Source organism: Bacillus sp. CH30_1T, from assembly GCF_008364765.1.
GTDB lineage: Bacteria > Bacillota > Bacilli > Bacillales > Bacillaceae_B > Rossellomorea.
In genome coordinates this window covers 115,344-173,014 of sequence record NZ_VTUY01000003.1, presented here as the reverse complement: position 1 = coordinate 173,014, position 57,671 = coordinate 115,344, and the positions used below count along the sequence as shown (strand labels likewise).

Annotated in this window: 64 protein-coding genes (1 of these 64 only partly in view); 15 read left to right on the top strand and 49 right to left on the bottom strand. The window is 41.2% G+C overall.

From position 1 onward, the window contains the following. Positions 1-608 carry the 3' portion of a DUF421 domain-containing protein gene (locus F0342_RS06265; RefSeq protein WP_149155141.1) on the top strand. It extends 58 nt beyond the left edge of the window, so 608 of the gene's 666 nt are visible here — the last part of the coding sequence; its start codon lies beyond the left edge, outside the window; its stop codon occupies positions 606-608. A 30-nt stretch (positions 609-638) separates the two neighbouring features. On the opposite strand, the gene F0342_RS06260 is transcribed toward F0342_RS06265, so the two are convergent. The 3 genes from F0342_RS06260 to F0342_RS06250 all read right to left on the bottom strand — a co-directional run bounded on the left by F0342_RS06260 (position 639) and on the right by F0342_RS06250 (position 3,212). Further along, positions 639-1,910 carry a M48 family metallopeptidase gene (locus F0342_RS06260; protein ID WP_188048430.1) on the bottom strand — a complete coding sequence of 424 codons (1,272 nt, stop codon included), beginning with the start codon at positions 1,908-1,910 and terminating at the stop codon, positions 639-641. 275 nt (positions 1,911-2,185) lie between these two features. Beyond that, positions 2,186-2,497, bottom strand: coding sequence for an AzlD domain-containing protein (locus F0342_RS06255; protein WP_149155139.1), 312 nt, complete (start codon positions 2,495-2,497; stop codon positions 2,186-2,188). Beyond that, positions 2,490-3,212, bottom strand: a complete 723-nt coding sequence (locus F0342_RS06250) for an AzlC family ABC transporter permease (RefSeq protein ID WP_149155138.1) — start codon at positions 3,210-3,212, stop codon at positions 2,490-2,492. The genes F0342_RS06255 and F0342_RS06250 overlap by 8 nt, the downstream gene beginning before the upstream one ends. 103 nt (positions 3,213-3,315) lie before the next feature. On the opposite strand from F0342_RS06250, the gene F0342_RS06245 reads away from it, so the two are divergent. Next, positions 3,316-3,873, top strand: coding sequence for a helix-turn-helix domain-containing protein (locus F0342_RS06245; protein WP_149155137.1), 558 nt, complete (start codon positions 3,316-3,318; stop codon positions 3,871-3,873). 56 nt (positions 3,874-3,929) lie between these two features. On the opposite strand, the gene F0342_RS06240 is transcribed toward F0342_RS06245, so the two are convergent. The 26 genes from F0342_RS06240 to F0342_RS06115 form a co-directional block, all read right to left on the bottom strand. Further along, positions 3,930-5,180: a YeeE/YedE family protein gene (locus tag F0342_RS06240; RefSeq protein WP_149155136.1), complete on the bottom strand. Its 1,251-nt coding sequence runs from the start codon at positions 5,178-5,180 to the stop codon at positions 3,930-3,932. A gap of 145 nt (positions 5,181-5,325) precedes the next feature. Beyond that, complete coding sequence (locus tag F0342_RS06235; RefSeq protein ID WP_149155135.1) at positions 5,326-6,231, bottom strand: AEC family transporter; 906 nt, start codon at positions 6,229-6,231, stop codon at positions 5,326-5,328. A gap of 70 nt (positions 6,232-6,301) precedes the next feature. Continuing rightward, positions 6,302-7,624, bottom strand: coding sequence for a 2-hydroxycarboxylate transporter family protein (locus tag F0342_RS06230; protein ID WP_149155134.1), 1,323 nt, complete (start codon positions 7,622-7,624; stop codon positions 6,302-6,304). Between the two features lie 29 nt (positions 7,625-7,653). Next, positions 7,654-8,844: an NAD(P)-dependent malic enzyme gene (locus F0342_RS06225; RefSeq protein ID WP_149155133.1), complete on the bottom strand. Its 1,191-nt coding sequence runs from the start codon at positions 8,842-8,844 to the stop codon at positions 7,654-7,656. Positions 8,845-8,967: 123 nt separating this feature from the next. Next, a complete protein-coding gene (locus F0342_RS06220) occupies positions 8,968-9,678 on the bottom strand; it encodes a response regulator (protein WP_149155132.1) in 711 nt (236 codons plus the stop codon). Continuing rightward, the gene (dcuS, locus tag F0342_RS06215; RefSeq protein ID WP_149155131.1) at positions 9,671-11,269 is read right to left on the bottom strand and encodes a DcuS/MalK family sensor histidine kinase; all 1,599 of its coding nucleotides are present in this window, start codon (positions 11,267-11,269) and stop codon (positions 9,671-9,673) included. Before dcuS ends, F0342_RS06220 begins: the two co-directional genes overlap by 8 nt. Before the next feature lie 185 nt (positions 11,270-11,454). After that, positions 11,455-12,231 (bottom strand): enoyl-CoA hydratase-related protein, encoded by a 777-nt coding sequence (locus tag F0342_RS06210; RefSeq protein ID WP_149155130.1) that lies wholly within the window; start codon positions 12,229-12,231, stop codon positions 11,455-11,457. Positions 12,232-12,446: 215 nt separating this feature from the next. Further along, on the bottom strand, positions 12,447-14,003 hold the full coding sequence (locus F0342_RS06205) for a fatty acid--CoA ligase family protein (protein ID WP_149155129.1): 1,557 nt from the start codon (positions 14,001-14,003) through the stop codon (positions 12,447-12,449). A 258-nt stretch (positions 14,004-14,261) separates the two neighbouring features. Next, the gene (locus F0342_RS06200) at positions 14,262-15,542 is read right to left on the bottom strand and encodes a TRAP transporter large permease (RefSeq protein ID WP_149155128.1); all 1,281 of its coding nucleotides are present in this window, start codon (positions 15,540-15,542) and stop codon (positions 14,262-14,264) included. Further along, a complete protein-coding gene (locus F0342_RS06195; RefSeq protein WP_149155127.1) occupies positions 15,543-16,016 on the bottom strand; it encodes a TRAP transporter small permease in 474 nt (157 codons plus the stop codon). It abuts the gene before it with no gap. A 26-nt stretch (positions 16,017-16,042) separates the two neighbouring features. Further along, entirely contained in the window at positions 16,043-17,074 is a 1,032-nt protein-coding gene (locus tag F0342_RS06190) for a TRAP transporter substrate-binding protein (protein ID WP_188048429.1), read from the bottom strand. A 59-nt stretch (positions 17,075-17,133) separates the two neighbouring features. Further along, positions 17,134-17,673, bottom strand: coding sequence for an FAD synthetase (locus F0342_RS06185; RefSeq protein ID WP_149155125.1), 540 nt, complete (start codon positions 17,671-17,673; stop codon positions 17,134-17,136). 35 nt (positions 17,674-17,708) lie between these two features. Beyond that, complete coding sequence (locus F0342_RS06180) at positions 17,709-17,888, bottom strand: tautomerase family protein (RefSeq protein WP_149155124.1); 180 nt, start codon at positions 17,886-17,888, stop codon at positions 17,709-17,711. A 2-nt stretch (positions 17,889-17,890) separates the two neighbouring features. Beyond that, on the bottom strand, positions 17,891-18,691 hold the full coding sequence (locus F0342_RS06175; RefSeq protein WP_188048428.1) for a 2-keto-4-pentenoate hydratase: 801 nt from the start codon (positions 18,689-18,691) through the stop codon (positions 17,891-17,893). Between the two features lie 13 nt (positions 18,692-18,704). Then, entirely contained in the window at positions 18,705-19,727 is a 1,023-nt protein-coding gene (gene dmpG, locus F0342_RS06170; protein ID WP_149155123.1) for a 4-hydroxy-2-oxovalerate aldolase, read from the bottom strand. Between the two features lie 30 nt (positions 19,728-19,757). After that, positions 19,758-20,633, bottom strand: coding sequence for an acetaldehyde dehydrogenase (acetylating) (locus tag F0342_RS06165; RefSeq protein ID WP_149155122.1), 876 nt, complete (start codon positions 20,631-20,633; stop codon positions 19,758-19,760). 12 nt (positions 20,634-20,645) lie between these two features. Continuing rightward, positions 20,646-21,443 (bottom strand): 2-keto-4-pentenoate hydratase, encoded by a 798-nt coding sequence (locus F0342_RS06160; protein ID WP_149155121.1) that lies wholly within the window; start codon positions 21,441-21,443, stop codon positions 20,646-20,648. A 16-nt stretch (positions 21,444-21,459) separates the two neighbouring features. Continuing rightward, positions 21,460-22,935 (bottom strand): aldehyde dehydrogenase, encoded by a 1,476-nt coding sequence (locus F0342_RS06155; protein ID WP_149155120.1) that lies wholly within the window; start codon positions 22,933-22,935, stop codon positions 21,460-21,462. 82 nt (positions 22,936-23,017) lie between these two features. Further along, positions 23,018-23,488 (bottom strand): RidA family protein, encoded by a 471-nt coding sequence (locus F0342_RS06150; RefSeq protein WP_149155119.1) that lies wholly within the window; start codon positions 23,486-23,488, stop codon positions 23,018-23,020. Next, positions 23,436-24,494, bottom strand: a complete 1,059-nt coding sequence (locus F0342_RS06145; protein ID WP_149155118.1) for an amidohydrolase family protein — start codon at positions 24,492-24,494, stop codon at positions 23,436-23,438. Before F0342_RS06145 ends, F0342_RS06150 begins: the two co-directional genes overlap by 53 nt. After that, on the bottom strand, positions 24,485-25,036 hold the full coding sequence (locus tag F0342_RS06140; RefSeq protein ID WP_149155117.1) for a 3-hydroxyanthranilate 3,4-dioxygenase: 552 nt from the start codon (positions 25,034-25,036) through the stop codon (positions 24,485-24,487). The genes F0342_RS06145 and F0342_RS06140 overlap by 10 nt, the downstream gene beginning before the upstream one ends. 28 nt (positions 25,037-25,064) lie before the next feature. Further along, positions 25,065-25,817 carry an IclR family transcriptional regulator gene (locus F0342_RS06135; protein ID WP_149155116.1) on the bottom strand — a complete coding sequence of 251 codons (753 nt, stop codon included), beginning with the start codon at positions 25,815-25,817 and terminating at the stop codon, positions 25,065-25,067. A gap of 107 nt (positions 25,818-25,924) precedes the next feature. Beyond that, positions 25,925-27,403, bottom strand: coding sequence for a 4-hydroxyphenylacetate 3-hydroxylase family protein (locus F0342_RS06130; protein WP_149155115.1), 1,479 nt, complete (start codon positions 27,401-27,403; stop codon positions 25,925-25,927). A gap of 23 nt (positions 27,404-27,426) precedes the next feature. Further along, on the bottom strand, positions 27,427-27,906 hold the full coding sequence (locus F0342_RS06125) for a flavin reductase family protein (protein WP_149155114.1): 480 nt from the start codon (positions 27,904-27,906) through the stop codon (positions 27,427-27,429). 178 nt (positions 27,907-28,084) lie between these two features. Further along, positions 28,085-29,071, bottom strand: coding sequence for a lipoate--protein ligase (gene lplA, locus F0342_RS06120; protein ID WP_149155113.1), 987 nt, complete (start codon positions 29,069-29,071; stop codon positions 28,085-28,087). An 11-nt stretch (positions 29,072-29,082) separates the two neighbouring features. After that, a complete protein-coding gene (locus F0342_RS06115; protein ID WP_149155112.1) occupies positions 29,083-29,817 on the bottom strand; it encodes an MBL fold metallo-hydrolase in 735 nt (244 codons plus the stop codon). Between the two features lie 196 nt (positions 29,818-30,013). Here F0342_RS06115 and yhfH point away from each other — a divergent pair, with 196 nt between their 5' ends. Beyond that, on the top strand, positions 30,014-30,148 hold the full coding sequence (yhfH, locus tag F0342_RS06110) for a protein YhfH (RefSeq protein WP_079533738.1): 135 nt from the start codon (positions 30,014-30,016) through the stop codon (positions 30,146-30,148). 64 nt (positions 30,149-30,212) lie between these two features. On the opposite strand, the gene F0342_RS06105 is transcribed toward yhfH, so the two are convergent. The 3 genes from F0342_RS06105 to F0342_RS06095 all read right to left on the bottom strand — a co-directional run bounded on the left by F0342_RS06105 (position 30,213) and on the right by F0342_RS06095 (position 34,010). After that, the gene (locus F0342_RS06105) at positions 30,213-30,965 is read right to left on the bottom strand and encodes a FixH family protein (protein ID WP_188048426.1); all 753 of its coding nucleotides are present in this window, start codon (positions 30,963-30,965) and stop codon (positions 30,213-30,215) included. 149 nt (positions 30,966-31,114) lie between these two features. Continuing rightward, positions 31,115-33,313, bottom strand: a complete 2,199-nt coding sequence (locus F0342_RS06100; protein WP_149155110.1) for a YhgE/Pip domain-containing protein — start codon at positions 33,311-33,313, stop codon at positions 31,115-31,117. A 121-nt stretch (positions 33,314-33,434) separates the two neighbouring features. Further along, positions 33,435-34,010: a TetR/AcrR family transcriptional regulator gene (locus F0342_RS06095; protein ID WP_149155109.1), complete on the bottom strand. Its 576-nt coding sequence runs from the start codon at positions 34,008-34,010 to the stop codon at positions 33,435-33,437. Positions 34,011-34,197: 187 nt separating this feature from the next. On the opposite strand from F0342_RS06095, the gene F0342_RS06090 reads away from it, so the two are divergent. Beyond that, entirely contained in the window at positions 34,198-35,604 is a 1,407-nt protein-coding gene (locus F0342_RS06090; RefSeq protein WP_149155108.1) for a glycoside hydrolase family 18 protein, read from the top strand. A 135-nt stretch (positions 35,605-35,739) separates the two neighbouring features. On the opposite strand, the gene hemY is transcribed toward F0342_RS06090, so the two are convergent. From hemY to hemE, 3 genes are all read right to left on the bottom strand, one after another. Further along, positions 35,740-37,137, bottom strand: a complete 1,398-nt coding sequence (gene hemY, locus F0342_RS06085; RefSeq protein WP_149155383.1) for a protoporphyrinogen oxidase — start codon at positions 37,135-37,137, stop codon at positions 35,740-35,742. Between the two features lie 115 nt (positions 37,138-37,252). Beyond that, positions 37,253-38,182, bottom strand: coding sequence for a ferrochelatase (gene hemH, locus F0342_RS06080; RefSeq protein ID WP_149155107.1), 930 nt, complete (start codon positions 38,180-38,182; stop codon positions 37,253-37,255). Positions 38,183-38,273: 91 nt separating this feature from the next. After that, entirely contained in the window at positions 38,274-39,305 is a 1,032-nt protein-coding gene (hemE, locus tag F0342_RS06075; protein WP_149155106.1) for a uroporphyrinogen decarboxylase, read from the bottom strand. 274 nt (positions 39,306-39,579) lie between these two features. Here hemE and F0342_RS06070 point away from each other — a divergent pair, with 274 nt between their 5' ends. Both F0342_RS06070 and F0342_RS06065 read left to right on the top strand, forming a co-directional pair. Continuing rightward, positions 39,580-40,086, top strand: a complete 507-nt coding sequence (locus tag F0342_RS06070) for an antibiotic biosynthesis monooxygenase family protein (protein WP_149155105.1) — start codon at positions 39,580-39,582, stop codon at positions 40,084-40,086. Positions 40,087-40,284: 198 nt separating this feature from the next. Continuing rightward, positions 40,285-40,860, top strand: a complete 576-nt coding sequence (locus F0342_RS06065; RefSeq protein ID WP_149155104.1) for a cysteine hydrolase family protein — start codon at positions 40,285-40,287, stop codon at positions 40,858-40,860. A gap of 95 nt (positions 40,861-40,955) precedes the next feature. Here F0342_RS06065 and F0342_RS06060 read toward each other — a convergent pair whose 3' ends face one another. From F0342_RS06060 to liaF, 3 genes are read right to left on the bottom strand one after another with little or no spacing between them, the layout of a single operon-like run. After that, the gene (locus F0342_RS06060) at positions 40,956-41,591 is read right to left on the bottom strand and encodes a response regulator transcription factor (RefSeq protein ID WP_149155381.1); all 636 of its coding nucleotides are present in this window, start codon (positions 41,589-41,591) and stop codon (positions 40,956-40,958) included. A gap of 36 nt (positions 41,592-41,627) precedes the next feature. Next, entirely contained in the window at positions 41,628-42,656 is a 1,029-nt protein-coding gene (locus F0342_RS06055; RefSeq protein ID WP_262481656.1) for a sensor histidine kinase, read from the bottom strand. Between the two features lie 36 nt (positions 42,657-42,692). Then, the gene (liaF, locus tag F0342_RS06050; RefSeq protein ID WP_188048425.1) at positions 42,693-43,508 is read right to left on the bottom strand and encodes a cell wall-active antibiotics response protein LiaF; all 816 of its coding nucleotides are present in this window, start codon (positions 43,506-43,508) and stop codon (positions 42,693-42,695) included. Between the two features lie 242 nt (positions 43,509-43,750). On the opposite strand from liaF, the gene F0342_RS06045 reads away from it, so the two are divergent. After that, complete coding sequence (locus F0342_RS06045) at positions 43,751-45,148, top strand: hypothetical protein (protein WP_149155102.1); 1,398 nt, start codon at positions 43,751-43,753, stop codon at positions 45,146-45,148. Between the two features lie 39 nt (positions 45,149-45,187). Here F0342_RS06045 and F0342_RS06040 read toward each other — a convergent pair whose 3' ends face one another. After that, the gene (locus F0342_RS06040; protein ID WP_149155101.1) at positions 45,188-45,787 is read right to left on the bottom strand and encodes a phosphatase PAP2 family protein; all 600 of its coding nucleotides are present in this window, start codon (positions 45,785-45,787) and stop codon (positions 45,188-45,190) included. 99 nt (positions 45,788-45,886) lie between these two features. On the opposite strand from F0342_RS06040, the gene F0342_RS06035 reads away from it, so the two are divergent. After that, positions 45,887-47,089: a M20 family metallopeptidase gene (locus tag F0342_RS06035; RefSeq protein WP_149155100.1), complete on the top strand. Its 1,203-nt coding sequence runs from the start codon at positions 45,887-45,889 to the stop codon at positions 47,087-47,089. Between the two features lie 44 nt (positions 47,090-47,133). Here F0342_RS06035 and F0342_RS06030 read toward each other — a convergent pair whose 3' ends face one another. From F0342_RS06030 to F0342_RS06015, 4 genes are all read right to left on the bottom strand, one after another. Further along, on the bottom strand, positions 47,134-47,541 hold the full coding sequence (locus F0342_RS06030) for a DoxX family protein (protein WP_149155099.1): 408 nt from the start codon (positions 47,539-47,541) through the stop codon (positions 47,134-47,136). A 148-nt stretch (positions 47,542-47,689) separates the two neighbouring features. Then, positions 47,690-48,394, bottom strand: a complete 705-nt coding sequence (locus F0342_RS06025; RefSeq protein ID WP_149155098.1) for an EcsC family protein — start codon at positions 48,392-48,394, stop codon at positions 47,690-47,692. A gap of 67 nt (positions 48,395-48,461) precedes the next feature. Further along, a complete protein-coding gene (locus F0342_RS06020) occupies positions 48,462-49,688 on the bottom strand; it encodes an ABC transporter permease (RefSeq protein ID WP_149155097.1) in 1,227 nt (408 codons plus the stop codon). Next, entirely contained in the window at positions 49,681-50,424 is a 744-nt protein-coding gene (locus F0342_RS06015; RefSeq protein WP_149155096.1) for an ABC transporter ATP-binding protein, read from the bottom strand. Before F0342_RS06015 ends, F0342_RS06020 begins: the two co-directional genes overlap by 8 nt. A 711-nt stretch (positions 50,425-51,135) precedes the next feature. Between F0342_RS06015 and F0342_RS06010 the strand changes: the two genes are divergently transcribed. Both F0342_RS06010 and F0342_RS06005 read left to right on the top strand, forming a co-directional pair. Then, complete coding sequence (locus F0342_RS06010) at positions 51,136-51,558, top strand: HIT family protein (RefSeq protein WP_149155095.1); 423 nt, start codon at positions 51,136-51,138, stop codon at positions 51,556-51,558. A 166-nt stretch (positions 51,559-51,724) separates the two neighbouring features. Then, a complete protein-coding gene (locus F0342_RS06005; protein WP_149155094.1) occupies positions 51,725-52,261 on the top strand; it encodes a tryptophan transporter in 537 nt (178 codons plus the stop codon). Positions 52,262-52,328: 67 nt separating this feature from the next. Here the strand turns inward: F0342_RS06005 and yhzF are convergent, their stop codons facing one another. Beyond that, the gene (yhzF, locus tag F0342_RS06000; protein WP_148968349.1) at positions 52,329-52,523 is read right to left on the bottom strand and encodes a membrane protein YhzF; all 195 of its coding nucleotides are present in this window, start codon (positions 52,521-52,523) and stop codon (positions 52,329-52,331) included. A 164-nt stretch (positions 52,524-52,687) separates the two neighbouring features. On the opposite strand from yhzF, the gene F0342_RS05995 reads away from it, so the two are divergent. Together F0342_RS05995 and F0342_RS05990 are read left to right on the top strand one after the other, a co-directional pair. Further along, entirely contained in the window at positions 52,688-53,059 is a 372-nt protein-coding gene (locus F0342_RS05995; RefSeq protein ID WP_188048424.1) for a YtxH domain-containing protein, read from the top strand. 378 nt (positions 53,060-53,437) lie between these two features. Next, the gene (locus F0342_RS05990) at positions 53,438-54,013 is read left to right on the top strand and encodes an HTH-type transcriptional regulator Hpr (protein WP_149155092.1); all 576 of its coding nucleotides are present in this window, start codon (positions 53,438-53,440) and stop codon (positions 54,011-54,013) included. A 1-nt stretch (position 54,014) separates the two neighbouring features. On the opposite strand, the gene F0342_RS05985 is transcribed toward F0342_RS05990, so the two are convergent. Next, complete coding sequence (locus tag F0342_RS05985) at positions 54,015-54,344, bottom strand: DUF1878 family protein (protein WP_149155091.1); 330 nt, start codon at positions 54,342-54,344, stop codon at positions 54,015-54,017. 194 nt (positions 54,345-54,538) lie between these two features. Here F0342_RS05985 and F0342_RS05980 point away from each other — a divergent pair, with 194 nt between their 5' ends. Together F0342_RS05980 and F0342_RS25315 are read left to right on the top strand one after the other, a co-directional pair. Beyond that, on the top strand, positions 54,539-55,075 hold the full coding sequence (locus F0342_RS05980) for a DUF3267 domain-containing protein (protein WP_149155090.1): 537 nt from the start codon (positions 54,539-54,541) through the stop codon (positions 55,073-55,075). 238 nt (positions 55,076-55,313) lie between these two features. Continuing rightward, the gene (locus F0342_RS25315) at positions 55,314-55,493 is read left to right on the top strand and encodes a hypothetical protein (RefSeq protein WP_034763303.1); all 180 of its coding nucleotides are present in this window, start codon (positions 55,314-55,316) and stop codon (positions 55,491-55,493) included. Between the two features lie 207 nt (positions 55,494-55,700). On the opposite strand, the gene F0342_RS05970 is transcribed toward F0342_RS25315, so the two are convergent. From F0342_RS05970 to F0342_RS05960, 3 genes are all read right to left on the bottom strand, one after another. Next, positions 55,701-55,787, bottom strand: coding sequence for a YjcZ family sporulation protein (locus F0342_RS05970; RefSeq protein WP_082051156.1), 87 nt, complete (start codon positions 55,785-55,787; stop codon positions 55,701-55,703). Between the two features lie 126 nt (positions 55,788-55,913). After that, positions 55,914-55,997, bottom strand: a complete 84-nt coding sequence (locus F0342_RS05965) for a YjcZ family sporulation protein (protein ID WP_032089274.1) — start codon at positions 55,995-55,997, stop codon at positions 55,914-55,916. Between the two features lie 87 nt (positions 55,998-56,084). After that, a complete protein-coding gene (locus F0342_RS05960) occupies positions 56,085-56,171 on the bottom strand; it encodes a YjcZ family sporulation protein (RefSeq protein WP_044337791.1) in 87 nt (28 codons plus the stop codon). 187 nt (positions 56,172-56,358) lie between these two features. On the opposite strand from F0342_RS05960, the gene F0342_RS05955 reads away from it, so the two are divergent. Then, positions 56,359-57,315, top strand: coding sequence for a peptidylprolyl isomerase (locus F0342_RS05955; protein ID WP_149155089.1), 957 nt, complete (start codon positions 56,359-56,361; stop codon positions 57,313-57,315). Between the two features lie 51 nt (positions 57,316-57,366). On the opposite strand, the gene F0342_RS05950 is transcribed toward F0342_RS05955, so the two are convergent. Further along, entirely contained in the window at positions 57,367-57,546 is a 180-nt protein-coding gene (locus F0342_RS05950) for a sporulation YhaL family protein (RefSeq protein WP_149155088.1), read from the bottom strand. Positions 57,547-57,671 lie beyond the last annotated feature (125 nt).

The following is a 57,671-nucleotide window of genomic DNA, read 5'->3' as shown; positions in this document are numbered from 1 at the left end:
TGATGGGAAAATCCACAATTGTACAAATGACTCCCTATGATCTTGTGGCGATTATTATCGTTGGGACCATTGCCTCTGAACCACTGATCTCCACGGAGTTCTGGCCAACCATCTCGGGTCTCGTCATTTTAGTCGGGCTTCATGTACTGTTCTCATTCCTGACCCTAAGTCAATGGGGGAATCACTTCTTCTTGGGAGAACCCACCTTACTAATTAAAAATGGGGAGATATTAGAGGATAATCTGGAGAAATCCAAGATCTCGCTGATTCAATTAACCTCCATTCTACGCTCTCAAGGTTACCCGAAAATTTCAGATGTGGACTACGCCATGCTCGAGCCGATCGGTGAAGTAAGCGTCATTCCTAAGGTGGAAAACACCCCTGTTACCGTCCAGCATCTCAACCTTAAAATCGATGACGAAGGATTGCCGATTTCAGTGATTGTGGATGGTAAAATCCAAACGCGGAACCTGAAGCTTCTTGGAAAATCAACAGAATGGCTGGAAACTCAGCTAACCAACTCCAACCTTCATCATAAAGACGTGATTTTCGCTTATATGACAGAGAAAGCCAAGAACCTGATTATCAGTAAAAGAGAAAAAGCCTAGTCTCTCTACTCGGGACCAGGCTTTTCCTTTTTATTCTTCTTTTTTCTTCACTTCGTACTGTTCCAACATGGAAAGTCGCTCAAGCATGGTCGGATGACCGTAACGGAAAATCTTCACAAGTAAAGGCGGATTGACCTGAGATAATCCCACCTTCGATAACTTTTGGAAAGATGAGATGGCGGCTTCTTTATCGCCCGTCATTTCTATTGCGTATCGGTCAGCTCTCGTTTCCTGGTAGCGGGAGATCCAGTTACTAAGGGGACTGACAGTAAACAGGAGCATGGACGTAATCATCAAGAACAGAGGTAATGAGCTCAAGTTCGAAACGTTCGATACTTTCATGTCCTCCTTATGATTGGCGACGATGCCTCTCATCAGCTTAGCTGTCAAGAATAACCCAAAGAAGGATAAAATCAGGTAGATGGCAATGCCGATATAGATGTGCTTCTCCACATAGTGGGCCATTTCATGGGCCATCACAAACAGGATTTCCTTGTCCGTTAATTTTTCAAGGGTGGTATCCCAAAGTACAATCCGGGAATTGGATCCGACTCCGGTTACATAAGCATTAAGTGAGTTCGTTTTCTCCGACATGTCGACTTCAAATACGTGGTCCGTTGGAATGTTTGCCTTGTCGGCAAGTGTCAGGATTTGTTCCTCTAAAGCTTTATCCTTCAGTGGATAGAAGTCGTTATATAGCGGGTCGATCAATACCGGCTGCACGAACATCATGAAAATCGTAAAGGGTACCGACAATGCCCATGCCGCTAACCACCAGCGCTGCTTGAATCGTTTCATCAATCCATATAACACCGATACAATGATGAACATGAGGAGGTAATTCACCCAGAAATCCGTGATTTCATCCTTCATCCATATGGAGAACGTCTGGGTGGAAATATTATAGCTCTTCGAAATGCTATACGAAATGTACTGCAGTGGAAAAATCGCCAGGAATGAAGCAATCGATAACCAGAACAAATAAATGGCAGTTTGCAGGAAACCATTTTTCACCGTTCCCCTCGCCCACTTCTCAAACACACGCGAGACCCCGAGAATCAGGATCAGGAAATAAAACAACCATTCGTAAGGAGTGGATAAGAAAAACAGGAGATTCTTGATTTTCGAGAAATCCTCACTCAGCATGATTTCTTTATCATTCATAAAGGTGTCCGGATCTGCACTGCTTCCATTGTACATGTCGGGCAAAGTAGAATCCGTCAAGAAGAATAAATACACATATAGAAACAAGCCTAATAGCAAATAAGCCAGTATCGAACGAAGTGCCCATTTTTTAGCCAACATATTTCCTCCCTTCTCGTCTTCTTACTATATGTAATACCCTGTCCAAAGATTTAGAACCTAAACACATGTCAGTTAAAAGTGCCGGGCTTGATGTGGAAAATGTTTATCTGCCATTCTGGGGATTTACGTGCCATATTATAAATTTATCTGCCGTATTTTCATTATAACTGCCATTTTAAAGATTTATCTGACATTCTTCAACATTTGTCATACCTCAGGACCACTCAGCACCTTTCCATCTAATAAAAAAAAGCCACGACCCGAATCGCGGCTTACATCAAGAATACCGAATATAAAGACAGAACAGAAATCGCCCCAATCACCACAAGGATGACGTTGGCACCCAGAAAGGCGATGACAAATGCAGCTGCCGTACCGATGGCTCCAAACATAAGATTCCCCTCTTGAATCAACAAGATGCTTGGAAAAATTAAAGCACCCAATACGGCGAAGGGAACATTCTTTAATACTCCTTGAAGAAATGGAGGCAGTTCTTTTCCTTTAAATACGAGGAAAGGAAGCATTCTGGGAATATACGTGACAATTGCCATACCGATGATCATCAAAACAATCGCGCTATTCATTCGATCTCGCTCCCCCCTTCATCATGACCACCAATTCCACAATCACGGCTGAAACGAGGGTAGCAAGTACAATCGACCATCCGTTTGAAAGGTTCGTCGTGAAAAGCAGGATGCTATTCAATGCACCCGCTACTACGGCTAAAAACGTGACCTTCACACTTTTTTTCATAGAAGGAACGAGGAGTCCCACAAACATGGCATATAGAGCGATCGTCATGCTCGCTTGTAGAAATTCGGGAAGTATTTCCCCGATGAAGTAGCCGACACCAGAATTCACGACCCAGCTCCCGTATGAAATGAGCATCACTCCTACCGCAAAACCCGTTCTTACTTTGCCATCTTTGACGCTGATGACCGTGAAGGTTTCATCCGTAATCCCAAACGCATAAAAAAGCTTTTTAAACAAACGGTCTTCCTCGAGCTTTTCACTTAAAGAAGCCGACATCAGGAAGTGACGGATGTTTACGATAAACGTTGTAAGAATGATCTCAATGATACCTGTACCAACCGCAATCAGACTCAGCGATATGTATTGGGCAGCCCCCGCAAACACGAGCATGCTCATCAGTACCGTTTCCGTGACCGTGAGGCCGGTTGTACGTGCCAACAACCCAAAGGTTAACGCAACAGGCATGTATCCAATGGCAATGCTGAGTCCTCCCTGCAGACCAAGACGAAAATCACTCACTTTTTTCGTTGAAATCAGTGCCTCCATCCTCTCACATCCTTTATAATAGAAGTAATTTACTATTTTAATTTTTTGTAAATTTATTATATTATACATATAGACGTTATAGTATACAAGAGGAGTTTTTAACATGGAAAATTTCCCGATTCAAATTGGAGATAATATACGAAAGATCCGCAGGGAGCGTGGCTTCAGCCTTGAACAGATGGCAGAACGCACCGGTGTAAGCAAGGCGATGATCGGTCAGATTGAACGTGGTGATTCGAATCCGACGGTCGCTATTCTATGGAAGATCGCCAATGGCTTGAAGGTATCCTTCTCTTCACTGATTGAAAAGCCAGGCAATCAAGTATCGATCATTCATTATCAAGACGTTCAGCCTGTTCTTGAAGATAACGGAAACTACATCGTTTATCCCATATTCCCCTTCGATCCCCTGAAAAAATGGGAAAGCTACCGGGTAGAAATGAAGGCTGGCTGCTCGTATCGTAATGAAGGGCATACGAAGGGGGTAGAGGAATACATCACGGTGCTGTCAGGTAAGATTGCCCTTAAAATCGGCAATGAAACCTATGAGCTGCCAGAAGGAAGTTCGATTCGTTTTGCCGCTGACTCCGGGCATGAATATGTAAATGATTCAGGAGAAACAACTGTGTGCCAGATGGTTATTTATTATGGTGGTGAATAACCCCCCAAAAAAATCCTGCATGCGACACGACATGCAGGATTTTTCAAACTATCCAGCTAGCAAAATGTATCCTTCGGTTTCGGCACTGACAATCCGAACATCGGACGAAGATAAAGTGCCAGGAACGTACCTCCAAGGGCAAGGATCCCCCAAATATAACCGTGAAGACTGAAGGACGCAATCCCTCCGAAGTAAGCCCCTATGTTACATCCGAATGCTAAACGGGCACCATATCCCATCAGCAGCCCACCAATGACGGACGCCATGGCATTTTTCCCAGTGATTTTATTAAAACGGAACAGGCCTCCTGCAGCAGATGCAAGAAATGCTCCAAGGATGACACCGAAGTTTAAGACCGTCGTGGAATCAGCAAAGATCGATGATTGAAGAACTTCAGCATTTGCTCCTGTCCAGTAGCCCCAGCTTGCCACGTCGACCCCGAACATTCCGGCAATCTTTGATCCCCATAGAGCAAAGGCAGAAGTGATTCCCCAAGGATTCCCTCGTGTCATGAGAGTAAGAGCATTTAACACAGCCAATACAATCGCTGCTGCCATAAGGGGCCAAGATCCACGTAAAATCCGTTTCCATCCTTTTCCCGTTGGAAGTGTCGCCATGCGGGGAGGGTTTTTCTTCTTCTCCACTCGCAGTGTAATCCACGCAATGAAGCCAAAGAATAAAATCGAAACGACCCATGCCCCAAAATAACCTAATCCTGTAGAGGTCGCTAATGAAATAGGTTTAAAGGACGGCAATTCCTCTGTCCAAAATGGAAGATGATAGGCTCCGACTGTGGCACCGACAATAAAGAATAGCAATGTGATAAACATAACAGAGCGACCGCCGCCGATTGCGTAAAGGGTACCTGAAGCACAGCCTCCTCCAAGCTGCATGCCAATTCCGAACAGGAAAGCACCAACGAGTAGGCTGACACCTACGGGTGATATATAACCTGCCGCTTCACCCCCAAAGAATGTGTACCCTGTCGCAAGGATCGGAGCAAACAGCGTTACTGCAACGGCAAGCATCACCATATGTGCCCGCAGTGCCTGCCCGTTACCTACAGACATCACTCTGCGAAAAGCAGAAGTGAATCCGAATCGTGCATGAAATAATGTATATCCTAACAGCAGCCCTAGCACAAGTAACACGGTTTGGGCAACGTCTTGTGTAAAGAGTAAATAAAGCCCAAGAATCACTGTAACGATTAAACCGCCAGCCACTAAAGATGTCTGTGGCGGGTTCAATTCGATACTCGCTTTCTCTGGGCCCTTTTGTTCATTAATCGGTTGAACATAGCCAGCCATAAATAATCCTCCTTAATCTGATTGAATTGGTTGGAATTTATTTTACAATAGTAATAGATTCGAAGGCAGTTGTCAAAAAGATAGACTTCCACTTTCTTTCTTCTATTTAAAAAAGCTACTTGAGTAATCTCAAGCAGCTTCGTTTCTATAAGGATACAAGAGCCAACATAATCGGGATCGTCACAATGCTCATAAGTGTAGTGACAAGTGTACTTGTCGACACTAAATCAGGTTCTGTATTGAACTGCAATGAAAACATAGTAGTATTAGCAGCAGTCGGCATGCTTGCCAAAATAATGAGAATCGATCCCAACATGGTAGAAATAGGCAGGAAAGACACGACGACCATAGCTATGATGGGTGAAGCTACCATTCTCATGATCACAATAAAGGAAAGGGCACCTCTTTCCACCTTCTTCCCTCCCAATGTCGCTAATTGCATCCCTAACACCACCATAATCGTAGGAATCGTTGCCTGGGAAATCAGATCAATGGTCTGACTCATAAACACCGGCACATCAAGATGAAACACTTGAAAGCCCAATCCAAGAAAAGCACCATGCAGAATGGGCATCTTGACGATCTTCATCCAGATTTCGCTCGTTTCCCTCTTTTTATCACTGCCACTGACAGCATAATAGAGACCGATTGTATTCATAAGAAATGACTGTATAACCATCATAATGACCGCATAGCGAAAACCGAGCTCACCGAAAGCGAATAGGATGATCGGTACTCCATAGTTGCCGCTGTTCATGAATACCCCGGATAGAATCATGGCCGACACTTTTGGTTTTGAATAGTTTCTAAACTTAGCCACTATTTTAATAGAAACAATCAAAATCGCACAAAGCGCGATACAAAAGAGAAAAATATAAAGATAATCCAAATTCAGTTCATTCTCGTGAAAGGTCTTGAATGCAAGAAACGGATACATTAAGTAAATAGCCATCTTCGAAATCGAATTGATCTCGAAACCAAGTTTCTTTTGGCCGATATATCCAACAGCAAAGACCAGTAATGCAGGCAGTACAATCAATATTACGTCCATTTACGTCACCACAATCTATTAAAATGAAAGATAGGCTTGACTGGTAGAGTCAAGCCTAAGTGTACCATATTTACAACAGAGGGATAATTAATCCGGCTAACAGCAGGATCAATGCGCCGCCTAATCGGGAAGAGATTTGAGCGAAAGGCATAAGCTCCATTCGTTTCGATGCTGACAACACGGCAACATCCCCTGTTCCTCCCATATTCGCCATGCATAGTCCTGCGGTGATCGCTGCTTCAATCGGGTAAAATCCAACCACTTTCCCGAGGATCGCCGCTCCGATGATCGCTCCTAAAACGACTCCGAATACGGTCAAGATATATTGAAGTGTCAACGCTGCAAGAACAGTATCTAAGTCGGTGTACGCGACACCGATCCCAAATAATAAAGCGAACGTCCAGTTGCTTGCTACAAATTGATACCACTGACTGGCTCCCTCTACGACGTTTTGAGGAATCATGTTTGAAATCTTCGCTGCAGCCACAAGAATGATCATGATGGCGTATGGATGAAGGGGAAGAACGGATCCCAGCAATGTTCCAACAGTGAAGAATGTCAGGGCAGCGAGTAAGCCTACCCCCATCTTTTCAATATTATACTTCTGCTTTGTTTTTTCGTAGGTAAAACCTTTCATAAGCTGACCGTTTCCACTTAGTGACGGTACTTTTTTCCCAATAATATCAAGAACCGATGCTAAAATGATGGCAAATACATTCCCTAATGCCAGTGCCGGCACGAGCATTGAAATATAATAGCTCGGATCATTCCCCATCATCTCTGAATAGATTTGGCTCATGGGAACGGCTCCCGCTCCCATTCCACCACCCATGATCGGCATCGTAATAACAAGCACAGCCTCTTGCAGCGTAAAGCCAACAAGAGATCCAAAAATCCCTGCAACAATCACGGCTCCCGCTACCGCTCCGAAAATCGGAAGGAAATAGCGAAGTCCCACCTTAACCAATACCTTTGAATTCATTCCTAAGATACTTCCCGTAATTAATGCAGCAATATAGAAATTCAAAAATCCGCCTGATTTCATGAAGTCGGTCATGGACGTGACGGTGGCTTCCGGAAGTAAACCTGCGTAAACCATAAAAGCAGATCCAAAGATTGCAATGATGGCACCCCCGCCAAGGAATGTTTTCACGATCGGCGTACGGTCTCCTATCCATCCAAATAATTCACCGAGGACCATCATGACGAGAAGACTTCCGATCATGCCCCCTGGAAGGTTCCCTGTATACAAGCTAGCTAACGTGATTCCCGTAAAGACCAGGAACCAAAGGATCGGCATATTAAAGATCTGAAGCGATCGATTTTCCGTAAGAGTCACATTTTCTTTTGTCTTCTCATTTTCATATGAAAGTGTTGTTGCTGCTTGTCCCATCTTGTTCATCCCCTTTGTCGTTTTAATAATTACGAAACTGAACTGTTTGCCTTGCTTTTCTTACATGCAATCTTTCGCACGGATTCCCCTACTTTTTCTGCCACACGGGAATCAAGCGCCTTCGGAATAATATATTGAGGGTTCAATTCAGAAGAGCTGATCACATCGGCTATGGCATAGGAAGCAGCCAGTTTCATTTCCATTGTAATGTCCTTTGCTTTCGCATCCAGCGCACCCCTGAATATACCAGGGAAAGCGAGAAGATTATTGACCTGGTTCGGATAATCCGATCTCCCCGTCCCCACTACTGCTGCGCCAGCTTCCAATGCTTCCTCCGGATAAATTTCAGGTATCGGATTGGCCATGGCAAACACAATCGGCTGCTCATTCATCATTTTAATATACTCTTTCTTGAGGGCTCCAGGTCCCGATACACCGATAAATACATCTCCCCCTTTTATCGCATCCGATAATTCACCGCGTACCCCTAACAGGTTCGTGCGTGAAGAAATATCCTCTTGGGTAGCATTCATCCATTTCTCCCCTTTGCACAGGACACCTTCTAAACTTACGAGAGTAATATCTTCATAACCTGCAAATAAAAGGAGTTCCGCAATCGCGATTCCGGCTGCCCCCGCCCCATTGATGACAATTTTCACTTTCTTATATGATTTGTTTACGACCTTCAGCGCATTTACTAATGCGCCTAGGACGACAATGGCTGTCCCATGCTGGTCATCATGGAATACCGGAATATCCAACTCTTTCTTTAACCGTTTTTCAATTTCAAAGCAGCGCGGCGCTGAAATGTCCTCCAGATTTATCCCTCCAAAAGAAGGGGACAAGGCTTTAATGATCGTGACGATTTCATCTACATCCTTCGTATCCAGACTAAGAGGGAAGGCATCTATACCGGCGAACTTCTTAAACAACATGCTTTTCCCTTCCATGACCGGAATCGCGGCTTCCGGACCGATATCACCAAGACCCAATACAGCTGTACCGTCTGTGACGATGGCCACCATGTTTCCTTTTGATGTCAGCGTATTGGCCTGTCGGGGATCCTCGGCTATCGTCTTACATACATCGGCGACACCCGGTGTATAGACAAGACTAAGATCTTCTTCAGATGAAATATCAATCTTACTCACCACTTCAATTTTCCCTGCATGGGATTCATGTATGGATAAAGCTTCTTCCTTTAAATTCTTTCGAGTCATCCAATCGCTCCTAACGTAATCGCTTACAATGTATACCCATCATATGAAAACGCTTTATCCTTTCATAGATTATGAAACTATTGTTTGACTTTTGAAATTAAAAAAAGCAGCCGGATGGGCTGCTTACAAATAGCTTTGAATTCGTGAGCTATTCAGTTTGTTCCATCTATATTGATAGACAGGCCTTCCGATACCGTAGATCAGGGTTTCATCCACCACGCCGATATCTTTCAGAAACCTGAGGTACTTTCTGATCGACACCCGTGAAATGGACGTCACGTCTGCGATATCATCTGTTGAAAACGATTGTCCTTCTAAACTCACAATCTTGTCGTAAATAGATGATAATGTACTGCTCGTCAATCCTTTCGGTAGAGGTGCCTTATTCCCGGCTTCTTGAACATCCCTAAGTAAAAGTAAATCCAATTCGCTCTGATCGATGGTAGATTGCTTTTGAAGCATTCGATTACTCTCCCGGTAAGACGTCAATGCTTTTTTAAACCGTTCAAATTCAAAAGGCTTGATCAAATAGTCCACTACCCCCATGCGAAGGGCGCTCTGAATATTATCGACTTCTGATGCCGCTGTTATAAGTATGACATCTGTTTCCCGCTGTTCCTTCCGTATTTGCTCTAATAAATCCATCCCCGTGTGTTTCCCAGGCATATAAACATCCAGTAAAATCAGGTCAATCTTATACTCATTTACTTTCACCATGGCATCTTCAATTGAATTCGAAATCCCGATTAAATGAAACCCTTTGATTTCTTCCAGATACCTTTGATTAAACCTGGCCACCATCGGATCATCTTCCACGATCAATACATTAATCACTCTTCTTCCCCTCCTTATATGAAGCTTGAACAATCATCGTCGATCCCGAGCCCACCTTTGATTCAAGGTGCAGGGTTCCATTCAGTTTACGGAGACTTTCTTTCACTAAGAAGAGACCGTATCCTCTTCCTTCCCCTTTAGAAGAGTATCCTTTGGTAAAGATATTCTCTAACATTTCATCCGCCATTCCTTCTCCTGTATCCGTCACGACCATTTCAAATTGCTCGTCCTCATAGAATAGCTCCATCAGCACTTCCTTTTCATCACTATTTGTCGTTGCTTCAACACTATTATCCAATAGGTTTCCGATCACGGTAATCAGTTCATGTGTAACAGTAGGATCTTTGGGTTCCGGGATAAAGTCGTGACATTCAATGGTCAATGCAACGTTCTTTTCCCTCGCATAGCTCAGTTTCCCCATGATAAAACCAGCCAAAGCAGGATCCTTCACTTTCGACGTCACCGTGCTCACTTCATCGACCCTTAAGGAAACAAGCTCTTTCACGTAGCGATTTAAATGATTATAATCCTTCATCTTCACCAATCCCAGAATCACATGCATCTTATTCATAAATTCATGCGACTGGGCACGGAGCGCTTCCGCATACGATTTTACACCCGTTAACTGCTCTGCTAATTGATTCACTTCCGTTTTATCACGGAAGGTAGAGATTGCTCCGACTACTTCATCATTGACGATTAACGGAACACGGTTTACCAGGATCGATACCCCATTGATCGTTTGCTCCTCATCAAGCTCAGGTTTTCCCGTTGCGATGACTCTTTCCAACCTGGTGTGTGGCATGTATTCTTTGATGGGCATTCCAATCGGATTCGAGCTTAGTCCCGCTTTATTAAATATTTTGAGAGCAGATTTATTCACTAATGAGATGGACGTATCTTTATTGACAGCCACTACCCCCTCATGTACCGACTGGAGCATCGTATTTCGCTCTTCCAATATTTTCGCAATTGTAATCGGCTCCAATCCAAATAAAATTTTCTTTATGTATCTGGCTATAATAATCGCCCCAATGATTCCAACAATAATCCCGATCATGGATCCCACTAAAATATTCCGGTGACTCATGCTCAATGCTTCCTCCACGCTACCGAGGGAAATCCCTACTGCGACAGCCCCTATCTGTTTATTTTCATCGTTAAAGACAGGAGAAAATGCCCTGACGGATTTGCCCAAAGTCCCCTCTGAAATAGACAATGTTTCCTTCCCCAGGAGCACACCTTTCTCATCCCCGCCGACAAAATGTTTGCCGATACGGTCGGGATCAGGGTGAGATTGACGTATCCCTTCCATATCCATGACCACTACAAACAGAACCTCTGCGGATTTCTGGATATCTTGGGTGTATTCCTGAATTCGATCTGCACTTTCCCCTTCTAAACCGCTCTTCACAATCGTAGAATGCGCGACCGTCCGGGAAACGATTTTCGCCTTTTCTTCAATATTAGACTCAATATTGTCATTAATCGTCCTTGAAATAAGCAAGTCGGTAATCAAAAGTGATACCAGGACAACGATACACACGAAGAGAATGATGATGGTACTTAGTTTAAGTTGTTTCTTCTTCACAGGAGTCACTCCAGTGTTTTATTAGTATGATTCTTTATTTTACATGATTTTCGGTGTTTAAAAAGGGGCATATAAAAAAGAGGCTCCAAGTCGGATCCTGTTAGAAATGAACTTAGGACAATGATTTATATGCCTGTCCAAACAAAAAGAACCCCTAAAGAAGAGTTCTTTTCATCCAACCTATATCACTTCCCCTTAAACTCCGGCTTTCGCTTTTGACTAAACGCCAACAATGCTTCCACACGATCTTCAGTAGGAATTGTAATCTCATATGCTTTTCTCTCAATCTGTAATCCGGTCTGCAGGTCTACATTCATACCATTCTTCACGGCAAACTTAGCTTGCTGCAGGGCAATCGGGCCATTAGCCAGCATAGGTTCCACGAATGATTGGATTTCACCCAAGAAATTCTCTTTTTCTACTACTCTTGTAACCAGTCCGATGTCAAACGCTTCTGCTGAAGTTAATCGCTTAGCCGTCAGAATAAGCTCCAGTGCTTTGGATTCCCCTACTAATCGTGGAAGGCGCTGGGTTCCTCCTGCTCCCGGGATGATGGCCAGGCTCGTTTCGGTCAGTCCCATTGTGGTGCCTGCTACAGCGATTCTGAAGTCGCATGCCAGTGCCAGCTCCATTCCTCCGCCGAATGCGTAGCCGTTCATGGCGGCGATGGTTGGTTGTGGGAGGGTGGCGACGGATTGGAAGACTTCGCCGATTTTGTAGACGTTGCGGATGACTTGTTGTTCGGTCAGGGTTTTGCGTTCTTTGAGATCAGCTCCAACCGAAAAGGCTTTTTCTCCGCTTCCTGTGAAGATAACGACTCTGACGTCCGGGTTGATGCGGAGTGCTTCGACTACCTGCTGAAGTTCGTTCAATGTATCGTAATTAAAGGCGTTCATTGCCTCCGGTCGGTTGATGCTGACGGTGGCGACGTTGCCTTTTTGTTGTAGTAAGATCGATTCCATATTTGTTCTCCCCTTTTTTTAAGTGTTTCCTCCTTATGTATGATTCGACACAAACCGAGAAAACCCTTTCATTTTTTAATTGTGCCAGACACCTCTCTGGTAGGTGCATAAACGATATGTCACCGCTACCCATAATGGAGATGTGCTTGTTAGATGGTAAAAAGCTGAATTGAGCGCAAAAAGATGCTCAGTGATCCACTGAACATCTTCTTTTTTTATGATTGAAGAACTTGTTCCTTCAGCGCCCTTCTTAAAATCTTTCCTGTTGTATTCTTCGGCAGCTCATCAATGAACTCAATCGATGCTGGCATCTTGTACTTGGCAAGATGCTCTTTACAATACTCCAGTACGTCCTGGTCCGTTAAGGATGAATCACTTTTCACAACATAGCTGGTGACGGCTTCACCCAGTTCCGGATGAGGGACACCGATGACCGCTGCTTCTACAATTCCAGGATGGTTGTATAGCACTTCTTCGACTTCGCGTGGGTAGACATTGTACCCCCCGACGATGATCAGTTCTTTCTTACGGTCCACAATATAGAAGTAGCCTTCTTCATCCATCCGGGCAAGGTCACCTGTGTATAACCAGCCGTCTCGGATCGTTGCGGCTGTTTCTTCTTCCATTTTGTAATAGCCCTTCATCACATTCGGGCCTTTGACAATCAGTTCGCCGACTTGTCCGACTGGAACTTCTTCTCCAAGTTCATCGACGACTTTGTTCTCCAGGTTCATGATCGATGTTCCGATTGAACCCGGCTTTCTTGGTCGATCCAACGGGTTGAAGCATGTTACAGGCGAAGCTTCCGATAAGCCGTAGCCTTCAGAAATCATGACGTTGAATTTCTTTTCAAAGTTTTTCAAGAGGGCCACCGGAAGGGAAGCGCCACCTGAAATACAGAGACGGAGAGATGATAAGTCTTCTGGATTTCCTTCGGGATACTGGAACAGGAAGTTGTACATAGTTGGTACGCCAGCAAATACGGTTGGCTGATAGGCCTTCGACAGTTCAAAAATGGCTTTTGGACTGAAGCGCGGAACGATTAAAAGGGTCGCCCCTGTCATCAATGGAGCATTCAATACCACTGTCAAACAGAATACGTGGAACATTGGCAGAGCTGTTACGACGCGATCATCTTCATTCATTCGTAAATAGCCGCCAACATCGGTTGCATTGGAATAAATATTTTTGTGCGTCAGCATGGCGCCTTTCGGTTTCCCCGTCGTTCCGGAGGTGTAAAGGATGATGGCTACCTCATTTTCATCCACTTCCTCCCCCTTAAACGCAGGATCACCTTTCCCGAGAACACCTGTAAACGATTTCATTTTAGGATATGCAAGCGAGATTTTCTCTAAATCGATATCCTCCGCTCGTTCATCCCCTGATTCACAAATGATGAAATGCTCCACATCAGATAAAAGATGCTGCATCTTTTCGATTAATGGTACAAGCAAATCCAGTGTGACGATTGCTTTCACGTCACCATTTTTCAGAATGTAGCCAATTTCATCCGGTGTGTAGATCGGATTGATCGGTATCACCTTTAACCCCATTCGTAATGCCCCATATAATCCAATGACGAAATGTGGTGAATTCCCTAATACAAGCGCGATGTGATCCCCTTTTTTCAGACCCAATTGCTCTAAGCCGCTTGCAAATGTCGATACAGCTGCATTTAATTCCCCGTATGTACTGGAGGTATTTAAGAAATGATAAGCTGTTTTATCTGCTTTCTCTTGAGCGATTTGGTCTAACCGTGTTGCGATATTCAATTGTATCCCTCCCCTTTTCAGATAAACTGAATGAATGGTCATTCATCAAACTATTAAAAGTATTCAAAATATATTCTATATAAAGAATAGTATTAATACAAGTATCTTGTAGAAAAAAAGCCGCCCAATTTGGACGGCTCTTCCATTTTCTTATTGTGCAAAAATCGCATTGGAAACGAGTCTGAACAGATAATCTGTATGATCACGGAAAGTTGGCTCGAGTCACACGAGTAAACAGATCTCATAACATTTTGTAATCTATAGTCCAAGCTTATTCGGAATCCACATTACAGCCCCTTCCCAATAGGTAATGATAAATAAGATGAATATCCCCATCATGAGAAATGGCATGGTTGCCTTTACCAGTCTTTCAAATTTCACATCTGCTATCGAGGAAACAATGAATAAACCTGTCCCTACAGGAGGTGTGAGAAGACCTATGGTGAGATTAATACAAATGATGACTCCAAAATGAATCGGATCGATTTCAAATGCCGTGATTAGAGGCATAAAAACAGGTACTAATATGATTAAGGCCGCTATTCCATCCAGTACCGCACCTAGTAATAGCAGTAGTATATTCACCAATAACAGGAAAACAAAAGGGTTATCTGATAAGGATGTCATTTGCGTTACGATCGCTTGTGGGATTTGTTCAAATGCTATCATCCAGCCAAAGATATTGGCCATTGCAATTAAAAAAGTAACCGTCGCTGTTGCCGTCACTGTATTCACTAAAATACCAGGGATTTTTCTCCACTTTAGTTCCCTATAGAATAACATTCCTACAATAAAGGCTATTAGTGAGGCGATAGCAGCAGACTCCGTGGCTGTAAATGCTCCACTCAATATTCCAAATATAATAATGAATGGAACAAGTAATGCCGGAAGAACACTTAATGAACTCGTCATTATTTCTTTAGCAGAAGCTCTTGTCGACTTCTTAAAATTATATTTATACCCAAGGAAGGCAATTAAGCTGATAAAACCGATTCCATACATGATACCTGGAATGATTCCCGCCATGAACAAACCACCAATGGAAGTACCAGATAGAGTTCCATAGATGATAAAGATCATGCTGGGCGGAATGATTGGAGCTACTATGGAAGAGGCTAATGTTAATGCTGACGAAAACTCTCTGTCGTATCCTTCTTTTTCCATTTCGGGAACCATTACTTTACTCATCATGGCAGCCTGAGCATTAGCTGATCCCAGTATGGAAGCTAAAAACATGTTAGCAATAATCGTGACATACGCGAGTCCGCCTCTAACATGACCGATTAAGACTCTTGCAAACTTTACTAACCTTGTAGTGATACCACCACCATTCATTAACTCTCCAGCCAGCATAAATAAAGGAATGGCCAGCAAACCAAAATTATCCAACCCTGAGTATAGTCTCATGGGAGTAGAGGACAGAAGTGTTACGTTTCCTACTACTAGAAAATAGAGTACGGTTGTGATTCCCAGTACAAGGGAGATAGGTACAGACATAAAGAGGAGTATAAAGAAACAAAAGACCACTAATATTGTCAATTACTTCCCCTCCTTCACCAACTCAAAGAGGTTAGATAATACATGGATACCGGCAAATGAAAGACCCAATGGTACTGCTGAATAGGGAATCCACATTGGTATTAACATGGATGTGGATTTTTGATAAGCAACACTAGGTGATAAAATCCAACTAACGCTGTAATAGATTAAGAGAACGAGAAAAACGAGCATAATCATATGCCCTAAAATAAGAATGATCCTTTTAACTTTTGAAGAGACATATTCTAATAAGATTGTGACGGAGGCTTGGGACTTATACTTCAGCCCCAAGCTCCCCCCTATAAAACTAATCCAAATCAGCAGAAATATAGACACTTCTCCTGCCCATGATAATGGGGAATTAAGGATATAACGAAAACCGACTGCTAACGTTACGATAACGGCCATCGAAAACATCAGGATCATTGACAGTATCTTTTCTATATAAGAAATGCCGTTACTTATCGCTTTCATGATTTTGACCCCCTATTGCTAATCTATTATTTACGGAAGGTATCAATAAACTCTTGAATAAGTGGATCTGTCGGACCATATTTCTCATCAAACTGCTTCATCTGTTCTTTAAAAACTTCAGAATCAAGTTCGTAGATTTTCATACCTTCATCTTTTAGGGTTTGTTTGAATTCTTCTTCTTGTCCAGCTCTTGTAGTTGCTGCGAAATCTGCGGCTGCCGCCATGGATTCACGGACAATTTGTTGGTCTTCTTCAGACAGTCCTTCGAATGTTCCTTTATTCATCATGGCCACTGCAGGCCAAACCATGTGATTAGTCACCGCTCCATATTTAACTACCTCATGATATTTATTGGTGATGGCTGCATCCAAGTCCATGTCCATTCCATCAATTACACCTGTTTGAACGGCAGAATATACTTCCGGTAATGGGAGCCTCTCAGTAGAAGCACCGGAGAATTGATAGAAATCCTGCATTGGTGGACTAGGTGTAACACGCAGTTTTAACCCCTCCATATCTGATGGGTTCTTCACTTCTTTATCTTTAAACAACATCACTCGTTGGCCGGCGAATAAATAGTCCAGGCCAACTAGACCTTGCTTATCTATCGTATTGAGAATATTCTTTGCTATCCCTGAATCTCTTGCTTCATTCGCCGCATTTAAATCTTCAAAGGCATAAGGAGTAAACCACGCAGCAAATGAAGGTTCCCTTGAGCTCATATATGCAGCTGTTATCAAACCAAAATCAACTGAGCCGGCAGCGATTTGCTCTACCATATCTGCTTCCGTTCCTAACTGACTTGATGGATAAATTTCCACTTTCATACGACCTTCTGATCTCTTTTCCAGCTCTTCTTTAAATTTTTCTGCCCCTTTATGCCACATATGACTCGGTGGTGTAATATGAGCTAATTTAAAGCTATACGTTTTTCCCTTATTATCATCAGTTCCACTGCTTTTTTCTGAATCTCCAGAACCGCAAGCACCCAATACACCTAATATAAGAAGAAGACTCAACAAGTTTAATCCCCATTTTTTCAAACTTTTCACTTTCATTTCCCCCTCATTCATTATTAAAGCGTTTTCAATTATTGAAAATCCAATGAATGCATTCTCTAAAGTTGCAGATGTAACCCTAACAGATTACTAGCTTCGAAATGTTCTCCTTGCTCGATAAGCTTTCTGATTCTAGTTGAGGAAATTATTGATCCTTGCTCGCAACAAACAGGATTCATTGTGCTTACATTAAAAGATTTCCTGAGCATTTCCACATTGCCTTTTCTACCATTACCAAATCTAAAATCGTTCCCAACAAATATTTCTTCCGGGTGAAAACTCATTAGAATGTTTATAAATTGGGAAGATGATTGTTTTAGGTACTCTTTATTGAAACTGGCTATAACGGCATAATCAACACCCAGAGACTCTATACGTTCCAACTTCTCATCCAAGGTGGTAAGAATTTTAGCACCTTGGAAATAAGCGCGAGGTGGTGGATCAAAAGTATACACTACACTTGGAATACCTCTTTTTTTGCTTTCATGTACGACATGAGTAATCACAGATTGATGTCCTTTGTGTACACCGTCAAAGGCCCCAATTGTTATGATCGACTGAGGCAATGTTAATGACTGACCATGAAGTGTTTGCACCATTAGCACCTCCAATAAATAATAACCTTAAATACTTACTATTCTTTCAACGTTCCACCAACTGCCCAATTCCCCTTTGGAACTTCATTTATTAAAATTCTTACTTGTTCCGGGTTTGTTTTTAAACATTCACAAATAGACTGAGTCAGAGATTTTACAAGCTCTTCTTTTACTTCGGGACTCCTGCCTTCGAGAATATGAAGATAAGCAATCGGCACCCTTATTCATCCTCCCCTTTACACACATTAAAACCAATGAATCCAAGGGGACCAAAATCAACCTTCAAAGAGTCACCATCATAGATATTGATCGCTTCGGTTATTCCTCCCGTTAAAATAACCATCCCTGCTTCAATGCCCAGACCATCTCGATCCAACATTTTGGCTAATTCAATAATGGATTTGACCGGGTGCCCTAAGACAGCAGACCCTTGACCAGATTGAACTTCTTCTCCATTTCTAAACATGGAAACTTCCAGATTTTCAAGTGAATGGCTCAAAGGGGAATATGCTTGATCACTCAGTATAAAACGAGAAGAAGAAGCATTATCTGCCACTACATCCACTAATGTAAAAGAGAAATTTTTATATCGGCTATCAATAACTTCCACTGAAGGCATGATAAATTCTGTAGCACTCCAAACATCCCGAGGTGTCAGGTTGCTTCCCTTTAAAGCTTTCTTCATTACAAATGCAATTTCCGGTTCAACTCTGGGATGGATCAATCCTTGAAGAGAGAGAGAGTCTTGATTGATCTCCATTGATCGAGTTAGTCTCCCATAAATTGGTTCATTCACACCAACCGATTGTTGTTTTGCGACACTCGTTAAACCCATTTTCCACCCAATTTTATGATCTCCCCTTTGAAGGGCACATTGTTCCCATAATTTCTGAATTTCATAGGATTCATCAACCGTTAAGTTGGGATAAGCCAGTGTAATCTTATCCATCTCAATTCCTTTTACCTGATGAAAATCTATGTTTTCCGCTAATTTTTTTAAGTTTTGTGTTTTAGTTTCCATTTTTATCTCCTTTCTACAATACAGTAGCTTTCTTTGATAATTCGCTGGCAACGTCTACAATCATATCTTCTTGTCCTCCAACAACCCCCCGTCTACCTAATTCCACTAAAATATCTCTTGGATCAACATTGAATTTCCTGGCCGCTTTTTGTGCATGGAGTAAGAAACTCGAATAGACACCTGCATAGCCCAGAATTAAACTACCTTTTGTAATTTCTTGTGGTTTTTCTAGAATGGGGGCTACAATATCCTCTGCCAAATCCATCATTTTATAATGATCGATTCCAGTCTCAATGTTCATGCGATCCAGTATCGAGATCAATACTTCTGTTTGGGTATTTCCAGCACCTGCGCCTAAACACCGGACACTCCCGTCGACCCAGGTTGCTCCTTCTTCTATTGCTGTAAGAGTATTGGCCATCGCCAGTGAAAGATTATTATGTGCATGAAATCCAATATTTGAATGGAGGCTTTGCTTTAATGCTTTCACTCTTTCCCTTACTTCATGAGGAAGCATGGCCCCTGCAGAATCAACAATATAAATGGTATCCGCCCCATAGCTTTCCATTAATTTCGCTTGTTGTATTAATTTGTCAATGGGTGCCATGTGAGCCATCATCAAGAAACCGACCGTTTCCATACCCAATTCTTTTGCCGTTTGAATATGTTGTTTCGATACATCAGCTTCTGTCACATGGGTAGCAATACGAGCGAGCCTTGCTCCTGCTTGCTCTGCCTTTTTCAATTCTTTAACCGTTCCTATTCCCGGTAGGAGCAAAACCCCTATCTTTGCTTGTCTGCATACCGAAACAGCAGCTGATATCAAATCAAATTCATTTGTCTTTGAAAGCCCGTACTGCAGGGAGGAACCCCCTAAACCATCTCCATGCGAGACTTCAATATAAGGAACGTTTGCTTCATCTAAGCCTTTTGCTACATTTATTACTTGATCTACTGTATAGCTGTGACCGATAGCATGACTGCCGTCTCTTAAAGCTACCTCTGTCACAGTAATATCCCTATTTGTCACACTCATTCTCCTTTCTCATTTACTCGAGGTGAATTTTTATGTCTGCTGAGTCATTACATATTTAGCTAGTTCTTCCCCTACTTTCACTGCAGACGAAGTCATGATATCCAGGTTTCCGGCATAACTCGGTAAGTAGTCACCAGAGCCCTCTACTTCAAGGAAAACCGTCACTTTATTGTCTTCAAAAATAGGATCTGTTCGAAGGCGGTATCCAGGAACATATTCACTCACTCTCTGTACCATGTTTTTGATAGATTGAGTAATCTCTTTTTGATTTACATTTCCTTTTACTAAACAATAAACCGTGTCCCTCATTAAGATTGGAGGTTCAGCTGGATTAAGAATGATAATCGCTTTTCCATTTTCAGCTCCTCCAATCACTTCAAGACCTTTAGCTGTTGTAACTGTAAATTCATCAATATTAGCTCTTGTGCCAGGACCCGCACTTCTACTGGATATTGTGGCAACAATTTCTGCATACTCCACTTCAGTCACTGAATTTATACTGTGCACGATGGGAATGGTCGCTTGCCCTCCACATGTGATCATATTTACATTTTGTTCATGTAAATGCTCGTGTAAGTTTACAGGTGGAACAACAAAGGGACCGATAGCAGCAGGGGTAAGATCAATCACCTTTTTACCGAGATTTTTTAATACTTCAGCATGGTGATGATGTGCTTTTGCAGATGTTGCATCAAATAATACATCTGCCAATTCATGTCTTTCTAAGAATCCATCCAACCCATTCGAAAAAGTTGAAAGACCATGTTCCTGTGCCATTCTTAATCCTTCTGAATTTGAGTCAATACCAATCATAGCCGTTATTTCCAATACATCTGAACGAAGCAATTTCTTCATTAAATCTGTACCTATATTCCCAGACCCGATTATAGCAACTTTCGTTTTCATTTCTTTTCCTCCTTACCTTTCAAACGTACATGAAACCTTTCCCAGACCATCAAACACAGCAGAGAATTCATCACCTGGATGTGCGTATACTGCTGCTGATAAAGCACCTGATAAGATCAACTCCCCAGGTTCCAGTGTCAAATTAAACTCATGAAGTTTATTGGCAAGCCACGCTACACAATATGCTGGATCTCCCAGTGCTGCTGAACCCTTCCCCGTATTCATCAGTTCACCATTACGATAGAAATTCATCCCTACTTCTTTTAAATTGACATCCTCTATTGAAACTGGTCGATCCCCTAATACAAATAATCCTGATGAAGCATTATCGGCAATCGTATCTTCTAATTTAATCTTCCAATCTGTAATTCTGCTATCCACAATTTCTAATGCAGGTAATACATAATCTGTAGCCTTCAATACATCATCTGCAGTTACGTTAGGACCTCGTAACTCTTCTTTAAGGACAAAGGCGATTTCCCCCTCCACCCTTGGTTGAAGAACTTGTGGCTTCAACACTGTTCCGTTGTTCTCAATGGCCATTTCATCAAGAAGGTGTCCATAATCTGGTTCATCGACACCAAGTAGTTCCTGCATGGCGATGGAAGTGAGGCCAATTTTTTTACCCACTACGGTCGCACCCGTTTCGACTTTCCTGGCGATCGTTTTTAGTTGGATGTGATAGGCTTCTTGAATCGTGATCGATGGCTTTAATTCTGTTAAAGGTTTACTTCCCTCTCTATTTCTCTCAGCTTCTATAAGATGATTTGAAAAGGTCTTGATTTCTTCGCTTATTGTTTTCTCAAACATGGACAGCTCACCTTTCCTATAATTTAATCGTGATATTGGAAAGCTCACTATAAAATTCGAAACTATGCATGCCACCCTCTCTGCCTATACCGCTTTGTTTCATACCCCCAAATGGAGTGCGCAGATCTCGCAAATACCAGGTGTTCACCCAAATAATTCCTGCTTCTATTTGGTGAGCTACTCGATGGGCTCTTCGTAAATCATTTGTCCAAATCGTCGTCCCTAATCCATAATGAGTATCGTTTGCTTGTTCAATGACTTCCTCTTCCGTTTCAAAAGGAAGTACAGTTACCACAGGCCCAAATATTTCTTCACGAACACATGTTGCATCTTTATCAAGACCAACAATGATCGTCGGCATGATAAAATACCCTTTGTTTTCTTCCTGAGAACGACCTCCTCCGGCGAGGATGGTTCCCCCTTCATCTCTGGCTGATTGTATGTAGCCCAACACTCGATTATAGTGTTCTTTACTTATTACTGCGCCAACTTTGGTTTCATCACAGAAAGGATCACCTACAATAAGCTCTTTTGTTCTAGCAACGAACTTTTCTAAAAAGGATTCATACACCGAACTTTCAACATAAATTCTGGAACCACACAGACATACTTCCCCTTGATTCATAAAACTTGATTTAAGTGTCGTCTCGATCACTTCATCCAAGTCGGAATCTGCAAAAATGATGTTAGGGTTTTTCCCACCTAGTTCATATGATAGTTTCTTTAAAGATGGGGCAGCGGCTTTCATAATTGCGGTTCCTGTCTTGGTTTCCCCTGTGAACGTAACAGCATCAACGTCAGGATGTTCGGTAATGGCAGCCCCTGCTGAGCCAGGTCCAAAACCATGAACTAGATTTACTACCCCGTCTGGTACTCCAGCTTCTTTACATATTTCTGCCAGTACTGTAGCTGTCATGGGAGTCCACTCAGCAGGCTTCATAACTGCTGTATTTCCAGCTGCAAGGCAAGGTGCCATCTTCCATGTAAGAAGTAATAATGGCAGATTCCAAGGATTGATCATTCCCACTACCCCAACTGGCCGGCGAATGGAGTAATGAAGGGCTTGTTGATCTTGCTGATATGCCTCTGTTCCCATAGAGGTCAAGTAGTCTGCAAAGAAATGAAAGTTATAGGCAGCTCTTGGAATATCAATTTCAAGTGCCATTTGATAAGGTTTTCCGGTATCCATGGATTCAAGTGCAGCTAATTCTTCTTTACGTTCAAGAATCAGGTCGCCAATACGTCTTAAAACGGCAGAACGTTGGCTTGAAGTGAAGGTTTTCCAAGGTCCCTTTAAAGCGGTTTTCGCTGCTTTTACAGCTTCATCTACTTCCTTCTTACCTCCTTCTGAAACGTTTCCGATTTTTTCCTCTGTAGCTGGATTAATATTTTCGAATGTTTTCATATCAAATGAATCTCTATAATCACCATTAATGAAATGTCTGCAATCTATTGGTCTAACTTTCTGATTGGATTTTTCTTTTAAATGCACTGAAAGTCCCCCCTGCTACTATTCACACGTTATTATTTTTGAAAAAAGGTGACAAACAACATGTCACCTTTTTCCATTTCATTTAAGTTAATGGGTCTTCAATTTCTACAATCATTTCAATTTCAATGGCAGTTCCTCCAGGTAATTGTGCCATCCCCACAGCTGACCTGGCGTGCTTACCTTTTTCACCAAAAACCTCTACTAATAAATCAGACGCACCATTCATTACTTTTGGCTGATCCGTAAAATTATCTGTACAATTGACAAATCCTAGTATTTTCACGATTCTCTTGACTCTTGAAAGTTCTCCAAGTTCATCCTTCAACACGTTTAATAGATTCATCATGGATTGACGGGCAGCCAGATAACCCTCCTGTACATCAAATTCCCTGCCAATCTTTCCATGATACTCATCGACCCCTTGACCAGAAGTGAAAATCAGGTTGCCAACACGAACTCTACTAACATAATTCCCCACAACAGGGCGTACAGGAGAAGTCTTAAGTCCCAGACTTTGAAGTTTCTCCTCTGGTGTCATTAGTTTTTGTTCCATAGTCAGATTTTAACTCCTTTATATTTAAGAATTTCAACGCATTCTCACCTAAGATCATTCGTCTTTGAACGTCTGTTAATTCGTTCATTCCATCTATTACTCTTCCTGGTGGAATCTCTCTTAATAAAAATGGATAATCTGACCCCATCATTACTTTCTCATGACCAAATCGATCAATTAGATAGTTCACATTTAAAGAATCATAGTTTAAGGAGTCAAAATAGAAATTTTTCACATAATGACTTGGTGGATGCGTTGTTAATCGTAATTGCGGCCATACTTTCCACCCTTGATCCAGTCTTGGTAAAATGTACGGGAACGATCCTCCACCATGGGCAAAACAAATTTTTAAATTAGGAAATTTCTCTATCACACCACTCCAAACAAGACTGGCAGCGGCAAGAGCTGTCTCACTCGGCATTCCGATGGTATACATAAAGTTATGTCGAGGTGTTCGGTCCTTAGCCATCGTCTCCCACGGATGAATAAATAAAGGTACATTCCATTTCTCGGCCATTTCAAAAAATTCAAGGAATTCAGGTGCATCTAAATTTTCGCCATTTATATTTGTACCTATCTCAATTCCGTATAAATTTAATTCATTAATGCAACGATCCATTTCAGCTACTGCTGTTGCTGCATCCTGCATGGGAACAGTCCCTAATCCTACAAAACGGGAGGGATTCTCTTGAACGGTTTTTGAAATAAAGTCATTTTGAATTCGTGCCATTTCAAGTGCTGCGTCCTTATTTGCCCAGTAAGAGAAAGTGACGGGAATGGGAGAAAGCACCTGAATGTCTACACCTTCTCTATCCATATCCTGTATTCTCTTTTTTGGACTCCACACTTGATCAGTCACTTCTCTAAATATCTTTCCTTCTACTAAAATATTAGCTCCACACGCACATGTTTGATGAAGAACCGGCCATTTCCCTCCATATTTATCAGCAAAATCCGGGAGGTCCTTCGGAATGATATGGGTATGAAAATCTACTCTCATTTCCATTCCTCAGCTTCAGGGGGCATTTTATAACCACAATTTTCACATATACGCAGATCTTCACTTGAATTAAAATGTTCTATCGCTTCTTTCACCTGTGTTTCAATATTCGTCAGTTGAACAGTCGCCCGATGCATTTCATGGTCACATTTATCACAGAACCATACAAAGCTTTCAAGTTCTCCCTGGTCCCTTTTTCTTTCTAAAACAATTCCATAGGAATCTGCTACTCTATGAGGAGAGTGTGGTATATTTGCCGGCAGCATAAATATCTCACCTTCTCCCACAGTTACAACTTCTCGTTTTCCTTCATCATTAATGCACTCTACGTATGCGTTGCCTTTAATTTGATAGAAGAATTCATCAGAAGGATCCACATGGAAATCACGACGTTTATTGGGACCTCCAAGTAACATGGCAATAAATTCAGAGTCTTCCCAAAGCACTTTATTATTCACTGGCGGCTTCAATAAATCTTTATTTTCTTCAATTGTTTTCAATAAATCCAATACCCGTGTTTTTAAGAAAGATTTTGATTGAGTAGTCATTTCATTACCTCCTGAATGATTGTAGTTGTTACAATACACTGCTTATATAGCCGATATCTTTTGAAATTTTTTCAGCTGTATTTACCACACTTCTAATCATTTCATTGCGATTACTGCCATTCATATATGTGATCGGTCCAACCATATTAAGCGCAGCAATCGTTTGACCCGTATATGACCGAATAGGTGCCGCTATACCATATAGCCCTAGTTCATTTTCATTATTGCTAATCGCAAATCCTTGGGATTTTATTTGCTTTAACTCTTCTTTCAATTTTGAAATACAGGTAATTGTATTTGGTGCACGTTGTAAAAGGCCCTTAGCAATCGTAGGTTTAATCAGCGAAGGGTTATAAGCCAATAAAATCTTCCCCGTACTCGTACAATAAGCAGGTTTCGTTGCCCCGACATATGTGGGTACGGGAAGCGATGTTTTTGATTTCACCTTTAAAACGAATCGTACTTCTCCTGAATCGAACATTCCAATATGGACAGTACCGTGAAATTTTCGTATTAGATTCTCACAGAATGGCGTTGCCTCACTATATATATCCTGCTGATACATAACGTGATTGCTCCATTCTAATAGCTTCCAGCCTAATCGGTATTTTTTTCGGCTATCTTGAATCAGCATTCCTTCTTCACATAGGGTACGCACTAAATGATGGACAGTACTTTGATTCATTCCTAGTCTTTCGGCAATTTCATTATTGCCTAATGCCGGTTCATCATTGGTGAAACAATTCAGAATTTTGGAAATCTTTTTCACAGAAGAAATCACTTGTTATCCCCCTCATCCTACTATTGGCTAATAGCACCAATTTAAGAACTTTGACAAATCTTGTTGAATTACCTGCTTCCAACCAAATAATATTAAAGCGCTTACATTTATGGAGTCGGTTGTCCTTGAAGGTCTTTTGAACCTTTTAATGCTTCATCAACCATTTCAAAAGAGTGGTTCCGTTTAAACCCTGCATAAAAACGCCCCAATCTTCTTAGAGGATCTCCTGAATAATAACGCTCATATTGCAGTAGCCTCTGTCCAAAAGCTTCACCACATAAATCCCATGCAAGTTTAAATATTTGAACCCGTTCTTCCGATTGAACTCCTTCACGTCCTACATAATATTTCTGAGCATCTTCCCTAAGTTCAGGTTGTTCAAAGTCAGCGAATGTAGGTGACATCAATAACCCACCAGCACCGACCGTTTGCATCACCTCAATGGCGCGAGGATAAAGCTTAGGCAACATCCCACGAATGGTCTCAAGAGGTGTACCGGCCGGTCTCACTTCACCGCTTGACGTCGTTTCAAATTCGTATTCTGCCACTCTTAATAACGCGCGTACTGCTTCAACAGACTGCATAAGCTCCCCTAATTGTGTTTGAACGTTTAAATATCCGTCCACACCAATGGCATCTGCCACTCTAGCTGCTACTTCAGAAGCAAATTGCAATTTTACTAATCCTCTTACCCCTGATTGATGAGCAGGCTGCTGGCCAATTCCAGTCTTTGGATATAATAGATTGGCAGCTTCAATATTCTGATTGATAAAAATACGGTCACTTGGAACAAATACATCATTAAAGACAAGTAATGCATCCATTTCTTCATATCTCGAAGCGAGTGGATGGTCTAATACAGATCGTTTTCCATCCTGCATCGGCTCTCGGCAAATAATTCGCAGCCCCGGTGTGTCTATAGGTAAAGCAAATGCAATGGCATGCTTCTCATCGCCTGGCTGAAACCCTGGGAATGAATAAATGATCACTTCATCTGTTATTGGCGCCAGTGTGGCTAACATCTTGGCTCCTCTTACGATAAAACCATCAGGTCTTTCTTCAACTACCCCTAGATGTGTAAACTCTTTTTCCTGTTCATGAGAGGCTTTACTGCGGTCATTTTGAGGATTAATGATGGCATGAGTCAAGAATAAGTCGTTGGCGCGAATATATTCGTAGTAGTTCACCATATTCTGTGCCCATTCCGGATTGTATTGTTCCAGAAACCACTTATTGCTGGCCATTGCAGTGATCGTTACATTAAGAAAGTCAGGTGTTCTTCCCATAAGCCCAAAGGTTGCTTTAGCCCAAACTTCAAAAAGATTGCTTCTTGCCTTTAAATCTTCATACGATTTAGGGACTTTAAATGCATGGGAATACCGCTCACCTGTTTCTTCACATATGTAAGTGATATCCTCTTTGTATTTTGGGTCATTTTGAATGTCGTAGAGATTTGCAATTTCATGAATTGGCTGGCGGAATACTTCTTCCTCATATACGTCCTCTACTTTCTTTCCTCCTAACCAAACTTCTGGTTGTCGAGATTTCAAACCTTCTATATACTGGGCACCAGTACGAATTGTCATTTAAACATCCCCCTTTACTACTATTATTTTACATAGTTGTCGATTGAATTAATTTCTAAGAATTTACCTTGGAAAAATACTAAACTATTACCTTCTTCGTAATGATAATTTTGAACTTCTCCCAAAAATAGAACATGGTCTCCTCCTTCATATTCCTTCCAAGGATTGCATTCGATTGTAGCTAATGATCCATTAATACGTGGGCCACATTCTGTATCTTCCCATTCGATTTGCAGTCCTTGTTGTTCTTTTCCGGCAAATTGCCAAGCCACAGCTTCCTGACCAGCTGCCAATATATTAATAACAAAAGGCTTTTCTTTCATTCTTTCATAGGCTTTGGCTTTTTTATCAATAGATACCAATACTAATGGAGGGTCCAAAGAGACAGACGTAAACGAATTTACTGTAATGCCATGATTCTGATTGTTATCACCTTTCCAAGTAACAACCGTTACTCCTGTGGCAAACTTACCAAAACAATTTCTTAAATCGCGAATATCCATTTTACATGCCACCTCCTCATTTCTTAATCTGTCTCCATACTATAGCCTTTTAAAAAATAAAACTTATGATAATTTCATAATGTGAAATACTCAGATTATTTTTTGAAAAATCTGATACTTTTTGTAGTATTTTTTCAAACAAAAAAAACCCTCCTTATTAAAGGAGAGTTATTAATTGTTAATACACCAAATCCACGAATTCATCCTTCGTCACATTCCCGAAATAGTGTTGAATATCAACACCCTCTAATGCTCCGGCAATGTCTTTTCGTTCATAGCGTGTACCTGTCAGCTTATCTTCGATGTCTTCTACATTCCCGACCCCAAAGAAATCACCGAAAATTTTACAGTTATCAATTTTCCCTTTGTTCACTTCGAGACGGACGTCAATGGATCCGACCGGGAAGCGGTGAGAATGTTGAAGATTGAATTTCGGTGATTTACCGTAGTTCCAATCCCAGTTCTGATAACGTTCTTTTGAGAGCTCATGGATGTTCTTCCAGTCTTCTTCCGTCAGGACATATTCTTCTACGTCGCTTCCGTCGAAAATATAATCCAGAAGGGTTGAACGGAATTGTTCGATGGTCATTTTTTCTGACAGGAATTCAGATATGTTGGCCACACGGCTACGGATCGACTTGATCCCTTTTGATTCAATCTTGTCCTTTTTAACCCGTAGAGCTGATACGACGTTTTCCATTTCGGAATCGAACAGCAGCGTTCCGTGGCTGAACATCCGACCCTTAGTGGAGAACTGGGCGTTTCCGGAAATCTTTCTGCCTTCTGCGATAATATCGTTACGTCCGCTAAGCTCCGCCTTCACCCCCAGTTTATGAAGGGCTGTTACAACAGGCTCAGTGAATTTTTTGAAGTTGTGGAAGCTCTCTCCATCATCCTTCGTGATAAAGCTGAAGTTCAGGTTTCCTAAGTCGTGATAGACCGCTCCCCCACCGGAAAGGCGGCGAACGACATGAAGACCTTGTTTCTCCACGTAGTCTGTATTAATCTCTTCGATCGTATTTTGGTTCTTCCCGATAATGATGGAAGGTTCATTAATATAAAACAATAAATAACTCTCATTAATATCTAAGTTCTTCAGTGCATATTCTTCAATAGCAAGATTGATCCTTGGATCCGTGATTCCTTTATTATTGATAAATAACATCATTCGTCCTCCTAAATATCTACTTCCATATCTTTTTTCGCTAACAATATCTCGCCGTTATAAATGGTTTTCGCTTCCGTGATCAGTTGCTCCAGTTCGCCGAAATGAGGTAAATGTGTGAGAATGAGCTTTCCGGCATTGGTTTTCTGAGCAAGATTTCCGGCGTCGAGACTCGACATATGACCCGCGTTCGAGGCATCCATCCCTCCATAGAAATTGCATTCACATAGCAGTACATCCGCGTCTTTCCCAAATGGAACAAATGACTCTTTGAATGCAGAATCTGCTGTATAGAACATCGATTTGCCTTCTGCTTCGATTCTCATCCCGTAGCATGGCACGGGGTGCTTGGTTTTTACAAATGTTACTGTGAAAGGACCAATCGATAATGATGTATCTTCCTTGTATTCATGGGCTTTCATTAAATCTTTATATGTAATCGTATCGTAACCCCGTTGATCTTCTCTATGGGCATACACAGGTAATGTACCCTTATTTTTCCCCAGAAAGTATTGAATCAATAAAGCGTGTTGTAGTACACCTATATCTGCCACATGATCTGGATGATAGTGGGACAGAAGGACCGCATCTAAATCTGTTGCTTCTACGTGAACTTGCAGGTGGGATAGAACACCACTTCCACAGTCAATAAGCAGTTTAAAGCCTTTATGTTCAAGTAAATACCCGGTGCTCGCTTCTCCTGCCTTCGGATACCCGCCCCATTGACCAATAACGGTTAGCTTCATTTTTGAACATCGCCTTTCGCTTTAGGATGTACCCTTACTATACTTCATTGTGCCTATTTTTTCATTTTTTTCGCCTATTTTTGAATTAATCGTTGACGAAGTTCATACTGTTATAATACAATAAAATAAATTAACACATCAGTTATATAACACAAACAATTGATGGGTGAAAACAAATTTACGGAGGGTGATTAACATGGTAAAAAATATTGTGGAGTTCTTTCGAAATTTGCCGCCTAAGTCTTGTGCACAATGTGGAGATACAATTGAAGAGCAGCATGAATGCTACGGCATTTATTGCGAAAAATGTACGACTGATTACGAGTATTAAGAATTAAGAATCAAAGGGGTAATAAAAAGGATGCTCTTCAAACTGAAGAGCATCCTTTTTATGTTTATTGTACTTCTACTGTTTGCATTGTGTGTTCGTGAATTTCCTCACCTTTGGTCACGTGAACCTGTACATTATAAGTCCCCTTATCCGGGAATGTATAGGAACCGTTATACTTACCGGCTTCACCAGCAGTTAAGTCTACCCACTCATGTTTCTCTTGACCCTCTTTATAAATTTCCAGCCGCACTTCTGCTTGTTCCAGTGCTTTTTCTTCATTTTCCACATGAACGTTCATTTCTGCTTCCTCATTCATCTTAATCACATCAGGCTCCATAAGATGGATGGAAACAGAACTTTCGTGGTGACCGTGGTGATCGTCGCCGCTTTCTTCACCATGTTCCTCAACTTCTACTTCGCCAATCGCAATTTCAGCTTTTGGCATGGTGTGCATATCACGGGCTGTTACATGGACTTGCACAGTATACATGCCGTCTTCTTCAAACGTCTTTTCAGCTTTGTATACTCCTTCTTTATCATGCTCAGCTTCAATCATTTCACTTTCTTCTTTATGACCATTTTTCCAAATCTCATATTTGACTTCCCCCGCATCCTCTACATTTTCCTCACCTTGAGTGACTTTAGTGGAAAGCGAAACGGTTTCTCCCTTTTCTCCTTTTTCAGGCACGTCCAACTTTGCCTCAATAGCCTCCAATTTTTCATCTTCTTTTGCTCCGTTATCTTCATTTGAATTCCCGCAGGCAGCGATAATCAATGCGAGAAAACCTACCAGTACAAACAAGCTTATCTTCTTCATCCTAAACTCTCCTTTAACGTTCTTCTTTTTTATATGTCTCACCATTATGTACTTCTTACCAATTAGTATACACTCTCATACTTACGGATGGTTTGTCCATTTTATGAAGAAAAAAAGGGAAATGTGTGTGACATCTCCCTTTTTTTCCCTTAAGCTTCTACTGTTTTTCTATATTGTTTCTTGAACAGTCCTACAAAGAATACAGACGTCAAAATGACAAACACAACGAAGTATCCCAGGAGGATGAGGAGGTTTTGCCACATGAAGGCAAAGTCCCCGCTTGAAATGACTGCTTTAAATGCTGCCACTGAGTATGTCATTGGTAACAATGCACTGATTGGCTGTAATGCAGTAGGGATTAATTCTAATGGGAATGTCCCTGCACTTGTAGTTAATTGAAGGATTAATATGATAATTGCTACAAAGCGTCCCGGATCACCTAATATCGTTACTAGCATTTGGATGAGGGCCAGGAATGTAAGACTGGTAATGATCGTTGAAAGTAAGAATAATGGTACACTTTCCACTTCAAGACCTAATCCCAGCAGCAATATGCCTGCTGCAATCAATGATTGAACGATCCCGACTACTGTAAGAACAGTGAATTTACCCAGGAACCAACTCATTCCGCTTGATGGATGATTTGCTGGTTCTTTCAATGGATATACAATCGAAATCAATAGTGCTCCGACAAATAATCCGAGAGATAAGAAATAAGGAGCAAAGCCAGTTCCGTAGTTTGGAACATGATTGATTTTTTCATTTTTCACATCTACCGGGGCAGCCATCATGTCGTACGTATCTCCATTGGCTTTTACGCTGTTGGCTTCTTTGGCCGCGTCTTTTAATTTCGTTTCGTATTCTGTCGTTCCATCTGACAGTTTCGTTGAGCCTTCTGCTAATTCTGTTGAACCATCGGCAAGTTTCTTAGACCCATCTGTTAATTGAGTGGAACCATTGTAAACTTTGTTAAGGCCTGAACTTAGTTCGCTTGCTCCTGAAGCAACACTTACCGTACCTTGATACACTTCTCCAAGCTTATCATTTAATATGCCAAAATTTTTCACAACTTCACCCTGACCTGCTTGAAGCTGGTTTGATCCTTGATCAAGTTGGGCTGAGCCGTCTACTAATTGTCCGACTCCCCCTTGAAGTTCCTTTTGGCCATCATTTAATGCCCCGATTCCTCCAGCAAGAGAATTCGCTCCTTTTTGAAGCTCGGATGCCCCAGTACTTAGAGTCCCGGTACCTGTTTGAAGACCAGTTGCCCCTTGTTTAATCTGATCGATTGCTGCCTGTAATTCGTTCTGTTTTTCTTCTGGAAGGCTTCCCATAAATGGTGCCAGTTGATCTTCGAGCTTTGTAGCCCCTGCTTCGATGGCTTGAGCACCTGCTTTCGCACTATCTGCTCCACCTTGAAGAACACCGATTTTTTCGGCCAGGTTTTGAGATCCGGCGTGCAACTTGGCTGTATTGTCCACTGCGCTATTTAAACCTGCATCCACCTGCTCTAAACCAACCTTGCTGCTATCGATTCCGGCTGCAAGGGCATCGATCCCTGATTGGACATTCTTTGTTCCTTCATATAATTGGAGGGATTTATCCTTCATGACGCCGACACCGTCCGATAATTCTTTAGAACCCTTGGCAAGTTCACCGGCACCTGCTCGCGTTTTCGCCACACCGTCATTCATCTCGACATTCTTTTCAGCTAAGACGGCTAAATTATCCTTTAACTTATCGGCACCTTCAGATAAATCGAGCGCCCCAATATTGATTTCGCCAGCTTTATCACTGGCTGTTTGATAGCCATCTCCCATTTCTTTAATTTTATCAAACATAGTCTCAGCGTATGTTTCAGAAACAGACTTCGAAAGGCTTGCTTTGATTTCTTTCATCGCCGTATCACCGATTTGGGCGGACAGGAAGTTAAAGCTTTCGTTAGGCACATATTTCAGAGAAAGCTTTTTAGGATCATCTTCTAATAATGTTGTTCCGTTTGCAGAGAAATCCTCCGGGATCTCAACAAGCATGTAATAATCCTGCTTCTCTAAATTTTTGTAGCCTTCTTCTTTATCGATAAAATGAAAGTCGAATTGGTCACTATCCTTCAGTTTATCTACAAGTTCATCTCCAATATGCAATTCCTTCCCGTCAAACTCTGCTCCCTGGTCGCTGTTTACAACCGCTACAGGTAAGTCTGACAACTGTTCATATGGATCCCAAAATGCCCATAAGAACATACCACTGTACAAAACTGGGATGAAAAGAACGGCTAGAATCGGGATGAGAAGTTTCTTATTTTTTAAAATCGCTTTGAATTCTGAACCAATAAATGAATTCTTCATGTTTTCCTCCTACTATTTTTCTGAATTTGAATAACTGACCAATTAGTCCAAACGGTCATTTTAGCCCAAAAAATAAATGACCATTTCACCCATTTAGTCATTCGCTGCCAAAAGTAAAGGACTATCGTTTCGATAACCCTTTAATTAAATAGAGTTCAAAGAGATTGGCAATTTCATCTTTATCAAGGGGACCATGCGCTCGTTCCCAATCGAAAATAAGTGAAACGTACATCTTCAACATAACAAAGGCGGTCATTTCGGGATTACATGGCTTAATCGATTCTGAGGCAATCGCTTTTTCAATTCGTTGACTCAAGAATTCAATGACCACTTTCTCCATGCGATCAATGACTTCTGATACAGCAGGAGTTCCCATTTCCCGGGCTTCTTGATAAAGCTTGATGGTCAGCTTATGCTCTTTCCTGAATTCAAGCATGCGGAACAATGCACGATGAACATTTTCCGAGAAGGTTTCCTGCGGATCAATCACTTCTTCCGCTTCCCGTTTCATTTCATTGATTAGCGATGATACAATTTCATCAAACAATTCTTCTTTATTTTTAAAAAACGTATAAATTGTTCCTTTTCCTACGTTCGCTAATTTTGCCACTTGATCCATCGTCGTTGCTTTATAGCCAAACAGTGAAAACGAATTCGTCGCAGCATCCAGAACCTGTTTCTTTCGATCAATCGCCATGACCTCACCCCTTAATATGACCAGTTGACCAAATTTGTAATTTAGTCACTTAATGAACATTAATAAATTTATCACATCTCTTGCCAATATACAAGTGATTTTTTTCTTTTAGTATATTATTCATCTTTCATATAAAATAAGCCCTTCTGAATAGGCTATAAAGATAAGGTTTGTTTGGAGGTGTCTTATGAATATTTATGTTGTAAAAAGCGGGGATTCTCTTTGGTCGATCGCACAAAGATATGGTGTCGAAATCAATCAAATTTCATACGGAAATCAATTGAAAAATCCCAATATTCTAGTGATTGGACAAAGTCTTCTCATTCCGGAACCTTTAAAAGAATACATCGTGCAACCAGGAGACATTTTGTATAGCATTAGCCAAAAATACAATATAAGTTTACAAGAACTGATCGATTTCAACCAGATTTCTGATCCTGCCATGCTATTCGTTGGTCAATTGATCGTAATGCCTTCCTTTATCCATAGAGTAAAGTCAGGTGAATCTCTCTATACCATTTCCTATAACTATAAAGTCCCGCTACAGGAAATATTAAATGCCAATTCTATTGCGAACCCTTCTCTCATTTATCCAAACCAGCAAATCAGGATTCCAAACACGAAACTCACGACGGAAGTAAATGCCTACATTACCCGGACAGACAGTGAAGGGGTAGCAGAAGTGAACGGTTTGGGCAGCTATTTCACCTACCTGACTCCCTTCACTTATTCCATTACAGAAGACGGTTCGGTCACTGAGTTAAATGATAGTGCTTTAATTTCAGCCTCATACAACCAAAACGTCGACCCTTTACTGGTTCTCACGAATTTTACAGGCGGAAAATTCGACTCTGATCTTGTTGCCACCATCCTAAGAAGTGAATCTCTGCAAAACACCTTAATCTCATCTATCGTAAAAAAAATGGAGACGAAGGGCTATAAAGGTTTAAATTTTGATTTCGAATATGTATATCCCGAAGACCGGGAAAATTATAATACTTTCTTAAGAAGAACCGTTGCAGCACTAAATCCTAAAGGATACTCTGTGTCGACGGCCCTTGCACCTAAAATTAAAGCTGATCAAAAAGGACTTTTATATGAAGCCCATGACTATAAAGCACACGGAGAAATTGTCGATTTTGTTGTCATCATGACATACGAATGGGGTTGGGCAGGCGGCAAACCATGGGCGATTGCCCCGATTAATGAAGTGAAGAAAGTACTTGATTACGCCGTTACCGTCATCCCGAGAAACAAAATCATGATGGGCGCCCCCCTCTACGGGCGCGATTGGAAAGTTCCATGGGTCTACGGGACCTTCGCCAAAACGGTCTCTCCTCAAGGAGCACTTGATCTCGCAAGCAAATATGGTGTAAGAATTCAATACAACGATGTATATCAATCCCCTTTTTTCACCTATTGGGATGAAACCGGTCAAAAGCATGAAGTCTGGTTTGAAGACGCACGAAGCATGCTGGCCAAACAGAAAACGGTGGATGAGTATAGACTGCGAGGATTAAGTTACTGGGTTTTGGGATCTGCATTTCCTCAGAATTGGATGCTGCAGCATTCCAGGTATAGGGTTGTGAAGTGAGGGGCACACCTCCTGTTGTCTGCAGGAGGTGTCTTTCTGTTGGTTCAGTTTGAAGAAAATTCGCCTAGCTTCCTATTAGTTCCCCAACCCTATTAGATACAAAAAAGACCGCCAACCCTGGCGGTCTCCCGTATCCTATTTCAGATACTCCATTATTTTCGATACAGCCTTTTCCCCCTGTTCGATACAGTCAGGAATACTTACTCCTTCATAAGAGCTCCCGGCGATAAATAATCCAGGCAGAATTGCTTCAGCCTGATTAAACATGTCCTGAATCCGTTCCCTGTGGCCTACGGTATATTGAGGCATGGAGTTCTTATAACGGGACACGATTGTAAACTCCGGGGCACCCTCTATATCCATGACTTTGCTCAGATCTTCAAGGACAATCTGCTCAATTTCATCATCAGATAAATCGACGATCGTTTCGTCACCGGATTTCCCCAAGTAACATCGCAATAGTGCCTTTCCTTCCGGGGCAGTGTGTGGCCATTTTTTATGGGTCCAGGTTCCCGCCGTCAAGGAATAATCGCTGTTTCTTGATACAAGAAATTCCGTACCGGCAATGTCTTTTTTGATAGCATCTTGTGTGAATCCCATTGCTACAGTTGCTACGGATGTAGCCGGCATTTCTTTTAAAAAGGTTAAGAAAGGATACGAGGGAAACATGGATTGTACTACATGATGAGGTGTGGTGACGATTACGCTGTCGGCTTCCAACTGCTCACCGTTTGTGAAAGTAATCGTGTAATCATTGCTGGCTTCTTTTTCTATGCTGGTTACTTTCATGCTCTTGTATACTGTATTCGGGATCAGTGCTGCTTCCATGGTATCGATAAGAGATTGAAGCCCTCCTGTAAATGTCAGGAAGTTTCCATTTTCATTCGAGTTTGCAGATTGACCGCTCTTTTTGATACCTGCTATTAAACTACGATGTTTTTGTTCTAGTTCATAGAGTTGCGGAAAGGTTGACATTAAGCTTAATTGGTCGATATCCCCGGCAAAGATGCCTGTTAAGAGAGGTTCAATTAAATGGTCAACAACCTCATCCCCCATTCTTCGTCGGAAGAATTTACCCAATGACTGGTCTTCCATTTCCTGTGATCGGGGAAGAACGAAATCAGCGGCAGCCCTCATTTTACCGGTCAACGAAAACAGACTGGTCGTAATGAAAGGAGCGATTTGGGTTGGAATACCTACGATGGATCCCCCGGGTATAGGGTACAGCTCACCGCCCGCTATCACATAGGATGTGCCTTTACGGTTCCGAATGAGCGTGTCCTCGATTCCCAGCCGTTCCGCTAAGCGGGAAACTTCAGGTTTGCTGGCTAAACATGAATCCGGTCCCTTTTCGATCACATAACCGTCCCTTTTCAAGGTATGCACTTTTCCACCGAGTCGATGGGTTGCTTCCACAAGCTTCATTTCGATGGGAAGGTTTTTATCTTTTATTGCCTGTTGCAGGTAGTACGCAGTCGTTAATCCGGTGATCCCTCCACCTATGATCACGACTCTTTTATTTTGTTGTTCCAACACGTTCATCGCCTTCTTTAACAATATATCTTATTGAACAATAGAGAAGGACTAAAGCGGTGAGAGTGAACTCATATGCTTCAGTCCTTCCTTTGTTTCAGCCAAAAACGAGAAATTATTTAAGGTGTTTTAACACGACATCTGCCATTGCATCGATGAATTCAGGTTTGGCATTCGGCATTTCCGGACGATAGTACGAAGCTCCTATATCATCAGTTACAACTCTACATTCATAATCGTTATCATATAGAACTTCAAGATGATCGGATACGAAGCCTACAGGCGTATAGACGAACGTCTTGTATCCATTTTCTTTATAAAGATCACGGGTTAAATCCTGAACGTCAGGACCTAACCATGGATCAGGAGTATTACCTTCACTTTGCCAGCCTACTGCATATTCCTTCACTCCTGCGCCCTCTGCAATCATCTTCGCTGTTTCTTCTAATTGCATTGGATAAGGATCCCCCGATTGCAGGATGCGTTCAGGAAGGCTGTGAGCAGATACAATCAGGACAGCATTGCTACGCTCATCATCCGACATGCTTGCATAGGTTTCCTTCACTCTGTCCACCCAATACTGAATGAATTTAGGTTCATCATACCAGCTTTCAACGGATGTAATGTGTGGCCCGCCCAGCTTTTCTGCTGTTTCCTTCGCGCGTCCATTATAGGATTTAACACTGAACGTTGAAAAATGAGGGGCAAGTACAATCGATACAGCTTCTTGAATGCCGTCTTTATGCATTTGTTCAACAGCGTCTTCCACGAAAGGCTCAATATGCTTCAGCCCAAGATACATTTTAAACTCAATGTCGTCCTGTATGCTGTTTAAATGTTCTTCAAGCCTCTTCGCTTGATCCAGGGTGATTTTAGCCAGTGGAGAAATCCCACCAATCGCTTCATAACGTCCTCGGAGGTCTTCCAGCAGTTCAGCTGAAGGAGCTCTTCCATGTCGGATATGTGTATAGTAACGTTCCATATCTTCTTCTTTATATGGAGTTCCATAGGCCATCACCAATAGACCCATTTTCTTCTTTGTCATACCATTTCACCTCATTATCAGTATCCATACATTCCATTATTGTGCCATGTTTTTTCATATGAATCCATGGTTCCACACGTATGAATGTGCTCTACCTGGCACTGTATTCATGTACGAAAGCTGCCAGACGCTTTAATGTGTCCGGATTAACTTGCGGGAATACACCGTGTCCTAAGTTAAAGATGTGGGAAGGAAGCTCCATTCCTTGATCAAGGATCTCTTTGGCTCTTTCTTCGATGACTTCCCAAGGAGCTAACAGAATCGCAGGATCCAGATTTCCCATTACCGTTTTGGAAATGCCTCTTTCTCTTGCTTCATTAATCGGCAGGCGCCAGTCTAATCCGACTACATCAAGAGGAAGGTCATGCCATTCATTGGCTAAGTGACTTGCGCCAACACCAAACATAATCAATGGTACGTTCTCTTCCTTCAATTCTGTAAAGATCTTCTCCATGACCGGCTTAATGAATGTACGATAATCTTGTATATTCAATGCCCCGACCCATGAGTCGAAAATTTGAAAAGCAGACGCCCCTGCTTTGATTTGAGCTTTCGCATACGTCACTGTCATAGCTGCCAGTTTATCCATTAAAGCAAACCAGGCTTGTGGCTCTGCATACATGAACGCTTTTGTTTTATTATAGTTTTTCGATGGGCCGCCTTCAATCATGTAGCTTGCCATTGTAAAAGGTGCACCGGCAAAACCGATCAACGGCACGGACAATTGCTCCTGAGTCAATAATTTAATGGTATCTAATACGTAAGGAACGTCATTTTCGGGATCGATTTCTCCAAGCTTTTCAACATCCGCTGTCGTACGAATCGGGTTATCGATCACGGGGCCGATTCCTGATTTGATTTCTACATCCACTCCAATAGAAGGAAGTGGTGACATAATGTCTTTATATAGGATCGCTGCATCCACATCATATTGTTCAACCGGCAGCCTTGTCACATATGCGCAAAGCTCAGGTTGGTGTGTTATTTCAAACAAAGAATAATTCTCTTTGATTTTGCGGTATTCAGGTTGTGAACGCCCAGCTTGTCTCATATACCAAACCGGAGTATAGTCCGTCTTCTCTCCCCTTGCTGCTCGTAAAAATGTATCATTCATTTGTTTCATACCTTTGTTCGTCCACCTTTCTATGTAACTCCATTATTCCCATTGTATACTAATTTAATTAGATTCTAAAATTGTACTATTTCAATAAGACCGTACGAATTGTAACCCTTTTAAACTATAGACGTTTTAATGAGAATTGTATAGTTATCAAGGGAAAATGTCATAAATTTGCCGATTTTCAAGCCGGATGAAAAAATATTCAGAAATCATGTTACATGAGCAAAGGTTTAGGGAAGAGTATAATAGAGATAACTAATTAATTGAGGTGATTTGGATGAAGGTGTATATAACAACAGGAACCCACGAATTCCTGCAAAAATTAATGGATCGGCATACAGATGAAAAAATGGTCTTATTGCAAGGGAAAGATGCCATGCTGCTTCATGAGACAAATGGAGAAAGTGTCTTTGAATCCCCACGCAAATATGAAATCGTCGATCAATCTGGTGAGCTTGTAAATGAAGGATATGTAGTGTTCAATAATATTCCAGTTACAGATGAAGGGCGTCCGCTATTTGAGTACCGCTTTAAAAATCGGGCAGGATTGATTGAAGAAGTTCCGGGCTTTACGGCCATTCGGGTACTTCGTCCATTAGAATCGGATACATATGTGATAATGACACTATGGGAAGACGAGAGAAACTTCATTGCCTGGCAGGAGTCAGAGCAATACAAAAAAGCACATGAAAAGCGCGGGACGGAAGAAGGAATTGATAATAAGAAGGATATCTTTCCCCGCGCTTCCTATGTAAGTGAATATCATGTAACAGGTCAAGAGTAATACATAAGCTGCCCGATCCGAGGCAGCTTTTTATTTTTCCTGAATGGCAGCTACTCTCCGGTCCCTCAAACTTAACAATTACACTTAAAGTGTACATACATAATTACAAATTATTAACAGTATACTTTATCGTATTGGTCATAGATATTTACTTTGCATTTAATTACAATCACCCTATTTGAAAGGAGTTGAGTACCATTGAGTCAAACGTGTTTGCTTCTGATTGACTTTCAAAAGGCATTTAGTCATCCTTCATGGGGAAAGCGAAATAATCCTGGTATGGAAGAAAACGCCTTTCAGCTTCTTCGCGCCTGGAGAGAAAAGTCATTTCCTGTCGTTCATGTACAGCATTCTTCCAATGATATGGAATCACAACTGCATTCCAGCTCTGCAGGTTTCGATTTTATAGACGAATTCCGCCCTTCACGAAACGAAAAGCAAATCATTAAGCACGTCAACAGCGCCTTTATCGATACGGACCTGGATTTATATTTAAAGAGGGAAAAGTTCACATCCCTTGTAGTGATGGGCTTCACGACGAATCACTGTGTATCCACTACGGTTCGCATGGCAGGGAACTTAGGTTATGATGTGACTGTTCCTTTTGATGCCACAGCATGCTTCGAAACGTATTCGTATGATGGTTCTTTATTTTCAGCTGAAATTGTTCACGGTCTGTCACTGGCTAATCTTCATCATGAATTCGCCAACATCTCTTCAACAGAATCTATACTCTCTTCACTATTTAAATTTAGTAAACCTGTTACTTTCTGATTAACTTTTCTGTTCCCGTAAAAGGGGCTTAGTCAAGGGGAGTGATTACATTCCCTTTGACTAAGCCCCTTTGCGTTATCTGGGTAAAAGTCTACTTATTCCATCGGATTATTACTGTATAATATCCCATTCCGATTCGCATAAATCGCTGCCTGCGTACGATCGGCCACTGCAAGTTTACTCAGTATATTACTTACATGAGTCTTAACGGTCTTAATCCCAATGAAAAGCTCTTCTGAAATTTCCTGGTTTGTCATTCCTTCTCCCAGGCATTTCAATACATCCATTTCTCTCGACGTCAGCTCTTCATGAGGTAATACTTCCTGAGGCCGGAATCGGTTCATCATTTTATCCGCTACTTTGGAGGCAATGACGGACTCCCCCTTCATCGCTTTATAAACAGCCGATGTCACTTCTTCGGCACTTGCTGTCTTCAACAAATAACTATGAGCTCCCGCTTCTATGGCTGGAAAAACTTTTTCATCATCATAATAGCTTGTAAGAATAATGATTTTACAGTGGGGATGAAAGGTTAGGATTTTCTTAGTCGCCTCGATTCCATTCCCGTTCTCCATTAATAAATCCATCAGAATCACATCAGGCATATACAGCTTTGCAAGCTGAGACGCTTCATTACCGCTTTTCGCTTCCCCTAGGAATTCAATCCGATCCTCTGTCAGCAAATAGGTTTTTATACCTAATCGAACCATTTCGTGATCATCTACAATCATCACCTTTACCTTATCCACTTGTTTTCCCCCTTTGGTTTAGACTGGAATCCTCAGGTCAATATACGTTCCTTCTTTCTCTTTAGAACGAATTTGAAACAATCCCCCGATTTCCTCGGCACGCTCTCTCATCGTCTGAAGTCCGTACGATGTCATCTTGTTTTCTTTTAGGTTAAAGCCTCTTCCATTGTCACTTATGTACAGAGTGACATAACCATCTTTTTTCTCCGTAACAATCTTCACTTTCGTTGCCTCTGAGTGACGCAGGATATTGGATAGGCTCTCCTGAATAATCCTGAACATATGGGTTTCAGTCCCCTTTGAAAGATTCTCAATCCCTTCGAGGCTTGCTTCGATTTCAATCTGTGTTTTTTCCTTTAATTCTCTAATTAAAATGGTTAACGCTTCACAGAGACTTTCACCTTTTAAATCGACCGGTCGTAAATGAAGAAGAAGAGCCCTCATCTCCCCTTGCGCTTTCCCTGCAATTTCAGCCACTTGTGTTACAATCGTTCCAACCTTTTCAGGATCTGTCCCGATACTTTTTTGCGCGGCGGAAGAAAGCATGTTCAACGCGAATAATTGCTGACTGACTGAATCATGAAGATCCCTCGCCAGTCTTTGCCTCTCTTCCATGACAGCTGCCTGGTGAGCTTGATCGGCAAGCTCGGATTTTTCATCAGCTAATCTCTGAAGTGATTTGACCTGTTCTTGAATGAACACAGCAAGCTGATTCAACTCATCCGATAAAATCCCAAGCTCGTCGTGTTCGTATCGGTCCACCCTTGCAGAAAACTTTCCACTTCTTAGCAGCGTTACAAAGGTGGAAATATCATCAATTCTTCCTTTAAATGTATACCCCGTGCGAAATCCGAAATATATGCTTAATAATAGAAGAATGCTTGCCAGCCAAATGGTTAAATAGAGTGATATTTCAAGAGAAAAGCTTGGGTTATCAGCTAAGTACAGATAGACTTGCAAGGAAATAAAGAAAAGCAATACAGCCATGGTGGACATCATGAAAAAGCTTTTAAAGATCCAGTTGCGAATGTTTGAAGACTTTTCCACGTTCTAACCTCCTTTTATCGGATAAATCGTCTCCAATCACACTCGGCTGATTCGAATCGATCCTATTTTCACATTAACATTCAGTTTGATTTTTTTGCTAGCAAGCTCGTATTCCGGTGAACGGTAATATAACTCAGAACGAAGATCAGCTGACTTCTGGTCGAATAATTTAATATCTCCTACTTGTACATTCAAGGTGATCTCCACTGGGACGTTTTCTGGAATAATCATCTTTACATCACCTATCCAGCCCTTAATATCAATGGGCGTTTCCCCTTCTGGTATAAAGGCTTTACTAAAGTCAAAATAGTAATCTCCAATGGCATTGTAAAGATTCATTGATTCCAGCGGCCAGTTAGGCTCGGAAAAACGTATATCCCCGACAATAAACCCTTTGTTCATTTTATTCTTCTTTTGAAGGATTTTCTTCCCCAACGGCTGATTTTCAAAACCTATTTGCGCTGTCTCCTCTTTATCTGGTGATTCATTGCTAATGCTAATCTTGATGGGTTTATTTCTTCCCACTCTATTAATGGCAATGGCAATGATAAAGAGTGGCCATAGTTTCCACCAGCTTCCATAGTCAAAATCCACTACATCATACCCATCGAGTATAATGAGTCCCCCTAACACCATACTGAATAGTCCAAACAGTAACTTCCCAAAGCTTCCCTTCAAAAAACTGTCTACCATCCACTTCAAGCCAAGGAGCAACAACAAAATTGGAATAATATTGACAAATATCTGCGTTATTTCCAAGGAAATGACACCAATATTCAATAGTAATAACAACAATCCTATCCCCATTAACAGGAACGAGAAAAACCATTGTTTTCTTCCCTTATACCTCATACCAGCACCACCTTCACATCTTCTATTTATTTCGCTATTTATGAATAAATTCCTGTTACTACTTTCATTATAGATTGCTTTCTCTCGTGTATTGAGGAGCATCGGCATGATTCTGCCTCGGTCTCGAGACGGAAAAAATGTTTCTAACCTGTATCACATCTTTTCACGATTTTCATAATCTATAGTACAGATCAGGGCATATGCCTAAAGTTTAAGGAACGATTTAGAGGAGGTTTTTTCTAATGGGGATTGATTTAACCGCTCTTCATTGGATTTATTTAGCTTTCATAGGATTCATCATCCTATTTATGATTTTCCGGAAAGACACCACGATCGTATGTATCCTGGGAATCTTCAGTATTGCACTGATGGCAACAGGATCGTTAAGCGGATCGGTTAGTAGCATATTTAATAGCTTTATCTTTGCGATTACGGAATTGCTATCTACCATTCTCGTGATTTCCATTATCGTAGCAATGAGTAAAGGACTGACTACTACCGGTATTAACGATGTCATGATTCGCCCGTTTACGAAGTTCATCCGGACACCATCCCTTGCTTACTGGACAATCGGTCTTGTGATGATGTTTATATCTTGGTTCTTCTGGCCGTCGCCTGCAGTAGCCCTCCTGGGTGCCGTGTTAGTACCAGTCGCCCTTAGAGTCGGATTACCTGCCCTTGGAATCGCCATGGCCATGAACTTATTCGGTCACGGTATCGCCCTTTCAGGTGACTTTGTCATTCAGGCAGCTCCGAAGTTAACAGCAGACGCAGCAGGAATACCTGTATCAGATGTTATTTCTGCAAGTATCCCCCTTATTATTGTGATGGGCGTCGTCACAACTGTTACCGCTTTTCTTTTTCTTAAACGAGATATGAAAAAAGGAATCCTGAAAGTGGATTCAAGCTCTATCGTATCTATTGGCAAGGATCAGGAGGAGGCACCTAACCTGTTATCTACACGATGGAAACGAACAATCGCCATCCTTATTCCTATTTTATTTGCCCTGGATATTACTGCAATGGTTCTATTTGATCTTCAAGGGGGAGATGCAACCGCACTGATCGGTGGAACATCCATCATCATTCTTCTCTTGATTTCATTGGCTGCCTATAAAGGAAAGGGATTGCAGAAAACGACGAGCTTCATGATTGACGGGTTTCAGTTTGGATTTAAAGTGTTTGGTCCCGTGATTCCAATTGCTGCTTTCTTCTACTTGGGAGATTCAGGGTTTCAAACGATTATCGGCGACTTCCTTCCTTCAACGTCTCAAGGAATCGTCAATGACCTCGGTGCATCCCTGGCTGCCGTCGTTCCCCTGTCTACAGCAGTAGGGGCGATCACCCTAACGACCGTTGGATCGATCACAGGCCTCGATGGATCCGGCTTTTCCGGTATTTCCCTTGCCGGTTCCGTAGCCAATCTATTCGCAGATAGCATTGGGTCCGGTGTTGCAACCCTAACCGCCCTCGGGCAAGTGGCAGCCATCTGGGTCGGCGGCGGAACACTCGTCCCATGGGCCCTCATCCCGGCTGCCGCCATCTGTGGAGTCGATCCATTCGAACTAGCACGGCGTAACATGCTTCCTGTCGTCATCGGATTAATAGCAACCACGATTGTAGCGATGTTTTTAATTTGAATAAAGTGAGGGACGGACCTTGTTTCAAGGTCCGTCCCTCTATCTTTCCTGTTTCGGCCGATTCTCATAAAGAAAGATACACAGTACGAAAAAGGAGTATCCGAGCAGATATCCGGCTGCTACATCCGATGGATAGTGAGCCTGTTCCACTATTCTGCTGAGTCCTGTCAGCAGGGCAAGGGTGATCGCCAGGATATAGAGAATCACTTTCATCCCAGCAGAAGAAATCTCTCTACTAATGAAGTATGCAGTGACGAGTAAGAAGACCAGCCCTACCATAGCATGGCCGCTTGGAAAGCTGAACCCTTCCTCACCATTTGAAAAAGGAGGTCTTTCTCTTTCCATCAAACCTTTGATTGCTTTATTAAGGACGTTACTTCCGGCTACCAGGACGACAACGGTAATGATTCCAAGAAAGTCCTTCTTGGCCCACCAAAGATATAAAATAAGGACGATGGATGCGATCCCAATCACTATTTCAGTACCGATTACGGAAAACAGTTCAATAAAGTGAAGGTTGCTCATGTTCGACAAGAAATAATCCTCACCTAAAATTCCCATCTCATAAAAAACAAAATGCGCGATGGTCATAAACAGTAAAAATGAAATGATGGCCGTTATGTATTGAAACTTCTTCATCTTGATCCTCCTTGAATTTCACTCTAATTACCCACATCCCTCATCATATTTAGTGTTATAATATTCGTAATATTCATCAAATATTAGGAGGTTGTGCACTTGCTGAATGAATTATATCAGAAATTAGAAGAACGTTGGATAGAAATGGTTGAGATCAGAAGGTTTCTCCATCAACATCCTGAACTATCCTTCCAAGAGAAAAACACAGCTACATACATTTCAGATTACTATAAGAAAATCGGCGTTCCCGTCCAGCAACAAGTCGGTGGCAATGGGGTAGTAGCAAGAATCGAGGGAGCTCTCCCTGGAAAAACAGTGGCTCTTCGTGCAGACTTTGACGCCCTCCCCATCCAGGATGAAAAGGATGTTGAATATCGCTCCACCGTTCCAGGGGTCATGCATGCATGTGGCCATGATGGTCATACAGCAACACTGTTAGTATTGGGTAAAACCCTGCATGAAATGCGTAGTAATCTTTCAGGTACAGTGATTCTTATTCATCAGCATGCGGAAGAATATGCACCAGGCGGAGCGAAACCCATGATTGAAGCGGGCTGCCTGGATGGAGTGGATGTTATTTTCGGAACTCATTTATGGTCAAGTGAACCTCTCGGAAAAATTCTATATCGAACAGGTCCGATCATGGCTGCTGCTGACAGATTTGAAATCGTCATCAAGGGCTCCGGAGGTCACGGGGCACAACCTCATAAAACAAAGGATTCCATCGTGATTGGAGCTCAAGTCGTTTCCGAGATTCAACAAATTGTCAGCAGAAGAGTGAATCCGATTGACCCTGCCGTTGTAACGATCGGTTCTTTTATGGCAGATAATGCATTTAATGTGATTGCCGATTCCGCTAAACTCATTGGAACAGTCCGTACATTCAATCCTGAGGTCAGAGATTTTATTGAAGAAGAAATCGAACAGATTCTGAAGGGTGCATGTCTTTCAGCCCGCTGTGAGTATGAATATGTTTATGATCGCGGATACCCAGCAGTCGTGAATCACGCAGGGGAAACGGATCTGTTGATTCAAAGTGTTGATACAGTCGATGAAGTTCATAGTGTGGAAGAAATTGAAATGCAAATGGGTGGGGAAGATTTCTCACATTACTTAGAACATGTAAAGGGTACTTTCTTTTTTACGGGAGCCAAGCCGGAAAATGTTGAAGTTGCCTTCCCCCACCATCACCCCAAGTTTGATATTAACGAAAAGGCTCTTCTGATTGCCGCTAAATCACTGGCGTCTGCTACCATTCAATATCAAGAAAGGCATTCTGTCACAGAGACGCTATCAAAATAACTCATAAAAAAGGATCAGGTCCCATAAGGCCTGATCCTTTGCTCTTAATTAAAGCGATGATTTTTTTCAATCTTACTTACCACCAAGACCCACCAGATCAATAGCGGTTGAAACAATAACCTCACCCAAAGCAGTACTACATTCGCTTCATCGTTCCCTGGAGCAGGAATTTCTTTAATGGCCGCATAAATATTCGCGGGGAAAATTAGAACTAAATAAATCGCTGTGATAACCCCCGCTTTTTCACGAGTCTTTGGAATGAGCAGGAGTACAGCCAATATAAACTCGATCATTCCCGTAATATACACGATTTCTTCCCTTAGAGGAATGAATTCAGGGATCATTTCGGCGAATCCTTGAGCTTCAATAAAATGAAACATACCTGCTAAAAAGAAGAAGAATGAGAATAGAATAAGTCCTAACACTTTCAATCCTTTCTTGCGTTTGTTCATCTATTTCACACCTCACAACAATAATGATAACGTACTTTCTAACTATACCTGAATATTCAGAGGAAATAAAAAGATGCGTTTGTATTCGGTTGCTCTGCCAATATCCCTCAAAAAAAAGATCGACCATCACGTCGACCTTCCCTCACTACTATTCTAAATCATGAAAGTACCGAATCCGATAAGCATATTTTGCCACTTCCCCCAATTGTTCAAGAAGTTGATAGTTTGCATAGGCTCCCACCACAGCCCCTACTCCGGGAATGAGTTGAAACAATTTCACAAAATCAATGTAATCCCGATACTCCTGTTGGAAAGTTCGCCAGTCCAATTCCTTTAATTTTTCTTTTTCCACATCCCAATTTTCGATGATGTCGAGAACATGTTTTTTATGAGAATCACTGGAGAATGCAAGCTGAAAGACATAAAGCAGAAACAGGCGTTCCTCATATTGTTTTGTATTATAGCCATGAATGGCAGAGCATTCGCTCAGAAATTTCATTTTGATTGATAAGAGCAACGGAAAATCTGCCAGGCCTAGAAAGATCCCACCTGCACCTGTTCCTGCTCCTTCAATCGTAGCCGCCTTCCGGTAAATTTCCATTCGTTCCTTCATCAGAGCTTCTCTTTCCTTCAGTGAAGACTTCACAGAGACATGCTGAAGGGGTACCCACTCGCTTCCCTTTAACGTTACTTCTACCATCTTCTTGATACTTTCCGTTACTACGTTATGTGCTTTCTCTGGAATCCATTGATTCACTTTTGTTTGAGCTTGCTTAGAAACCCGTTGGAAGATGGAAGATTTTCTACTGAACTTACGTTTCCAGGAATCGAGCTCTTCTCTTTCATGGTTCACACTGAACCACCATCCTTTTTTTATCTGTTTACTCTTTCTATACGTTTCTTTCTGCCGGATTGTTTCACTAAAATAATGTTTCTTCCATCTTCTTCAATCGCTGTACTAAGTAAAACTGACTAAATAGAATTGAAAATGCCAACCCAACCAGTAGCGTAATCACCCCTTCTATCCATGCACCCTTTAAAAAAAGAGGCAGGGAAAACACACTCGCTTGGATCATCATCGCTTGATTTATGATTTTTTGAAAAGAGGACTTCTTTAATTCCCTTGATACAGGATAAATGAGAACCCAGATTTTATAATCAAACCGTTTAAACAAAGGGATCAGCTGAAAAACTGTTAAATAAAGAAACACTAATGCCGTCAGAATACTGAAGATAAAAGAAGAATTCGAATAAATTAACAGCACACCGATCAAGGTTAACCGAATGTAAAGTCCCGAATATTCACTTGTTCTCACCAACGACCGAAGGTACAAATACCGATACGTTGAAGCTTGAGAGAAAGGTGTCCGCACAAGTCCATCAAGCCATTTTCTCCGGTGCACCTTCCCTTTTAGCTTAGGCACATCCGTGAACATATTTGCGATCCGATAAAAGATCAGCATCCGCTGCTGCTCCAGATTGATTAACAAATCCCATTTAAGATTCTTACCTTTTGTCGATTGAAAAAAGTACAAAGCATACCCGAGCATGACCAAGGCAACGACGATAATCATCCAGATAGTTGCATTCGATAAAACTAAGAATACGAGAGAACCGCTTAATAAAAAGCGCAAAAAGCTGTCGGTCCAATGAGCTTCCCTTTCCTGAAAGCGCAACATCAACCAGCGTACATATAGATTCCATATCTTTAATGCTAATACTAAGCCAAGTAACGGAAAGAAGCTTCCAAAACTGCTTCCGGATACCGCTACATACATTGGCATGAGTGCAGCCAGTACGAGCAGTTGGATGTATGATTGAAACATGAAGCTAATCCAGATGCATTTGGTGAAATAACTCGATAAACTCCCCTCTATCGGTAAAAGAAACACAGCATCCGCTTCTCTCAAAAACGTATAGACGGGACTCCATGCCAATAATAAACCCAGGATCACCGCCATGATGAGTGGTGCAGGGAAAGCCGGATCCAGTGTTTTCACCCACTGATTATATGTATACGCTGCTCCTCCCAGTGCAAAGATCAGGACAAATAGTAAATGATCGTTAAACATATATTTCAAATACTTTTGAAGCTCCTGATTATACTCTACAATTCGTTTCTTCCAAATACTTTCCACCTTATTCATCATGGGCTTCTTCCTTTGTCAGCTGAATATAAATATCATCTAACGTTGCACCAGGCATGGAGAATTCCTTACGAAGTTCCTGAAGCGTTCCTTTTGCACGAATTTTCCCTTCATGAAGGATGATGAATGAGTCACAATACCTTTCTGCAGTTGCTAAAATATGCGTCGACATCAGTATTCCTGCACCGTTTTGCTTCATCTCCTGCATCCAGTCCAGCAGTGATTGAATCCCGAGCGGATCTAATCCAACAAACGGCTCGTCAATGATATAGAGACTGGGCTGAATAAGAAAGGCGCACATGATCATCACCTTTTGTTTCATTCCTTTAGAAAAGTGTGCAGGAAACCAGCTCATCTTCTTCTCCATACGAAAGGCCTTCAACAGTTTATCAATTCTTCCTTTATACTCAGATTCTGATAATCCATAAGCCATGGCCGTAAGTTTTAAATGCTCCTCAAGGGTAAGTTCATCATAAAGAATCGGTGTTTCCGGTATGTATGAAAACTGCTTTCGATATTGATCGGCATCACTCTTTAATGTATGACCATTAATGGACACTTCTCCTTGCTTTGCTTCCATGAGACCAATAATATGCTTGATAGTAGTACTTTTCCCTGCTCCGTTCAGGCCAATTAATCCGACAATTTCATTTGAATGTATGGAAAATGTTATATCCTTTAAGACCGGTTTTCGGGTATACCCGCCAACTAGGTGTTTGATTTCTAATAATGACACGAGCAGCAACGTCCTTTCTCTTCTACATGGTTTTCTCTATTTTATCAAATTTTCATGGTAAAGGCATGGTTTAACCAACTTCTCATTCCATATTTTAGCATTCATAACATTACGCGATTTGCACATCATAATATTTGAAGGGGCCAGCAATAAGGAAAAGGGGATGGTTGTTAAAGACCAGCTAACCGATTTCACTATTGTTTGCGGCTGTAAGGATTGTCGTCTTCTATAGTGAATGACACACTCACCATATTCATTTGTTCAAAAAATTGATAAATGAGGTGTTTGTTAAAGCACACTTTGACTGAATCAACTTACTTTATTAGCTTATCAAGCTTAAGAGATAAGGGGATGGTCACATTGGTTATAGTCATTCATGTTTCTAATGGTTTACACATATCATCCTTATAGCAAATGAGGTGTTTGTCCAAGACGGCTAACTGTTTCTATTGTCTAAAATTGCTTAAATAGCGAAAAGATAAGGGGATGGTCGCATTGAACAATTTTCATTCTACCTTAAGAATGTATCACTACAGAAGCTACTAGAGAATGAGGTGTTTATCAAAGAGAATGAAGATTTGACATATTAATCTTTATAGTATTACCCCTTCAAGAAGAGAGGCAGGAAAATCGTTCCTGTCTCTTCTTCATTTATTTCCTCTTTCATGATAAAATACATAAAAATGCCATTACTGAAAGGTGGAGTAAACAGTGAGTGACTGTATATTTTGCAAGATTATCGACGGGGAAATCCCTTCTATGAAAGTGTACGAAGATGAGCATGTCCTTGCATTTCTTGATATTAGCCAAGTGACGAAAGGTCATACATTACTTATTCCTAAAGTACATAAAGATAATATCTATGAACTGACTCCTGACATTGCAAGCCACCTCTTCTCTGTTGCACCTAAGATTGCTGAAAGTATCAAGGCCGAGTTTAACCCTATTGGAATGAACTTGTTAAGCAACGCAGGGGAAGCAGCAGGACAATCTGTCTTCCATTTCCACATGCACTTTATTCCTCGCTATGGCCAGGGAGATGGTTTTGGAGCCGTTTGGAAGACACATAATGATGACTTCACTCAAGAAGACCTGAAAGGAATAGCTGAATCCATTGCACAGCATCTTTCATAAAAATCGAGCCTGATCCCTGAAGCTAAAGGGGATCAGGCTTTTTTTCGGAATAATTAATCTTTGACAACAATACTTGGTATGTTATAATGTACCTATCTTTTCGCTAATGGCAACAGTGCACATTAGGAGAAGCAAATAGTATAGTTTAGTTGAGGAGAGATGAGAAATGAATACAAAAACACTTGTATCCCTGTCATTATTAGTGGGGATCGGAGCCGTCCTGCACACAGTGATTCCGGGAATTTTCTTAGGAATGAAGCCGGACATGATGCTGACGATGATGTTTCTAGGCATTATATTATTTCCAGCCAAGAAAAACGTATTACTTTTAGGTTTATTAACTGGAGTCATTTCAGGTCTGACAACACAGTTTCCTGGAGGATTCTTACCTAACCTGATCGATAAACCGATCACGGCCTTCGTTTTTTACGGCCTTTTCCTGGCTACTAAAAAGATCACTCGTTCACTTGTAGGAGCTTCTGTTCTAACAGCTATTGGTACACTCGTATCAGGAAGTATATTCTTACTTTCTGCTTATGTGATTGTCGGTCTGCCTGGAGCTTTCTTTGCTCTATTTGCAGCAGTAGTACTTCCAGCTACACTTGTTAACGCCGGAGCGATGTTTGTGGTGTATCCAATTATTAACGGGATTTTAAAACGTTCAACCATTCGAGAAGCTGTCACAACAGAACAGCTATCCTAATTTAATCATAGTAAAGCCCTCCATTCATTGTGTTTTCGCCACCTGAATGGAGGGCTTTTTCCATATCTTACTTGACTGCAACCCATAAGAGCACTCCAATCAAAAAGGTGATCACCCCGCCGGACCCCATTATGGCAGCACGCTTTTTTAATATATTCTTAGGAGGATACATACCCGGCCTTTGAATGGAAATGAAATTATACACCATACTTAGAAATAATACTGCACAGAGAGCAAAGAAACCAAAGATTACCCCGTCCATTGTTTAGAACCCCTCCTATACTCCACTTCTTAACTTTATATTTATGCTGGAAAAAAGAAAGTTATGAATTGACTTGTTTTAATCTGTTTTAAAAGGGAAAAAGGAGAATACATGTTGATTGTAGAAATAGAGTATTATAGAACTAGAAGAACGAGGTGATCATAGTGAACAAAAAATCCCTGGCTTACGGGCTTTTAATCGGTGGAGTGGTCGGAGGAGTAGCATCCCTTCTCACGTCTCCTTCATCAGGGAAAGAAATCCGGGCACAAATCAAGGACAAAAAGGATGACTGGACTGGAGTAATCGACGAGATGAAGGTGAATATTGGTGAATTGAAAGAATCCATCGGCACGCTGTCTCAGGAAGGTAAAGAAACGGTCATGCAGCTTTCGAAAGATCTTCAAGCTTCTTTCAAACAATGGCAGGCTTCGACAGAGCCAAATAACCGTCGACTTCAGGAAGAAATCCAATCCATCCAAAGAACCATTGAAGACTTGGAAAAATCCATTAACTCAGCAAATACCTCTAATCAATAACCAGATTCCCGCAGCCCTTTTTCACTAATGGTGATGGAAGGCTGTGGGCTTTTTTGTTTGAATAGGGATTATATCGATTCTGTAGAAACATGTTTTGAAAAAAAATTATTATCCCCCTTCTTTTCTATCAATATAATGATTTCATGCACAAATCCCGTCATTACAGTATCCATCCCCCCATCAACCTCTAATTTTCACAGTATGTCCCCATCAAAAATTATATACTTCGAAAAATTTTGTCAATTTAACCTTTATTAATTATTACTTTATTGGCATAATAAAATATAAGCGCTTTCTTTTTTTGTGATAGTTGTTTTAGTAAGTCATTTTGGTATTACTTAGATTTAAAAAGATTTTCTAGCAAAGTGGGTGAATGAGATGAAGGAAAGAGAATTTACTTTAAAAGAGGCTATGCTCTTCAGTCAAAGGATGGCTCAGCTAAGTAAAGCTCTGTGGAAGGCCATAGAAAAGGACTGGCAGCAATGGATCAAGCCATACGACTTAAATATCAACGAACATCATATTCTCTGGATTGCTTATCATTTAAAGGGTGCTTCCATTTCAGACGTAGCCAAGTTTGGTGTTATGCACGTTTCAACTGCATTTAACTTCTCCAAGAAATTAGAAGAACGGGAATTACTACAGTTTTCTAAACGGGAGAACGATAAACGGAACACCTATATTCAATTAACGGCTAAAGGGGAAAATATACTTCTTGAGCTAATGAAGAACTATAAGCCTGAGAGTCACTCAATCTTCCAGGGAGTTTCTCCATTACGAGAATTATATGGAAAGTTCCCGGAAATGATTGAAATGATGACCGTAGTGCGAAATATATATGGAAGTGATTTTATGGAGATATTCGAAAAATCGTTTCATAACATTGAAAGTGATTTTTCTGATGATAACGGAAAACTGGGAGAATTATTTCAAGATGAAGAAGAACTGGCTTAATCTACAAGCTCTTCTTTAACTGTTTCATCAAAGCTGGATAAATGTCTTGAGCTAAACAGCTATCAACCACTTCATGGACCTTCAGCTTTGAATGAAGCTGTTCTTCAAACTCTTTGAAAAGCGGGGTATTGTACACGAATCCTTCCGCTTTTTGCTTTTGGAGTTTCATGCTCAACCTATCACAAGTGATAAAGAACTCCTTCACTTCCCTCTCCGACAAACCATTACGAATGATCATTCGATGAAATGGAAAACCATTTTCGGGGATCATCTCCGCCATTAACCGTTGATAATACTCGAGTTGCTCTATACGTTTCACTAAATCATTCATCTTAATCACCTTTCAATCATTGCAAAAAATTCTCATACTCTCATTGTACAAAACTATAACATACCTTTCCCATAAAGTTCTTCTAAAAAATATGAAAAAATCAGCCTGAAATGTATTGATTTTTTCCGGCAATCGTAATAAAGTATGTTAGGCACTTAACTAAGATTTATTCGTCTAATGGAGGCGATTTTTTTATGCATTGCTGGAAAACAATCAATCTGGAAAAACAATTCGGATTTTACCGAGTCTTTTTACTTTCATCCATCATCATGATGATGGTATTCTCATTAATATACGTACCAATTAACTTACTATTTCCAAGTGCGTTCTATGATAATCATTTCCTTGTGTTCTTCATAGGAATGCTGAGTATCTATCCGTTGCATAAGTTTTTTCACATTGTACCGATACTGCTTTTTGTGAAAAAAATGAAGTGTAGATGCAATCGGAAACTATTTTTTTTACCGATCGTTTCTTTGCGAGTGGATCAACCTATCTCAAAATACCGTTACATGCTTGCCCTGGTGGCACCATTCTTTGTACTGAACGGAATTTTGCTATACGGATGCATCCACTTCCCGCACTACTCTCATTACTTTACAATGCTGCTTGCATTTCATTCAGGAATCTGCGCCATTGACTTTATATATGCAAAGCAACTAATGGACTCACCAAAGAATGCATTAATTGAAGAGAATGATGATGGATACGAAATATTGATTTATCAGTAAGGATGATGGATGGCCATTGAAACATACACTCGATGGAAGAAATCATCCTTCTGCTATTTTCAGGTGTTTTCACGAAGATTCTTCATTTACTGTTCGAAAATTCCTGCTTGCACTTGGATGAAATGTAAAATAGAATGCAAAAAGCCTTATTTGCATGATTAATGCAATACTCTCGCTACCAATTTGAGAAATTATTTGGTAATGTATAGCTTAAAGGAGATAACGGGGAGGGGTTTGGATGATCTCCATGTTTTTAGTGTTTGCTGTTTTCATCTTATTCTATATAAATAAAATGACAAACGCATTATGTTTACAAAAAGAAATACCTGAAGAACGCCAACCAAAGGTGTTTAGAACCATCAATATTCTAATCACCATACTACTGGTCTCTTCTTATATAGAAATATTGTTTACATAGAAAAGCGGAGTCGGCTCGTTCAGAGGCGACAAGCATAAGTAAAACCTACCGGAAAGGCGCTCTTTGCCTTTTTGGCAGATTTGACTTATGACCTCGAGCCTCTAAGCCCTGGAGCTGGACAATTCGAAAAGCGGAAGGGCTTTGCTCAGAGGCGACAAACAAAAAGCAGACCCGGAAAAATCCGGATCTGCTTTTTATATATTCAAATTAGCAAACGTATGCTGCACCAATGATGATTAACAAAATGAATAGAACAACGATTAACGCAAATCCTCCGCCGTAAGCACCTGACATCTGCGCTTCCTCCTTTCATGTATGAAAAAGCCGCCTAAATATGAATAAAGCAAAAGGGGCCCTCTTTTTTAAGGTATTGCCCCCTCTACAATCTTTATCCGATAACTTTAAACCCTGAGGCTAAAATTATAGCCATGCTGCACCCACAATGATTAACAGGATGAACAGTACTACGATTAACGCGAAACCTCCGCCGTATGCATTACCCATAACTTTCCACCTCCTTTGAAGCGCTAATTTATCTTATTCAAGTTAGCTGCCATTTGTTTTAGGCCAATGTCATAAATTTAGTTTTTTTTAGCAAATATATGCGGCACCAACGATGATTAATAAGATGAACAGCACTACGATTAACGCGAATCCGGAATTGTATCCACAGCTCATATTTATTACCTCCTTTTCTCTCTTCGCTCTTATCATATGAAAGTACCTAGGAAATGGGTGTGTAAAATGCCCATTTTTCTGAAGATTAATATGGAAAATATTTTTTTTCATGGAAAAAGTGTGTTATAGTATGTTTTGTAGAAATTTGACAAGCCATCAAACGAATATATTGTAGGAGTTGGTCACCATGAAAAAATGGATCATTTCAGTATCATTGGCTGCAGGAGTCGTTGGACTTGCAGGATGCAGCGGAGACGGTGCTGAGGGAAACAGTGACGTTGTTGCAACAACAAAAGCTGGAGACGTAACAAAAGATGAACTTTACAAATCAATGAAGCAAAAATTCACTCCACAAATGGAACAAGCCCTTCAAGAATTGGTTTACACGAAAGTACTTGAAGAAAAGTATGACGTGTCGAAAGAGGAAGTTGACGAAAAGCTGAATGAAGCCAAAGATCAATTGGGACCTCAATTCGAAATGTTCTTACAACAATATAATCTTGATGAAAAATCGTTTAAAGAATACTTGAAGCTTCAATTACTTCAAGAAAAAGCTGCAATCTCTGACGTGAAAGTCACTGAAGATGAAGTAAAGGAATACTACGAGACATGGAAGCCTGACATTCAAGTTCGTCACATTCTTGTTGATGATGAAAAAACAGCTAAAGAAGTGAAACAAAAATTAGCTGATGGTGGAAAATTTGAAGAACTTGCAAAAGAATATTCTAAAGATCCTGGTTCTGGTGAAAATGGCGGAAGCTTAGGCTGGGTAGACAATGCAGGTCGTCAAAACTTCGTACCGGAATTCTCTAAAGCTCTGGACACTTTAGAGAAAGGCAAAGTGAGTGAGCCCATCAAAACAGAATATGGTTACCACATCATTGAAGTGACAGATAAAAAAGAAAAGAAATCCTATGACGAGATGAAAAAGGAAATCGAAAAAGAATTGAAGCTTTCAAAAGTGGATCCTCAAAAAATCCAGGAAGCGATGAAAGCTGAAATTGAAAAAGCTGACTTAAACATTAAAGATGAAGATCTTAAAAAAGCATTTGATCAAGTGCTGAACCCTGCGGCGGCACCTGAAGGCGGAGAAACTCCTGCTGTACCTGAAGGAGAAGAAACTCCAGCACCTACCGAAGAGTAGACCAAAAAGGACTGACGGATCCATTCCGTCAGTCCTTTTTATACTCTATAATCAAGATGTTAGTTGGCGTTTCCGCTCCTTCTCCTCTTCCATTCGATGAATGTAGACTTCTCCCTCTTTCTCTATCCACTCATCTTCCATATTCTTTTCTTCCTTAGCCGATTTAATCGTCATAAAGGCACTCCCGAAAATCCCTGCTACAACCAAGTACATCCAAATAGGTAGTGTCATTTGCTTCATCTCCTTATAGGTTTGTCCTCTTTATTAACACTATATGTAGTAAAGAGATAAAACATTACTAGATTTAACCTTTTATTCTACTAAAAAGACCCCGGTCCATAATCCGGGGTCTAATA

Coding starts and splice junctions, on each gene's coding strand:
- F0342_RS06255 (WP_149155139.1), bottom strand. CDS start 2,497: ATGAATAGCGCGATTGTTTTGATGATCATCGGTATGGCAATTGTCACG.
- F0342_RS06250 (WP_149155138.1), bottom strand. CDS start 3,212: ATGGAGGCACTGATTTCAACGAAAAAAGTGAGTGATTTTCGTCTTGGT.
- F0342_RS06245 (WP_149155137.1), top strand. CDS start 3,316: ATGGAAAATTTCCCGATTCAAATTGGAGATAATATACGAAAGATCCGC.
- F0342_RS06240 (WP_149155136.1), bottom strand. CDS start 5,180: ATGGCTGGCTATGTTCAACCGATTAATGAACAAAAGGGCCCAGAGAAA.
- F0342_RS06235 (WP_149155135.1), bottom strand. CDS start 6,231: ATGGACGTAATATTGATTGTACTGCCTGCATTACTGGTCTTTGCTGTT.
- F0342_RS06230 (WP_149155134.1), bottom strand. CDS start 7,624: ATGGGACAAGCAGCAACAACACTTTCATATGAAAATGAGAAGACAAAA.
- F0342_RS06225 (WP_149155133.1), bottom strand. CDS start 8,844: ATGACTCGAAAGAATTTAAAGGAAGAAGCTTTATCCATACATGAATCC.
- F0342_RS06210 (WP_149155130.1), bottom strand. CDS start 12,231: ATGGAATCGATCTTACTACAACAAAAAGGCAACGTCGCCACCGTCAGC.
- F0342_RS06195 (WP_149155127.1), bottom strand. CDS start 16,016: ATGAAAGCGATAAGTAACGGCATTTCTTATATAGAAAAGATACTGTCA.
- F0342_RS06190 (WP_188048429.1), bottom strand. CDS start 17,074: ATGAAAGTGAAAAGTTTGAAAAAATGGGGATTAAACTTGTTGAGTCTT.
- F0342_RS06185 (WP_149155125.1), bottom strand. CDS start 17,673: ATGGTGCAAACACTTCATGGTCAGTCATTAACATTGCCTCAGTCGATC.
- F0342_RS06175 (WP_188048428.1), bottom strand. CDS start 18,691: ATGGAAACTAAAACACAAAACTTAAAAAAATTAGCGGAAAACATAGAT.
- dmpG (WP_149155123.1), bottom strand. CDS start 19,727: ATGAGTGTGACAAATAGGGATATTACTGTGACAGAGGTAGCTTTAAGA.
- F0342_RS06165 (WP_149155122.1), bottom strand. CDS start 20,633: ATGAAAACGAAAGTTGCTATAATCGGGTCTGGGAATATAGGTACAGAT.
- F0342_RS06160 (WP_149155121.1), bottom strand. CDS start 21,443: ATGTTTGAGAAAACAATAAGCGAAGAAATCAAGACCTTTTCAAATCAT.
- F0342_RS06150 (WP_149155119.1), bottom strand. CDS start 23,488: ATGGAACAAAAACTAATGACACCAGAGGAGAAACTTCAAAGTCTGGGA.
- F0342_RS06145 (WP_149155118.1), bottom strand. CDS start 24,494: ATGGAAATGAGAGTAGATTTTCATACCCATATCATTCCGAAGGACCTC.
- F0342_RS06140 (WP_149155117.1), bottom strand. CDS start 25,036: ATGACTACTCAATCAAAATCTTTCTTAAAAACACGGGTATTGGATTTA.
- F0342_RS06130 (WP_149155115.1), bottom strand. CDS start 27,403: ATGACAATTCGTACTGGTGCCCAGTATATAGAAGGTTTGAAATCTCGA.
- F0342_RS06125 (WP_149155114.1), bottom strand. CDS start 27,906: ATGGATATTCGCGATTTAAGAAATTGTTTTGGTAAGTTTGCCACAGGA.
- lplA (WP_149155113.1), bottom strand. CDS start 29,071: ATGTTATTTATCAATAATAAAGGAATCACGGATCCAAGGATCAATCTT.
- F0342_RS06115 (WP_149155112.1), bottom strand. CDS start 29,817: ATGAAGCTAACCGTTATTGGTCAATGGGGCGGGTATCCGAAGGCAGGA.
- yhfH (WP_079533738.1), top strand. CDS start 30,014: ATGGTAAAAAATATTGTGGAGTTCTTTCGAAATTTGCCGCCTAAGTCT.
- F0342_RS06105 (WP_188048426.1), bottom strand. CDS start 30,965: ATGAAGAAGATAAGCTTGTTTGTACTGGTAGGTTTTCTCGCATTGATT.
- F0342_RS06100 (WP_149155110.1), bottom strand. CDS start 33,313: ATGAAGAATTCATTTATTGGTTCAGAATTCAAAGCGATTTTAAAAAAT.
- F0342_RS06095 (WP_149155109.1), bottom strand. CDS start 34,010: ATGGCGATTGATCGAAAGAAACAGGTTCTGGATGCTGCGACGAATTCG.
- F0342_RS06090 (WP_149155108.1), top strand. CDS start 34,198: ATGAATATTTATGTTGTAAAAAGCGGGGATTCTCTTTGGTCGATCGCA.
- hemH (WP_149155107.1), bottom strand. CDS start 38,182: ATGACAAAGAAGAAAATGGGTCTATTGGTGATGGCCTATGGAACTCCA.
- hemE (WP_149155106.1), bottom strand. CDS start 39,305: ATGAAACAAATGAATGATACATTTTTACGAGCAGCAAGGGGAGAGAAG.
- F0342_RS06070 (WP_149155105.1), top strand. CDS start 39,580: ATGAAGGTGTATATAACAACAGGAACCCACGAATTCCTGCAAAAATTA.
- F0342_RS06060 (WP_149155381.1), bottom strand. CDS start 41,591: ATGATTGTAGATGATCACGAAATGGTTCGATTAGGTATAAAAACCTAT.
- liaF (WP_188048425.1), bottom strand. CDS start 43,508: ATGAGGTATAAGGGAAGAAAACAATGGTTTTTCTCGTTCCTGTTAATG.
- F0342_RS06045 (WP_149155102.1), top strand. CDS start 43,751: ATGGGGATTGATTTAACCGCTCTTCATTGGATTTATTTAGCTTTCATA.
- F0342_RS06040 (WP_149155101.1), bottom strand. CDS start 45,787: ATGAAGAAGTTTCAATACATAACGGCCATCATTTCATTTTTACTGTTT.
- F0342_RS06030 (WP_149155099.1), bottom strand. CDS start 47,541: ATGAACAAACGCAAGAAAGGATTGAAAGTGTTAGGACTTATTCTATTC.
- F0342_RS06020 (WP_149155097.1), bottom strand. CDS start 49,688: ATGAATAAGGTGGAAAGTATTTGGAAGAAACGAATTGTAGAGTATAAT.
- F0342_RS06005 (WP_149155094.1), top strand. CDS start 51,725: ATGAATACAAAAACACTTGTATCCCTGTCATTATTAGTGGGGATCGGA.
- yhzF (WP_148968349.1), bottom strand. CDS start 52,523: ATGGACGGGGTAATCTTTGGTTTCTTTGCTCTCTGTGCAGTATTATTT.
- F0342_RS05990 (WP_149155092.1), top strand. CDS start 53,438: ATGAAGGAAAGAGAATTTACTTTAAAAGAGGCTATGCTCTTCAGTCAA.
- F0342_RS05985 (WP_149155091.1), bottom strand. CDS start 54,344: ATGAATGATTTAGTGAAACGTATAGAGCAACTCGAGTATTATCAACGG.
- F0342_RS05980 (WP_149155090.1), top strand. CDS start 54,539: ATGCATTGCTGGAAAACAATCAATCTGGAAAAACAATTCGGATTTTAC.
- F0342_RS25315 (WP_034763303.1), top strand. CDS start 55,314: ATGATCTCCATGTTTTTAGTGTTTGCTGTTTTCATCTTATTCTATATA.
- F0342_RS05970 (WP_082051156.1), bottom strand. CDS start 55,787: ATGTCAGGTGCTTACGGCGGAGGATTTGCGTTAATCGTTGTTCTATTC.
- F0342_RS05965 (WP_032089274.1), bottom strand. CDS start 55,997: ATGGGTAATGCATACGGCGGAGGTTTCGCGTTAATCGTAGTACTGTTC.
- F0342_RS05960 (WP_044337791.1), bottom strand. CDS start 56,171: ATGAGCTGTGGATACAATTCCGGATTCGCGTTAATCGTAGTGCTGTTC.
- F0342_RS05955 (WP_149155089.1), top strand. CDS start 56,359: ATGAAAAAATGGATCATTTCAGTATCATTGGCTGCAGGAGTCGTTGGA.
- F0342_RS05950 (WP_149155088.1), bottom strand. CDS start 57,546: ATGACACTACCTATTTGGATGTACTTGGTTGTAGCAGGGATTTTCGGG.